Annotated in this window: 34 protein-coding genes; 17 read left to right on the plus strand and 17 right to left on the minus strand. The window is 69.3% G+C overall.

All coding sequences use genetic code 11. The annotated features are described in order from the left end of the window. From chrA to GRX31_RS26745, 4 genes are all read left to right on the plus strand, one after another. Positions 1–1,341 (plus strand): chromate efflux transporter (gene chrA, locus GRX31_RS26730; RefSeq protein WP_237426789.1); only part of this gene is annotated, 1,341 nt, incomplete at its 5' end. A 13-nt stretch (positions 1,342–1,354) separates the two neighbouring features. Further along, positions 1,355–2,182, plus strand: a complete 828-nt coding sequence (locus GRX31_RS26735) for an AraC family transcriptional regulator (protein ID WP_043792052.1) — start codon at positions 1,355–1,357, stop codon at positions 2,180–2,182. 84 nt (positions 2,183–2,266) lie between these two features. Further along, positions 2,267–2,953: a B3/B4 domain-containing protein gene (locus GRX31_RS26740; RefSeq protein WP_043792050.1), complete on the plus strand. Its 687-nt coding sequence runs from the start codon at positions 2,267–2,269 to the stop codon at positions 2,951–2,953. 321 nt (positions 2,954–3,274) lie between these two features. Next, complete coding sequence (locus tag GRX31_RS26745) at positions 3,275–5,434, plus strand: TonB-dependent siderophore receptor (RefSeq protein ID WP_160855647.1); 2,160 nt, start codon at positions 3,275–3,277, stop codon at positions 5,432–5,434. 54 nt (positions 5,435–5,488) lie between these two features. Here the strand turns inward: GRX31_RS26745 and GRX31_RS26750 are convergent, their stop codons facing one another. Then, positions 5,489–6,439, minus strand: coding sequence for a transglutaminase-like domain-containing protein (locus GRX31_RS26750; protein ID WP_160855649.1), 951 nt, complete (start codon positions 6,437–6,439; stop codon positions 5,489–5,491). 228 nt (positions 6,440–6,667) lie between these two features. Here GRX31_RS26750 and GRX31_RS26755 point away from each other — a divergent pair, with 228 nt between their 5' ends. Further along, positions 6,668–7,354 carry a GntR family transcriptional regulator gene (locus GRX31_RS26755; protein ID WP_160855651.1) on the plus strand — a complete coding sequence of 229 codons (687 nt, stop codon included), beginning with the start codon at positions 6,668–6,670 and terminating at the stop codon, positions 7,352–7,354. A 12-nt stretch (positions 7,355–7,366) separates the two neighbouring features. On the opposite strand, the gene GRX31_RS26760 is transcribed toward GRX31_RS26755, so the two are convergent. From GRX31_RS26760 to GRX31_RS26770, 3 genes are read right to left on the minus strand one after another with little or no spacing between them, the layout of a single operon-like run. Next, complete coding sequence (locus GRX31_RS26760) at positions 7,367–7,786, minus strand: heme-binding protein (protein WP_061287798.1); 420 nt, start codon at positions 7,784–7,786, stop codon at positions 7,367–7,369. Positions 7,787–7,835: 49 nt separating this feature from the next. Next, positions 7,836–10,922, minus strand: a complete 3,087-nt coding sequence (locus GRX31_RS26765; protein WP_160855653.1) for an FAD-binding and (Fe-S)-binding domain-containing protein — start codon at positions 10,920–10,922, stop codon at positions 7,836–7,838. 8 nt (positions 10,923–10,930) lie between these two features. Next, positions 10,931–11,620 carry a GntR family transcriptional regulator gene (locus GRX31_RS26770; protein ID WP_012204897.1) on the minus strand — a complete coding sequence of 230 codons (690 nt, stop codon included), beginning with the start codon at positions 11,618–11,620 and terminating at the stop codon, positions 10,931–10,933. A gap of 159 nt (positions 11,621–11,779) precedes the next feature. Here GRX31_RS26770 and GRX31_RS26775 point away from each other — a divergent pair, with 159 nt between their 5' ends. The 4 genes from GRX31_RS26775 to GRX31_RS26790 all read left to right on the plus strand — a co-directional run bounded on the left by GRX31_RS26775 (position 11,780) and on the right by GRX31_RS26790 (position 16,320). Further along, positions 11,780–13,021 carry a pyridoxal-phosphate-dependent aminotransferase family protein gene (locus tag GRX31_RS26775; RefSeq protein WP_160855655.1) on the plus strand — a complete coding sequence of 414 codons (1,242 nt, stop codon included), beginning with the start codon at positions 11,780–11,782 and terminating at the stop codon, positions 13,019–13,021. A 105-nt stretch (positions 13,022–13,126) separates the two neighbouring features. Next, entirely contained in the window at positions 13,127–14,173 is a 1,047-nt protein-coding gene (locus GRX31_RS26780; protein WP_160855657.1) for a Bug family tripartite tricarboxylate transporter substrate binding protein, read from the plus strand. 11 nt (positions 14,174–14,184) lie between these two features. Next, positions 14,185–14,778: a tripartite tricarboxylate transporter TctB family protein gene (locus GRX31_RS26785; protein ID WP_160855659.1), complete on the plus strand. Its 594-nt coding sequence runs from the start codon at positions 14,185–14,187 to the stop codon at positions 14,776–14,778. 27 nt (positions 14,779–14,805) lie between these two features. Continuing rightward, the gene (locus GRX31_RS26790) at positions 14,806–16,320 is read left to right on the plus strand and encodes a tripartite tricarboxylate transporter permease (protein ID WP_160855661.1); all 1,515 of its coding nucleotides are present in this window, start codon (positions 14,806–14,808) and stop codon (positions 16,318–16,320) included. A gap of 3 nt (positions 16,321–16,323) precedes the next feature. On the opposite strand, the gene GRX31_RS26795 is transcribed toward GRX31_RS26790, so the two are convergent. The 6 genes from GRX31_RS26795 to GRX31_RS26820 all read right to left on the minus strand — a co-directional run bounded on the left by GRX31_RS26795 (position 16,324) and on the right by GRX31_RS26820 (position 24,682). Beyond that, positions 16,324–17,367 carry a transporter gene (locus GRX31_RS26795; RefSeq protein ID WP_160855663.1) on the minus strand — a complete coding sequence of 348 codons (1,044 nt, stop codon included), beginning with the start codon at positions 17,365–17,367 and terminating at the stop codon, positions 16,324–16,326. Positions 17,368–17,546: 179 nt separating this feature from the next. Continuing rightward, entirely contained in the window at positions 17,547–18,164 is a 618-nt protein-coding gene (locus GRX31_RS26800) for a hypothetical protein (RefSeq protein WP_160855665.1), read from the minus strand. A 133-nt stretch (positions 18,165–18,297) separates the two neighbouring features. After that, complete coding sequence (pdeM, locus tag GRX31_RS26805; RefSeq protein ID WP_202396728.1) at positions 18,298–19,029, minus strand: ligase-associated DNA damage response endonuclease PdeM; 732 nt, start codon at positions 19,027–19,029, stop codon at positions 18,298–18,300. A gap of 16 nt (positions 19,030–19,045) precedes the next feature. Further along, positions 19,046–21,931 carry a ligase-associated DNA damage response DEXH box helicase gene (locus GRX31_RS26810; RefSeq protein WP_160855667.1) on the minus strand — a complete coding sequence of 962 codons (2,886 nt, stop codon included), beginning with the start codon at positions 21,929–21,931 and terminating at the stop codon, positions 19,046–19,048. Between the two features lie 22 nt (positions 21,932–21,953). After that, entirely contained in the window at positions 21,954–23,645 is a 1,692-nt protein-coding gene (locus GRX31_RS26815) for an ATP-dependent DNA ligase (protein ID WP_160855669.1), read from the minus strand. Beyond that, the gene (locus tag GRX31_RS26820; protein WP_017404396.1) at positions 23,642–24,682 is read right to left on the minus strand and encodes a ligase-associated DNA damage response exonuclease; all 1,041 of its coding nucleotides are present in this window, start codon (positions 24,680–24,682) and stop codon (positions 23,642–23,644) included. The genes GRX31_RS26815 and GRX31_RS26820 overlap by 4 nt, the downstream gene beginning before the upstream one ends. A gap of 189 nt (positions 24,683–24,871) precedes the next feature. Here GRX31_RS26820 and GRX31_RS26825 point away from each other — a divergent pair, with 189 nt between their 5' ends. The 6 genes from GRX31_RS26825 (at position 24,872) to GRX31_RS26850 (ending at position 30,692) form a co-directional block, all read left to right on the plus strand. After that, the gene (locus tag GRX31_RS26825) at positions 24,872–25,135 is read left to right on the plus strand and encodes a DUF2789 domain-containing protein (protein WP_034364437.1); all 264 of its coding nucleotides are present in this window, start codon (positions 24,872–24,874) and stop codon (positions 25,133–25,135) included. Positions 25,136–25,328: 193 nt separating this feature from the next. After that, on the plus strand, positions 25,329–26,561 hold the full coding sequence (locus GRX31_RS26830) for a SpoIIE family protein phosphatase (RefSeq protein ID WP_016448189.1): 1,233 nt from the start codon (positions 25,329–25,331) through the stop codon (positions 26,559–26,561). A 9-nt stretch (positions 26,562–26,570) separates the two neighbouring features. Continuing rightward, positions 26,571–27,143 carry a SiaB family protein kinase gene (locus tag GRX31_RS26835; protein WP_016448190.1) on the plus strand — a complete coding sequence of 191 codons (573 nt, stop codon included), beginning with the start codon at positions 26,571–26,573 and terminating at the stop codon, positions 27,141–27,143. A gap of 84 nt (positions 27,144–27,227) precedes the next feature. Further along, entirely contained in the window at positions 27,228–27,629 is a 402-nt protein-coding gene (locus GRX31_RS26840) for a DUF1987 domain-containing protein (protein ID WP_016448191.1), read from the plus strand. Continuing rightward, complete coding sequence (locus GRX31_RS26845; protein ID WP_016448192.1) at positions 27,629–28,387, plus strand: GGDEF domain-containing protein; 759 nt, start codon at positions 27,629–27,631, stop codon at positions 28,385–28,387. Before GRX31_RS26840 ends, GRX31_RS26845 begins: the two co-directional genes overlap by 1 nt. 28 nt (positions 28,388–28,415) lie before the next feature. Beyond that, a complete protein-coding gene (locus GRX31_RS26850; RefSeq protein WP_160855671.1) occupies positions 28,416–30,692 on the plus strand; it encodes a putative bifunctional diguanylate cyclase/phosphodiesterase in 2,277 nt (758 codons plus the stop codon). Positions 30,693–30,724: 32 nt separating this feature from the next. Here GRX31_RS26850 and GRX31_RS26855 read toward each other — a convergent pair whose 3' ends face one another. Beyond that, positions 30,725–31,897 (minus strand): MFS transporter, encoded by a 1,173-nt coding sequence (locus tag GRX31_RS26855; RefSeq protein WP_160855673.1) that lies wholly within the window; start codon positions 31,895–31,897, stop codon positions 30,725–30,727. After that, the gene (locus GRX31_RS26860) at positions 31,894–33,135 is read right to left on the minus strand and encodes a serine hydrolase domain-containing protein (protein WP_160855675.1); all 1,242 of its coding nucleotides are present in this window, start codon (positions 33,133–33,135) and stop codon (positions 31,894–31,896) included. The genes GRX31_RS26855 and GRX31_RS26860 overlap by 4 nt, the downstream gene beginning before the upstream one ends. Before the next feature lie 116 nt (positions 33,136–33,251). Between GRX31_RS26860 and GRX31_RS26865 the strand changes: the two genes are divergently transcribed. Together GRX31_RS26865 and GRX31_RS26870 are read left to right on the plus strand one after the other, a co-directional pair. Next, the gene (locus GRX31_RS26865) at positions 33,252–34,223 is read left to right on the plus strand and encodes a LysR family transcriptional regulator (RefSeq protein WP_160855677.1); all 972 of its coding nucleotides are present in this window, start codon (positions 33,252–33,254) and stop codon (positions 34,221–34,223) included. Between the two features lie 317 nt (positions 34,224–34,540). Next, positions 34,541–37,510, plus strand: a complete 2,970-nt coding sequence (locus GRX31_RS26870; protein ID WP_160855679.1) for a diguanylate cyclase — start codon at positions 34,541–34,543, stop codon at positions 37,508–37,510. A gap of 67 nt (positions 37,511–37,577) precedes the next feature. Here GRX31_RS26870 and GRX31_RS26875 read toward each other — a convergent pair whose 3' ends face one another. The 5 genes from GRX31_RS26875 to GRX31_RS26895 form a co-directional block, all read right to left on the minus strand. Further along, entirely contained in the window at positions 37,578–38,255 is a 678-nt protein-coding gene (locus tag GRX31_RS26875; protein ID WP_160855681.1) for a DUF1028 domain-containing protein, read from the minus strand. Between the two features lie 53 nt (positions 38,256–38,308). After that, the gene (locus tag GRX31_RS26880; RefSeq protein WP_012204875.1) at positions 38,309–38,743 is read right to left on the minus strand and encodes a RidA family protein; all 435 of its coding nucleotides are present in this window, start codon (positions 38,741–38,743) and stop codon (positions 38,309–38,311) included. 55 nt (positions 38,744–38,798) lie between these two features. Continuing rightward, the gene (locus GRX31_RS26885; RefSeq protein WP_160855683.1) at positions 38,799–40,082 is read right to left on the minus strand and encodes a flavin-containing monooxygenase; all 1,284 of its coding nucleotides are present in this window, start codon (positions 40,080–40,082) and stop codon (positions 38,799–38,801) included. A gap of 114 nt (positions 40,083–40,196) precedes the next feature. Continuing rightward, a complete protein-coding gene (locus GRX31_RS26890) occupies positions 40,197–40,895 on the minus strand; it encodes an ABC transporter ATP-binding protein (protein ID WP_016448200.1) in 699 nt (232 codons plus the stop codon). Further along, positions 40,888–41,702: ABC transporter ATP-binding protein (locus GRX31_RS26895; RefSeq protein ID WP_202396730.1), on the minus strand; the 815-nt coding region annotated here is incomplete at its 5' end. The genes GRX31_RS26895 and GRX31_RS26890, both read right to left, overlap by 8 nt.

Genomic DNA, 41,702 nt, shown 5'->3' on the forward strand with positions numbered 1-41,702 from the left:
CCCGCGGCCCCTGTGGCCCCCACCCGCGCCGAAGCCCTGCGCTACTGGCTGAAGCTGGGCTGCATCAGCTTTGGCGGGCCGGCCGGGCAGATCGCCATCATGCATGAGGACCTGGTGGAGCGGCGGCGCTGGATCTCGGAGGGGCGCTTCCTGCATGCGCTCAATTACTGCATGCTGCTGCCCGGCCCCGAGGCGCAGCAGCTGGCCACCTATATCGGCTGGCTGCTGCACCGCACCTGGGGCGGCATCGTGGCCGGCGGGCTGTTCGTGCTGCCCTCGCTGGTGCTGCTGATCGGCCTGTCCTGGATCTATGTGGCCTTCGGCCATGTGCCGGCCATTGCCGGCATCTTCTACGGCATCAAGCCGGCCGTGACGGCGCTGGTGGTGCAGGCGGCCTGGCGCGTGGGCTCGCGCACCCTGCGCAACGGCTGGCTGTGGGGCATTGCCGCGGCGGCCTTCGTGGCCATCTTCGCGCTGAAGCTGCCGTTTCCGCTGATCGTGCTGGCGGCCGGCGCACTGGGCTACCTGGGGGGCAGGCTGGCGCCGCGCCACTTCGCCCCTGCAGGCGGGCACGGCCACGGCCACGGCGGCGGCAGCCACGGCCCGGCCGTCATCGACGATGACACGCCCGTACCGGCCCATGCACGGTTCAGCTGGCGTTTTTTCAGCCAGGTGCTGGCGGCCAGCCTGGGGCTGTGGGCGCTGGCGCTGGGCCTGCTGACCGCCGCCTTCGGCTGGCAGGGCGCACTCACCCAGATGGGCTGGTTCTTCACCAAGGCGGCACTGCTGACCTTTGGCGGCGCCTATGCCGTGCTGCCGTACCTCTACCAGGGTGCCGTGGACCACTACCACTGGCTCACGGCCACGCAGATGATGGACGGGCTGGCCCTGGGCGAGACCACGCCGGGGCCGCTGATCATGGTGGTGTCCTTCGTGGGCTTCCTGGGCGGCTGGAGCACGCAGGTGTTCGGCCCCGATGCGCTGCTGCCTGCCGGCGCCGCCGCCGCCCTGGTCGTGACCTTCTTCACCTTTTTGCCGTCCTTTGCCTTCATCCTGCTGGGCGGCCCCTTCATCGAGTCCACCCATGGCAGGCTGGGCTTCACCGCGCCGCTGACGGGCATCACGGCCGCCGTGGTGGGCGTCATCGCCAGCCTGGCCGTGTTCTTTGCCTGGCATGTGCTGTGGCCCCAGGGCTGGGCGGGTCCCTTCGACTGGCCGTCCGCACTGCTGGGCCTGGCTGCGGCGGCCGCGCTGCTGCGCTGGAAGGTGGGCGTGATCCCCGTGGTGGTGGGCGCGGGGCTGGCCGGCCTGGCGATCACGCTGGCGCGCCAGATTGGATAGGAAAGGCTGCGGCATGGTATCGACCACGGATGGGCATTTCAGCTGGCTGCGCTGCCGCACCGCAGGCGTGGAGGCCGTGGCCGCAGACACGGCGAGGCACTTTGGGCGGCACGCCCACGAGCAGTACGGGATCGGCCTGATTGAGCGTGGCGCGCAGAAATCCGCCAGCGGGCGAGGTCTGTACGAGGCCGGGGCTGGCGACCTCATCATGGTCAACCCCGGCGAGTTGCATGACGGCATGCCCCTGGGCGATGGCGGTCGCGCCTGGCGCATGCTGTACCTGGAGCCCTCGGTCGTGGCCGGGCTCATGGCGGACATGGATGGCGCAGGGCCGGCGGCCGGCTTCGAGTTCCGCCAGCCCGCCGTGCGCGACCCGCGCCTGGCCGCGTGTTTTCAGACCCTGTACCGCAGGATGACCGGCAGCGGCGAGCCAGCGGACGCCCTGGACCTGGACGAAGCCCTGCTGCAGCTGCTGGGCGGCATGCTGCAGCGCCCTGCCCCTGCGCCCCGCGCACCGGCCCCCATCACCCTGGCCCGCGCCCGGATGGACGACGATCCCGGAGCGCCCCTGACCCTGGGCGCCCTGGCCCACGAGGCGGGCCTGAGCCGCTACCAGTTCCTGCGCGCCTTTGCGCGCGCCACAGGCATGACGCCCCATGCCTATCTGCTGCAGCGGCGCCTGCACCAGGCGCGCGGGCTCATCGCCAGCGGCATGCCGCTGGCCGAGGCCGCCGCGCACAGCGGCTTTGCCGACCAGAGCCATATGACGCGCCTGTTCGTGCGCAGCTTCGGCATGGCGCCCGGCTTCTATGCCAGGGCAGCAAGCGCCTGCGCTGCGTGACGCGCTGCAATTTCCTTCAAGACCACGCAAACCGGCCTGGCGAGGATGGGGATCACATCCCCTCTCCACTCACAAGGCCCGATCTTGCCGTTCTCCTACGCACCCTCCATCCCCCGCGACTTTCCTGAACTGGCCACGCAGGCCTTGCTGCTGCGCGGCCTGTCACCCGACGTGCCCGCACACGCCGTGATCGCCCCCTTCATGGCACAGGCCAGGCAGAACCTGGCCTGCACCCCGGAAAGCGAGATGCCATCCATTCAGGCCTGGCGGCGCGGCTTTGCCAGGATGGGCCTCAAGCCCACGCAATACCGCTGCGCCGCCGAGGCCCTGCTGCGCCGCCTGCGCAAGGAGGGAGATCTGCCGGGCCTGCATCCGCTGGTGGACCTGTGCAATGCGGCCTCGGTGGCCTTTGCCATTCCCGTGGCCGTCTTCGACCTGGACCGCATCAGCGGCTGCCTGCAGGTGCGCCCCGCAACCGGCAGCGAGGTCTACGAGACCTTCTCGGGCGAGATCGAATATCCCGAGCCCGGCGAAATCATCTTTGCCGACACGGCTGGCCGCGCCCACGCCCGGCGCTGGTGCAACCGCCAAAGCGGCCACTCGGCAGTGCGCGAATCCACCGTCAACGCGCTGATCGTGACCGAAGCGCTGCACGCCACCGGCAAGACGGATACGCAGCAGTTGGTGCAAGCCTTGCAGGCGGCGGCCGGTCGGCTGTGGCCCGAGGTAGTTTCACACCCAGGCAACCCCTTGCAGGCCGCCCAGGCCTGAGGCGCCCGGGGCCGCTGGCGCCCCGGCACGAAGAGGGCTATCACGCTGCGCGGACTTCCCGCAAGCAAGACCGTACGCGTATCGCACCGCCCTGCACATCGACCCGCAGGTCCCTTCAAAACAAGCTTCTACGCTATCAAAATGATAACAATACGTTGCATGCTACATACAAATGAAAAGAAAAAGAAATCATTCCCATTGTCATTCTAGAATCCGCACCCGCCATGACAGGCTGCGCTGCTGGCCCCAGGGCCGGCAGCAGCGCCGACGCACCCAGAGCACGCCCCACGGCACAGGTTTCCCAGCTCTCGACCATTGACCATGCTTACCCAAAGACTCTCGCGCACGGCAGTTGCGCATGCCGCCCTGCTTGCCCTGTGCGGCGCAGCCCACGCACAGGCCCAGCCTGACAAGGTCCCCGAGGCCACGCTCGCCCCGGTCACCGTGAACGCAGGCACCGAGAAGGAAAATCCCACCGGCCCTGTGGTGGGCTTCACCGCCAAGCGCGCCATCTCGGCCACCAAGACCGACACGCCGCTGATAGAGACGCCCCAGGCCATCAGCGTGGTCACGCGCGACCAGTTCGAGGCCCAGGGCGTGCAGACGCTGCGCCAGACCACCGCCTACAGCGCCGGCGTGGTGTCCAACTATTTCGACAGCCGGGTGGACAGCTTCTCGGCACGCGGCGGCAACGTGAGCCAGTACCAGGACGGGCTGCTGCGCACCTACGGCACCTACAACACCAGCCGGCCCGATCCCTACACGCTGGAGCGCGTGGAATTCCTGCGCGGACCCTCTTCCGTGCTCTACGGCCAGGGCAGCGTGGGCGGCGTGCTCAATCTGACCAGCAAGCGCCCGCAGGCCGAGGCGCTGCGCGAGGTGCAGGTGCAGATGGGCAGCTACGGGCGCAAGCAGATCGCCGCCGACCTGACAGGCGCCGTCACCGAAGACGGCCAGTGGCTTTACCGCCTGGTGGCCGTGGGCCGGGAAAGCGGCACCCAGGTGGACCATGTGAACGATGACCGCCTGGTGATCGCGCCCAGCCTGACCTGGCGGCCCAGTGCCGATACCTCGCTCACGCTGCAGGCGCTCTACCAGAAGGACAAGAGCGGCTCGCTGATTGGCTTCTTCCCCTGGCAGGGCACGCGCCTGCCCAGCCCCTACGGCCAGATTCCCACCAGCACCTTCATCGGCGAGCCCGGCTGGGACTCGTTCGACACAGAGAACAAATCCTGGGGCTACCTGTTCAGCCACCGCCTGAACGCGGACTGGACCGTGCGCCAGAACCTGCGGCGCACCATCAGCGACGTGGACTACCGCTCCATCTACACCAGCTTCACCGCCATCCCCGGCCAGGGCCGCCCTGCGCGCCCGGTCTTCAACCCCGACAACCGCAGCGTCTACCGCGATGCCTCCTGGCAGGTCAACGGCGGGCGCATGCTGGTGATCGACACGCAGCTCGAAGGCAAGCTGCGCTGGGGCACGGCCGAGCACACCGTGCTGGCCGGCATGGATGCGCAGCGCAACAGCACCAGCCAGTCCACCTGGCGCGGAGTGACCGCGCCGTTTGACGTCTACAACCCCGTCTACGGCAACTTCACGCCGCCCACGGCCTCGCAGCTGGTGCGCCAGCCGGGCGTGTCGCAAAAGCAATTGGGCTTCTACGCCCAGGACCAGATCAAGTGGGGCCGCTGGACCGCCACCCTGGGCCTGCGCCACGACAGCGCGCAGACGGACACCGAAGGCCGTCCCGCCTCCGCCGTGGACGAGAAGGCCTGGACCAAGCGCGCAGGCGCCACCTACCAGATGGACGGTGGCTGGGCGCCCTACCTGGGCTACTCCGAGTCCTTCCAGCCGCTGGGCGGCGTGAACGTCTACGGCACGCCCTACAAGGCGCAGCGCGGCGAGCAATGGGAAGCCGGCGTGAAATGGCAGCCACCGGGCCAGGGCCTGTCGGCCTTCGCCGCCGTCTACACGCTGCGCGAGAAGAACCGCAAGACCACCGACCCCGCCAACCCGCTCAACAGCCTGCAGATCGGCGAGGTCAAGGTCAACGGCTTCGAGGCCGAGCTGACCGCCAGCCTGGCCCGCCACTGGGACGCCACGCTGGCCTATGCGTACACCGACGCCGTCATCTCCCGCAGCAATGGCGGCGACCAGGGCCAGCGCGTGACCAGCGTGCCGCGCCACACGGCGTCGGCCTGGCTGACGCACCGCTTTGCCAGCGAAGGACGCGGCGGCTGGAGCCTGGGTGCGGGCGTGCGCTACACGGGTTCGCAGTGGACGGGCACCAGCCTGGTAGACACGCCTTCGGCCACCCTGCTGGACGCCATGGTGTCCTATGACGCCGGCCCATGGCGCCTGGCCTTCAACGTGGTCAACCTGACCGACAAGGTGCAGATCACGCAGTGCCTGGCACGCGGCGACTGCTTCTACGGCCAGCGGCGCACCTTTGCGGTGACGGGAACGCACCGCTTCTGAGGACCGCCGCCGCGCGCCTCACACAGCCCAGGCATTTCACGCAGCGCAGGCAGCTCAGGCAGGCAGCTGCCTGAAGCTCCTTCGGTCCGCCGTGCTGCCAAACGATGCGCAGCCCGACAGCACGGCGGGCGAAGGCGCGGTGGTCGACAGCGCCTCGCTGCACAGCCGGGGCAGCTGGCTGTGCTCGTCTTCCAGGGCCTGTGTCTGGATCATGGGGGCCATGGCCACCACGTTGCCGAAGATGGTGGCAAAGGCCACGTCGGCCGCGTCACGGCCCGTGCCAAAGCGCATGAAGCCCATGGGAATGGCCGTGCCCGATGCATCGAACAGGTACCACCTGTCGCCCAGGTAGGCTTCCACGTAGGCATGGAAATCGGGCGGGCCCAGCGCAGGGTCGGCACCGTAGTCCGTGCCGGTGGCGATGCGGGCGGGAATGTTCAGCGCGCGGCACAGGGCGATCATCAGGTGCGTGAAATCGCGGCACACGCCCACCTGCTCCACCAGGGTATCGACGGCCGAGGTGGACGAGTTGCTGGTGGCCGAAGCGAAGGTCACCAGCTCCTGCACCCATTGCTGTATGGCCAGCACGCGCGAATAGCCGGGCGCCAGTTGGCCGAAATTGCGGAAGGCCAGCTGCATCAGCCGGTCGGACTGGCAGTAGCGGCTGGGGTAGATGTACGGCAGCACCTCCAGCGGGATGCAGCGCACCGGAACCTCGCCCAGCACGGCCGGATCCTCGCGGTGGTGCGCGATGCAGACGGTGGCCGTGTAGGTCAGGTGCAGGGGGCCGGGGTTGGCATGCAGGCGCATGAAGCGCGTGGAGGTGGCGGGCTCGGTGGCAATGTCGGGCTCCACCGGCTGGCTGAGCACCAAACGCTCGTTCTCCACCGTCTGGTGCGAGGTGTGGGCCGCATGGATGTTGAACACGAAGTCGGCCCCGGCCGGATCGCGGATGTCATAGGCAAGATCCACCTGGATCTGCAGCCTGATTCCTGGTTGGGCCATTGTTTTTCCCTGGTTGGTCTGTCGGATCGGCATCCATGGTGGGATCAAGAGTCTCCGCCGGCCGTAGGCCCCTGCTGAAAAGCCTGTAGTGCTTGGCAGGGACAGCGCGTGCGCCCGCCCGGCGGCCCGCAGGGGATGCAAACTCGGCTAACATCGGCGCCGCCCCGCATGGCGCAATACCTGTGGCGGGGGCATCCACCAGCCAGGAACAGCCAAGGAGACCGCTAGATGGCGGAGATCATCGAGATATCGCGGGCGGCGCTGCACGAGCAGGTGGCGGACCGTTTGCGGTCCATGCTCATCGAGGGGCGCATCGCCCCGGGCGCCAAGCTCAACGAGCGCGAGCTGTGCGAGCAGCTCGGCGTCTCGCGCACGCCGCTGCGCGAGGCCATCAAGCTGCTGGCCGCCGAAGGCCTGGCCGACCTGCTGCCCAACCGCGGCGCCATTGCCGTCAAGCTGAGCGAGGCCGATGTCATGCACGCCTTCGAGGTGCTGGCCGGCATCGAGGGCCTGTCGGGCGAACTGGCCGCCCAGCGCATCACCGACCAGGAATTCGCCGAGATCCGCGCCCTGCACTACGAGATGATGGCCAGCGTGGCGCGCGCCGACGTGTCTGCCTACTACCGGCTCAATGCCTCCATCCACGCGGCGCTGAACAGCGCCGCCAAGAACCCCGTGCTGACGGAGACCTTCCAGCGCATCAACAACCGCGTGCAGTCGCTGCGCTTTCGCACCAACCTGGACACGGCCAAGTGGAAGCAGGCCGTCAAGGAGCACGAGGCCATGATCGAGGCCCTGGGCGCACGCGACGCCACGGCCCTACGCGAGCTGCTGGTCACCCACCTGCACCACAAGCGCGATGCCGTGCTGGCCATGCTGCGCGCCGAGGCCCTGCAGCCGCGCAAGTCGCGCTGAAGCCCAGGGCCGCTAACGCTGCGGCGCGGCCCCCAGCGCCGCAATCCCCGCCCGCGCCACCTCCGCATCCTCGGCCGGCTTCACCCCGCTGACGCCCACGGCGCCCAGGCAGTGGCCCTCCCTGGTGATGGGCACGCCGCCTTCCAGCAGGCCCTGCAGCGCAGGCACGCTCAGGTAGGCGGTGCGGCCACCATTGATCATTTCCTCATAGAGCCGGCTTTCCTTGCGGCCCAGTGCTGCGGCGTGGGCCTTGGCCGGCGCGATGTGGGCCGAGGCCGGTGCCGCGCCGTCCAGGCGCTGCAGCCACAGCAGGTGGCCGCCGTCATCGGCGATGGCGATGCTGACGGCCCAGCCGCGCGCCGTGGCATGCGCCTCGGCGGCCTGGGCGATGGCCTTGATGTCCTGGAGGTCCAGGCAGGGCTTGTGCTTCATGGGAGTGCCTTGGTCTTGTGCGGGATGGAGGATGGCGATCAGCGGGCAGTCAGCGGGCGTCCAGCAGGCTTTCCAGCAGCCGCGCCACATGCACGGCTTCGCGCGCCGTGCCGTCGGCGATCTGGTGGCGGCAGCTGGTGCCGTCGGCCACGACGATGGCCTCGGGGCGCTGGCGTATGGCCGGCAGCAGGGCCGCCTCGGCCATGTCCATGGAGACCTGGTGGTGGCTGGCCTCGTAGCCGAAGCTGCCGGCCATGCCGCAGCAGGAGCTTTCGATGAGCTCGGGCTGGGCGCCGGGAATCAGCCGCAGCACGTCGAGGATGGGGCTGACGGCGCCAAAGGCCTTCTGGTGGCAATGGCCGTGCACGAGGATGGGCGCCTCGGCGGCGCGCAGCGGCAGCGCGAAGCGGCCGGCCTTCACTTCACGGGCAATGAATTCCTCGAACAGCAGGGCCTGGGCGGCAACGGCCTGCGCAGGCTCGCCCAGGCCCATGACCAGGGCTTCGTCGCGCAGGGTCAGCAGGCAGGAGGGCTCCAGGCCGACGATGGGAATGCCGGCCCGGGCCAATGGCGCCAGGGCGTTGATCAGCGCACCCGCGCTGGCCTTGGCCTGCTCGACCATGCCGGTGGCCAGGTAGGTGCGGCCGCAGCAGTGGTGGCCGCCGCCCTCTTTGGCGGACTTGCTGGCGGTGTGCAGCGCATAGCCGGCCGCCTGCAGCACGCGCGCGGCGGCCAGGGCGTTTTCGCTCTCGAAGGTGCCGTTGAAGGTGTCCACGAAGAGCACGGCCACGCGCTCGCCGGCCGCCGCGCGGGCCAGGGCCTGGTCGCGGTCAAGAAGGGTATGTGCTTCGGGCGCGCGCCAGAAGGTGTCGCTGCGCCAGGCCGGCAGCGAGCGCCGGGCGGACAGGCCCAGCAGTTTTTCGCCCAGTTGGCGCAGCACGGGCAGGCGGTTGCGCAGGTTCAGCAGCCAGGGCATGCGGCTGGCCGTGGCCGCGTAGCGCGGCAGATGGGCGACCAGCCGGTCCTTGAGCGTGTGGCCATGGCGGGCCTTGTAGTGGGCCAGGAATTCCACCTTCATGCGGGCCATGTCCACGCCCGTGGGGCAGTCGCGCCTGCAACCCTTGCAGCCCACGCACAGGTCCATGGTGTCGTGCAGGGCCTCGCTGGTGAAGGCGTCCGGGCCCAGTTGGCCCGAGATGGCCAGGCGCAGGGTGTTGGCGCGGCCCCGCGTCAGGTGCTGCTCGTCGCGCGTGACGCGGTAGCTGGGGCACATGGTGCCGGCGTCGAACTTGCGGCAGTGGCCGTTGTTGTTGCACATCTCCACGGCCTTGGCAAAGCCGCCGGTGACGTCGCCGCCCGTGCCGGGCGCCGTGGTGACTTCGGTGACCGGGTCGGCCTGCACGTTCCAGGCGGACCAGTCGAGCACGGGCGTGATGGGAATGCGCCGGTAGGGCCGGGGCGCATCGGCGGGCGCAAAGCGGAACAGCCGGCCATCGTCCATCCTGGGCGTATCGATGATCTTGCCGGGGTTGAACAGGCCCTGGGGATCGAACTCCTGCTTGATGGCGCGCAGGGCCTCGGTGATGGCGGGCCCGAACTGCCAGGCAATCCACTCGCCGCGGCACAGCCCGTCGCCGTGCTCGCCGCTGAAGGCGCCCTTGTATTTGCGCACCAGTTCGGCCGCTTCCTCGGCAATGGCGCGCATGCGCGCCGCGCCGTCGGTGCGCATGTCCAGGATGGGCCGCACATGCAGCGTGCCCACGGAGGCATGGGCGTACCAGGTGCCCCGGCTGCCATGGCGCGCGAACACTTCGGTGAGCGCGTCGGTGTACTCGGCCAGGTGCTGCAGCGGCACGGCGCAGTCCTCGATGAAGCTCACGGGCTTGCCGTCGCCCTTGAGGCTCATCATGATGTTCAGCCCCGCCTTGCGCACTTCCCAGAGGTTTTTCTGGGCCGCTTCCTCGGGCATTTCCACCACGCTGCCGGGCAGGCCCAGCTCGCCCATGAGTTCCACCAGCTGGCGCAGCCGCGCCAGCAGCGCGGCGCGGTCGTCGCCGGCGAATTCCACCAGCAAGATGGCGGCCGGGCGGCCGATGAGCGCGGTCTCTATGGTGGGCCTGAAGGCCGGGTTGGCCAGGCCCAGTTCGATCATGGTGCGGTCCACCAGCTCCACGGCCGTGGGGCCCAGCTTCACGATGTGCTGGGCCGAGTCCATGGCCGCGTGGAAGGTGGGGAAGTTGACCACGCCCAGCACCTTGGCGCGCGGCAGCGCGCTGAGCTGCAGGGTGAGCGAGCGCGTGTAGGCCAGCGTGCCCTCGGCGCCTATCAGCAGATGGGCCAGGTTGACGCTGCCGTCGGCCGTGTAGGGCCGCTCGCTCTGGTTGTCGAAGATGTCGAGGTTGTAGCCCGCCACGCGGCGCATGACCTTGGGCCAGTGAGCGTGGATGTCCTCGCGGTGCTGTTGCGCCAGCCCGTGCACGAACTGCGCAATGCGCGCCGCGCGGCCCGTGGCCTGGGCGACGGGGCCGAAGTCCAGCAGCTCGCCATCGGCCATCCAGGCGCGGGCGCCGCGCACGTTGTGCACCATGTTGCCGTAGGCAATGGAGCGTGAGCCGCAGGAGTTGTTGCCCGCCATGCCGCCCAGCGTGGCCTGGGCGCTGGTCGATACGTCCACCGGATACCACAGGCCGAGCTTCTTGAGCCGGGCGTTGAGGTGGTCCAGCACCAGGCCGGGCTCGACCTCGGCCGTGCCTGCATCAGGGTCCACCGAGAGGATGTTGCGCAAATGCTTGCTGTTGTCGATGACCAGGGCCGCGCCCGTGGTCTGCCCGCACTGGCTGGTGCCGCCGCCACGCGGCAGCACGGGCACCCTCAGCTCGCGGGCGATCTGCAGGGCCGTGGCGATGTCCTGCTCGCAGGTGGGCACGAAGACGCCCACCGGCATGATCTGGTAGATGGAGGCATCGGTGGCATAGCGCCCGCGCGAGGCGGCGTCGAACAGAACCTGGCCGCGCGTGTCCGAGCGCAGGCGGCGCGCCAGCATCTGGCTGACATCGTCGGGCGGCAGCACGGTGCCGGGGGCGGGCACGGTGTCGTCGGCGGAAGCGGCAAGGCGGTGCGTGGATTCCATCAGCATGGCGGCTCTCATTCGTTCATGGTTCGTGGGTAGATCTGGCCTGCCTTGAGCAGGGCGATGACGGTGTCGCGCTTGTGCTCCAGGTGGGCCACCAGCACCTGGCGCAGCGCGGCGGCGTCGCGCGCCTGCAGCGCCTCCAGCATGCGTTCGTGCTCCTGGACGGCGCGTTTCCACTTGGCCGCGTCCTGGTTGGTGCGAAAGCGCAGCGACTGCACGCGGGCGTTGATGCGGCCATAGGTCTCGGCCAGCACGGGGTTGGCGGCGGCGCGGTTGATGGCCGAGTGGATCAGCGCATTGAGCCGGTAGTAGCCGGACAGGTCCTGGCGCGCATGGCTGGCCAGCATCTCGAAGTGCAGGGCCCGCACCTCGGCCAGTTGCTGCTCGCTGATGCGCTGCGCGGCCAGCTCGCCCGACATGCCCTCCAGCCCCGCCAGCACTTCGAAGGTCTGCAGCACATCGGCCTCGCCCAGGCGCACGGCCACGGCGCCGCGGTTGGGCACCAGGTCCACCAGCCCTTCGGAGGCCAGCAGCTTGATGGCCTCGCGCAGCGGCGTGCGCGAGACGCGCAACTGCTCGCACAGCGCGCGCTCGTTGAGCTTGGCACCGGGCGGTATGCGCCCTTCCACCAGCCAGGTGCGCAGCCGCGCCGCCACCTGGTCATGCAGGGCAAGCCGCGAAATCTCGATGATCTCCGCCATGGATTCTCCTGGTCGAATGAATTTTGCATTCATTTTTACGCAAGCATTTCTCAAGGCATTCATGGTTATCACCAAGGCATTTATGAATTTTGAATGCAAAAATTCGCAAACACCCTCCCCCCGCAGACCGACCTGGCATTTCCTTGAAAAGGACGCACCATGCTCACGCTCGACAACCATCCCACGGGCCGCCACTTCCTCCAGATCCCCGGCCCCAGCCCGGTTCCCGACCGCATCCTGCGGGCCATGAGCCTGCCCACCATCGACCACCGGGGGCCGGAGTTCGGCCAGCTCGGCCTGAAGGTGCTGGCCGGCATCCAGCAGGTCTTCAAGACCCGGCATCCGGTGGTGATCTATCCGGCCTCCGGCACGGGCGCCTGGGAGGCGGCCCTGATCAACACGCTCAGCCCTGGCGACCATGTGCTGATGTTCGAGACCGGCCACTTCGCCTCGCTGTGGCAGAAGATGGCCACGCGCCTGGGCCTGTCCACCGAGTTCCTGTCCTATGGCGGCTCCGACGAGCATCTGCCCCAGGCGCCGGGCTGGCGCCATGGCGTGCAGGCCGGGCTGATCGAGGCGCGGCTGCGCAAGGACACGGAGCGCCGGATCCGCGCCGTGTGCGTGGTGCACAACGAGACCTCCACGGGCGTGACCTCGGACATCGCCGCCGTGCGCCGGGCCATCGACGCGGCGGGCCACCCGGCCCTGCTGCTGGTGGACACCATCTCGGGCCTGGCCAGCGCCGACTACCGCCATGACGAATGGGGCGTGGACGTGACCATCAGCGGCTCGCAAAAGGGCCTGATGCTGCCGCCCGGCATCAGCTTCAACGCGCTGTCGCCACGCGCGCTGGAGGCCGCCAAAAGCGCCAGGCTGCCCAAGTCGTTCTGGGCCTGGGACGAGATCGTGGAGATGAACCAGACCGGCTACTGGCCCTACACGCCCAACACCAACCTGCTGTACGCCCTGTCCGAATCGCTGGACATGCTGCTGGCCGAAGGGCTGGATACGGTGTTTGCGCGCCACCAGCGCTGGGCGGCCGGCGTGCGTGCCGCCGTGCAGGCCTGGGGCCTGCCCATCCAGTGCGCCGATCCGCAGGTCTACTCGCCCGTGCTCACCGGCGTGATCACGCCCGAAGGCGTGGATGCCGATGCCCTGCGCCGCCTGATCCACACGCGCTTCGACCTGTCGCTGGGCGCGGGCCTGGGCAAGCTCAAGGGCCGCATGTTCCGCATGGGCCACCTGGGCGACAGCAACGACCTGACGCTGCTGGCCATGGTGGCGGGCGTGGAGATGGGCCTGAAGCTGTCCGGCATCCGTCTGGCCGGCAGCGGCGTGCAGGCGGCCATGGATTACTTCGCGGCCCACGCCGCAGCCGGGGCCCTGCGCAAGGCCGCCTGAACCCATCGGCCCCGCGCCGAAACCCCTTGGCAGAGCCGGAGCACATGGCTCGCCCCCTTGATCGTGGATTGCACCCATACCAGGAAATAACAGGAGACAAGAGACATGACATCGCCCCGCAACCGCCTGGCGGCAACTGCCGTCGCCACCCTCGCCGCCACAGCCGCCACAGCTGCCATCACCCTCGCCGCCCCTGCCGCCTGGGCGCAATGGAAGCCCGCCAAGTCCGTCGAACTCGTCGTGCCGTTCTCGGCCGGTGGCGCATCGGACCAGATGGCACGCGTGATCCAGGCCATCGTCACCAAACACAAGCTGATCGAGCAGCCCGTGGTCATCCTCAACAAGGCCGGTGCCTCCGGCGCCGAGGGCATTCTGGACGTCAAGGCCTCGGCGCGCGACCCGCACAAGCTGCTGGTGGCCTCCACGGCCATCTTCACCCTGCCCATGGCCACGGCCCTGCCCTTCCAGTGGCGCGACCTGAATCCCGTGGCCATGATTGCCCAGGACCAGTTCGTGCTCTGGGTCAATGCCGAGACCGGCTACCAGACGCCCGCCGACTACCTGGCCGCCGCGCGGCAGGCCGGCGGCAAGTTCAAGATGGGCGGCACCAGTTCCAAGCGCGAGGACCAGATCATCACGGCCAACATGGAACAGGCCGCCGGCGTGAAGTTCACCTACATCCCCTACAAGGGCGGCGGCGAGGCCAGCACCCAGCTGGTGGGCAAGCACATCGACTCCAACGTCAACAACCCCAGCGAGTCCATGGCGCAGTGGCGCGCAGGCCAGGTGCGGGCGCTGTGCGTGTTCGATACGCAGCGCATCGAGTACACGGCCAAGGTCACGGGCAGCCAGGCGCTGTCGGACATCCCCACCTGCAGGGAGCAGGGCCTGGATGTGCAATACACCATGCTGCGCGGCTTCTTCCTGCCGCCCGGCACCACGCCCGAGCAGGCGCAGTTCTATGCAGGCGTGATGCGCAAGATCGTGGACACGCCCGAGTGGAAGGAGTACCTGGAGAAAAACGCGCTCAAGCCCGAGTACATGACGGGGCAGGCCTTCGTGGACTTCCTGGCCAAGGACGAGACGCGCCACCTCGACATCATGAAGAAGGCCGGCTTCCTGTCGGCCAGCGTGGCCGCCGCCGCCAAGTGAGGAGCCGCGCCATGGACACCGCCATCCACCTTGCCCCGCCCTCCTCCAATGCAGCGGCAGCGGCAGCAGCAGCCCCGGCCCAGCCCTCCGGCGCGGCCACCGAATCCATCCCCGCCACCGAAGCCCAGGCCCCCGGCCTGTCCCGCCGCCATGTGGAGTACGGCGTGGCCGCCGTGCTGCTGGCGCTGGCCGTGCTCGTGGTCTGGGACAACCAGCGCATTGGCGCAGGCTGGAGCGACACCGGCCCGCAGGCCGGCTACTTCCCGCTGCGCGTGGGCGCCGTGCTGGGCATCTGCGCCATCGCCGTCTTCGTGCAGGCGCTGCGCAGCCGCAGCCAGGAGCAGTTCGCCAGCTGGCTGCAGCTCAGGCGCGTGGCCCAGGTGCTGCTGCCGCTGACGGCCTACATCGCCGTGATCGCGCCGCTGGGCATCTACGCGGCCTCGGTGCTGTTCATCACGGGCTTCATGGTGTTTGCGGGCCGTTATCCCTGGTGGAAGGCCGTGGCGCTGTCGGGCTTCACCAGCGTGCTGCTGTTCTACGTCTTCGAGATCCAGTTCAAGGTGCCCCTGCCCAAGGGTCCGCTTGAAGCCTGGCTCGGCTATTGACCCCTGTCGCCGCCACGGAGCAACACCATGGACGAACTCCAATACCTCGCGCACGGCTTCGCGGCCGTCACCACCTGGCAGAACACGGGACTGATGCTCACGGGCATCCTGCTGGGCATCGTGGTCGGCGTGCTGCCGGGCCTGGGCGGCCCCAACGGCGTGGCCATCCTGCTGCCGCTGACCTTCGGCATGTCGCCCACCTCGGCCATCATCCTGCTGTCGTGCATCTACTGGGGGGCGCTGTTCGGCGGCGCCATCACCTCGGTGCTGTTCAACATCCCGGGCGAGGCCTGGTCGGTGGCCACCACCTTCGACGGCTATCCCATGGCCCAGCAGGGCCACGCCGGGGCGGCGCTGACCACGGCCTTCACAGGCTCGTTCATCGGCGCCATCTCGGGCGTGATGCTGATCACCTTCCTGGCGCCGGTCGTGGCCTCGTTCGCGCTGCAGTTCGGGCCGCCGGAGTTCTTTGCGGTCTTCTTCCTGACGTTCTGCTCCTTCATCGGCATGGGCAAGGAGCCCAAGGCCAAGATCGTGGCCGCCATGGCCGTGGGCCTGCTGCTGGCGGCCGTGGGCATGGACACCATCTCGGGCGACCTGCGCATGACCTTCGGCTCCACGGCGTTGCTGCGCGGCTTTGATTTCCTGGTGGTGGTGATCGGCCTGTTCGGCATCAGCGAGATCCTGATGACTATCGAGGAAGGCCTGGCCTTCAAGGGCAAGAAGGCCTCCATCGACCTCAAGGTGGTGTTCAGGACCTGGGCCCGGCTGCCGCGCTACTGGCTGACCATGCTGCGCTCGGCCCTGGTGGGCTGCTGGATGGGCGTGACGCCGGGCGGCGCCGTGGCGGCCAGCTTCATGGGCTACGGGCTGGCCAAGAAGTTCTCGCGCGACCCCGACAGCTTCGGCAAGGGCAACCCCGAAGGCGTGCTCGCCCCTGAGACCGCCGCCCACGCGGCCGGCACCTCGGCCCTGCTGCCCATGCTGGCCCTGGGCATTCCGGGCTCAGCCACGGCGGCCGTGCTGCTGGGCGGGCTGATGATCTGGGGCCTGCAGCCCGGCCCGCTGCTGTTCACCGAGCAAAAGGACTTCGTCTGGGGCCTGATCGCCAGCATGTACCTGGGCAACATCGCCGGCCTGGTCATCGTCATGGCCACCGTGCCGCTGTTCGCCGCCATCCTGCGCGTGCCGTTTTCCATCGTCGCGCCCATGATCCTCATGGTCTGCGCCATCGGCGCCTTCACCGTGCACGGCAATGCCACGGACATCTGGCTCATGCTGGTCTTCGGCGTGGTCGGCTACGTGTTCAAGAAGCTCGACTATCCACTGGCGCCCATGGTCCTGGCCATCGTGCTGGGCGACCGCATGGAAGACGCCTTCCGCCAGAGCATGCTCTCCAGCCAGGGCGAGCTGGGCATCTTCTGGCACAACGGCCTGTCCGGCACCATCACCACGCTGGCCCTGCTGATGCTGGTGTGGCCGCTGCTGGGCAAGTTGCGGGCGGTGGCGTTCGGGGCGAGGGCAAGGGCTGTGGCGGCCTGAGCCCTAATCCCTGTACCGCTTCTTGCGAAACGCCAGCCATGCGGCGATGACGGTGAAGGCGACGACGATGGACACCACGATCCAGAAGCCGTGCTCGTGCTCGGCCAGCGGTATGCCGCCCACGTTCATGCCGAACAGGCCGGCCAGGATGTTGATGGGCAGGGCCAGCACGGTGACCACGGTCAGAACGAAGAGGCTGTTGCTGTTGTCCTCGTTCACGGCGGCGGCCACCTCTTCCTGCAGCAGCTTGATGCGGTCCTGCAGGGTCTGCATGTCGCGCAGCATGAGCGAGAACTCCTCGCTCGCTGCGGCCAGGCCGCGCCGGTCTTCCTCGCCCATCCAGCCGGGGGGCTGCTGCAGCAGGCGGAACAGCGCGGCGGGCTCGGGCGCCAGCAGGCGCTGAAGGCGCACCAGCAGGCGGCGCAGCCGGCCCAGGTGGGCGCGCGGATGGTGGTAGCGCTGGGCCAGGATGGCGTCCTCGATGTCGTCCACGCGCACCGTGGTCTCGCGCACCACCTTGACCAGCACATCGGCCTGGGTGCGCATCAGGTGCTCCAGCAGCTCGGCCGTGCTGGCGGGGCTGTCGCCGCGGCGCACGGCGTCGCGCAGGGCATCGACAGAGCGCAGCGGCTGGGTGCGCGCGGTGATGACCAGGCGCTCGTCCAGGCAGATCCACAGCGTGGCGATGTCGGCCGAATCGAAGTTGAACTCGAAGTTCACATCGTTGAGCACGGCGACCAGGCTGTCGTCGGCGCGCTCGATGCGCGTGGAGGTCAGGCCCTCGCGCAGGGCGGCATAGAACACGTCGGGCAGGCCCGCATGGCGCTGCAGCCAGCGCAGGGACTGGGTGTGGGTCAGGTTGAAGTGCAGCCACAGGAAATCGCGCCGGCCCGCATCGGACCGGGCTGCGGCATCGGCCAGCCACTGCGCGGCGGATGGCGCCGTCACGGCCTGCACGCACTGCCGTGTGTCACTGAAGAAGCGCCAGCCGCAGATCAGGCCTGCGTCTTCGTGGGCCTGTGCCAGGGGGGAGGCTGCATCGGTCATGGGGAGGAGGAAGCACCTGCGGAAGTGGCCTGCGCGGGCCGGGCAAGTGCGGGATTCTTGGCTGCGTCCATGACAGGGATGTGACAGCCGTCATCAGACTGTCATGCACAGGCCCTTGCGTCCCCTCTCCGCCCCCTCACTGCCCTTTCTCCGCCTCCTCCCCTTGCCGCGACCTTGCATCAGCACATCACGACGTTCTCCAGCGAGAACGAGAAGGGGCGGGAATTCGCCCCCGAGCCGCCGCCGCGCATCACGATGTCGGCACGGGAGATGCCCAGCAGGGAGATTTCGGTGTTCATCTGGGAGACGATGGCCGAGTTCATGATCTGGCCCTGCTGGATGTGCGAGGCCACGCCGATCCAGATGCTGGGCTTGAATTCGAAGATGGCCTTTTGCCGGGGGGCAATCGCGGTCTTGACGGCCAGCAGCCTGCCGTCCTTGTAGCAGCTGGCGTTGATGGCGCCTTGGGGCAGCGCGTTGAGCACCTGCACTTCCTTGGAGCTGGCGCCGTAGCCTGCGGGCGCCAGGCGATCGCCGGCGGTGGACGGCGCCATCTGGAACTGCTGGCCGTACTGCGCCTCCAGCTGCGGCGTGCAGTTGCCATGGCTGTCGCTGGCGCCGACCTGCAGGCCCAGCGGAAAGGTGAACGGATGGTTGTCGCCCTGGCCGCAGTACTTGATGACGCGCCAGGCCACGGCAGGCGCATCGAGGTCGCTGGCGACGTTCTTCTGGAAGATGACGATCTGCGGGTGGTTCGCGTCGTTCGATTGGTTGAAGAAATTGAGTTGAACGCCCATGCATTCCTCCTGGTGGAACGAAAAGCGCTGCGGCATCCCCGGGCACTGCCTGCTGTCCCGCCACGCTTGCTGCGGGAGTCACTGTAGGGAACAACGGCCTTGCGGAGAATTACGCCCGATTACATCCCTGGGCTCACCCAGGCACGGCCCAGACCCGGTCCGCGCCCACGGCAAAGAGCTGGCGGCCTGGCTCGGGCGGCAGGCTGGCCATGCCGGTGAACAGGCCGAAGGCGGGCAGCAGGGTAAAGCCCGCGTGCACGGCAAAGCACGGCAGACGCAGGTTGTCGCGGCCGGTGCCGCGCAGCACGATGGCGGGATGGACATGGCCGGCCAGCACATGCCAGGGCCGGGCCTGCTGCGCCTGCAGGTCCTGGGTTGGCGGCTGGGGGTGATGGCAGGCGGCGAACGGCCCCAGGTGCCAGGGCTCGTCCACGATGGCAAAGCCCAGCGCGGGCGGCGGATCGCCTGCGTGGCTGTCATGGTTGCCGCGCACCAGCACCAGTTCCACGGCCGCATGGCGGCTGCGCCAGCGGGCCAGTGCAGCCAGTACGGCAGGATTGCGTGCCTCGGCCGCGTGCAGGAAGTCGCCCAGCACCACGAGCCGCCGCACGGGCAGGCCCAGAAGAAGGGCCGATAGCCGCTCCAGGTTGCCCTGCGTGGTGCCCGCCGGCACGGGAATGCCGCGCGCGCGGAAGGTGGCGGCCTTGCCCAGGTGCAGGTCGGCGATGAACAGCGTGCCCTGGGCGGGCCACCACAGCGCATGCTGGGCCAGCAGGTGCACGGGCTCGCCGGCCAGGAACATGCCCAGGCTGCCGGCCAGGGCGTCGGGGGAAACAGGACTTGGCAACGGTGCGTGGCCTTTCATCAGCGGTGCAATGGTTCTACAGCAGCGGCAAGGGCCGCGAGGGCTTGCGCACGCGGCGCGGGCGGCGGCTGGCGGCATCGGCCTCGGGGCCGTCGGTGGCCTGCAGCGAGAAATCCAGCGTGCGGCGCACGGCGGCCGTGTCCTCGTCCACGGCGGAGGGCTGGTCTGCCTTGGGCTTTTTCCGTGGACGCAGCGGCGGATCGGGCGGGATCAGGTCCTGCGTGCGCGGCTCGCTGGCTGCACCGCCGGCGTCTGCCGCCTCGTGCAGCTGGGCCAGCATGCGCGCGATGCGGTCGGCCAGGTGCTCGTTGGTGAGCTTTTCGCGAAAGCGCTCCACCATGAGCGGAAAGGCAAACGGGCTGGGACGGCGCAGCGCGCTCACCACCAGCGTCTGCGCCTGCATGCGGCGCAACGCGGCCAGCAGCTGGGCGACATCGAGTTCCTGGCTCAGCACTTCCTCGTCGGCCTGGCGCAGCAGCAGGTTGCTGTCGTCGTACTTGCGAAACACCTCGAAGAACAGCTGGGCCGAGGCCTGCAGCTGGCGCGCGCTGCGGCGCTCGCCCGGGTGGCTCTGGAAGATCAGGCCCGAGACGCGGGCGATCTCGCGGAAGCGCCGCCTTGCCATCTCGGTGGCGTTGAGGCTGGCCAGCACTTCGTGCAGCAGGGCATGGCGGGCTTGATGGGCCTCCTCGCCCGCCAGGTGGGCATCGTCGGCAGCCTGGTCCCAGTGGCGGTCCGCATTGGCGGTGTTGCGCGTGGCGACCGCCTGGCTGGCGGACACGCGCCCGGGCACTGCCACGGCCTGGGCCGGCTCGGCGCGCAGCAGTTCGGGCAGCATGGCGGCCCAGTCACGCTCGGTGGCGCTCAGCAGCTCCAGCCCGTAGTCGTTGACGGCGATGGAGAAGGTGCCCGTCTCGCCCTGGGCGGCGCGCCAGGCCAGCAGGCTGGCCATGCCCATATGGGCATGGCGGCCTGCAAACGGATAGAGAAACAGGTGCCAGCCCTCGCGCGTGCGCAGGGTTTCGGCCAGCAGCGTAGCGGGCGTGGGCAGGGCCGACCAGCGCTGCTGCACTTCCAGCAGGGGGCGCACGCAGCGCAGTTCGGGCGAACGGTAGTCGCCCGCTGCCGCCAGCGCCAATTGCTGCACCACGAAGTCGGCCAGCACGGTGGACAGCGGCATGCGCGCGCCGGCCCAGCGCGGCACGGTGGGCCGCGTTCTGGCGGCGCGGCGCACGTAGGCGGTCATGTCCTCGATGCGCACCAGCTCCAGCACCTGGCCAGCGAAGACAAAGGCATCGCCGGGCGACAGGCGCGACAGAAAGCTCTCTTCCATGCTGCCCAGCCGCGCGCCGTGCAGGATCTGCACGCTCATGCTGGCATCGCTGACGATGGTGCCGATGTTGGCGCGGTGCCTGCGCGCCAGCCGCGCGTCGGGCATGCGCCAGATGCCCTCCGCGTCGGGCCGCACGCGCTGGTAGTCGGGATAGGCGGCCAGCGAGGGGCCGCCGCGGTGCACGAAGTCCAGGCACCACTGCCAGACCGCAGGCGCCAGCCCGGCATAGGCGACGGTGCGGCGCACTTCGGCATACAGCTCATCGGGCACGAAGCCGCCGCCCAGGGCCACGGTGGCCAGGTGCTGCACCAGCACGTCGGCGGGCTGGCGGGGGCTGGCGCGCATTTCCACCTGCTGCGCGCGCACGGCGGCGCGGGCGGCGGCGGCCTCCACCAGCTCCAGGCTGTGCGTGGGCACCAGGGTGATGCGCGAGGGCCGGCCCGGCGCATGGCCCGAGCGGCCCGCGCGCTGCAGCAGGCGCGCGATGCCCTTGGCCGAGCCGATCTGCAGCACGCGCTCCACGGGCAGGAAGTCCACGCCCAGGTCCAGGCTGCTGGTGCAGACCACGGCCTTGAGCGTGCCGGCCTTGAGCCCGGCCTCCACCCATTCGCGCACACCCCGGTCCAGCGATCCATGGTGGATGGCCAGCAGGCCGGCCCAGTCGGGCCGGGCCTCCAGCAGCGCCTTGTACCAAAGCTCGGCCTGCGAGCGCACATTCACAAAGACCAGGGTGGAGCCAGCCGTGGCCTCCAGCTCGCGCACCACCGCCGGCAGCATGGCCAGGCCCAGGTGGCCGGCCCAGGAAAAGCGCTCGGGCCGGTCGGGCAGCAGGGTGTCCACCACCAGGCGCTTGTCCACCTGGCCCTGGACCAATACGCCGGGCCGCGGCTGGCCATGGTCGTCCAGGCCCAGCAGTGTCTGCATGGCCTCGTCCAGATTGCCCAGCGTGGCCGACATGCCCCAGACGCACAGCTGCGGGCTCCAGCCGCGCAACCGTGCCAGGGCCAGTTGCAGTTGCACGCCGCGCTTGTTGCCCAGCAGCTCATGCCATTCATCGGCCACCACCAGGCGCACGGAGCCCAGCAGCTCGCGCGCATCGGCGCGCGCCAGCAGCAGGGACAGGCTCTCGGGCGTGGTGACCAGCACGGTGGGCAGCTGGCGCGACTGCGCGCTGCGCTCGGCGCTCCCCGTATCGCCCGTGCGTGCGCCCACGGTCCAGCGCGCCAGCGCGGGATGGCCCTGGGCCAGCGCCTGCAAGGGCGTCTGCAGGGCCTTGAGCGTGTCGGCCGCCAGGGCGCGCATGGGCGTGATCCACAGCACGGTGAGCGGTGCGGAGGCCGGTTTTCGTTTTCCGGTGTGCGCCGGCATCGGGGTTTGCGGCGGGCCCGCAAAGGCCTGCAGCGCGCCCAGCCAGACCGCATAGGTCTTGCCCGCGCCCGTGGTGGCATGCAGCAGGCCGCTGTGGCCCTGGGCCAGCGCCTTCCACACGGCGCGCTGGAAGGCAAAGGGCTTCCAGCCCCGTGCGGCAAGCCAGGCGGTGGCGAGGGGGTGGGGGGAACGGGTGGCCATGGCGCGGTGCGTCAAGGGTGGGTCACGGGTCGGAGTGCGGCAGCAGGGCGGCCAGCGTATCGATGGAGTCGGCCTCCTGCACAGGCTTGTCCTCGCGCCAGCGCAGCATGCGCGGAAAGCGCACGGCGATGCCGCTCTTGTGGCGCGCGCTGCGCGCAATGCCCTCGAAGCCCAGCTCGAACACCAGGGTGGGCCGCACGCTGCGCACGGGGCCGAAGCTCTCCACCGTGGTCTTGCGGATGATGGCGTCCACGCGCGCCATTTCGGCATCGGTCAGGCCCGAATAGGCCTTGGCGAAGGGCACGAGGGCGCGGCCCTCGGTGCCGGGCGGCGCGTTCCAGACGGCAAAGGTGTAGTCGCTGTAGAGGCTGGCGCGACGGCCGTGGCCACGCTGTGCATAGATGAGCACGGCGTCCACGCTCAGCGGATCGATCTTCCACTTCCACCACACGCCGCTGTCCTTGGTGCGGCCCACGCCGTAGGCGGCATCGCGGACCTTGAGCATCATGCCCTCCACTCCCAGGGAACGGGCCTGCTCGCGCAGTTCGGCCAGGGCGGCCCAGCTGTCGCCTTGCAGCACGGGGCTGGCCAGCAGTGCCGGATGCGCCACGGCGGCCACCAGCTGCTCCAGCCTTGCGCGCCGTTCATGCTGGGGCAGCGCGCGCAGGTCCTGGCCGCCCTCCTCCAGCAGGTCATAGGCCAGCAGCACCACGGGCAGCTCGCGCAGCAGCTTGGGGCCCAGGGTCTTGCGGCCTATGCGCTTTTGCAGGTCGGCAAAGGGGCGCACATGGGCGGGCGCCTCGCCCTGCTGCTCGGCCCAGACGACGATCTCGCCGTCGATCACGGTGCCCGCAGGCAAGGCATCGCCCATGGCCTGCAGCTCGGGGAAGCGCTCGCTCACCAGTTCCTCGCCGCGCGACCAGATCCAGGTGCCCAGCGCGTCACCGCTGCCGCGCCGCACGATCTGGGCGCGTATGCCGTCCCATTTCCACTCCACCACCCATTGGGACGGCGGGCCGAGCACGGCGTCGAACTGCTGCAGCGGCAACTGCAGCGGATGGGCCAGGAAGAAGGGATAGGGGTGGCCACGGGCTTCGCCCGAATGCGCGTCATCGCCCTCTTCCTCGCCTGCCACCAGCCGCAGGTAGTCGGCCGCCCCGGGCCGCGCGCCGATGTGGGTGTAGCCCATGAGCCGCTGGGCGATGCGCTTGGCATCCACGCCGCTGACGGCCGCCAGCGCCTGCGTGACCTGCAGCCGCGACACGCCGACCCGGAAGGCGCCGGTGATCAGCTTGAAGTAGACCAGCCGCTCATCGGCCGCCAGCCGCGCCCATTGCATGCGCAGCGTGTCCGCCAGCGCCTCGGGCGCCATGCCGCGCAGCGGCAGCAGGTGGTCCGTGACCCAGGCGGCCAGGCCCAGGTCGTGCGCGTCACCGGGTGGCGGCAGCAGCAGCGCAATGGTCTCGGCCAGGTCGCCCACGGCCTCGTAGCTTTCGTCGAACAGCCATTCGGGCAGGCCGGCAGCCTCGCGCGCCAGCTCCTTCAAGACCTTGGTGGGCACCAGCTGGCGCGGCTTGCCACCGGCCAGGAAATAGACGGCCCAGGCCGCATCGGCAGGCGCGGCGGCGCGCAGATAGGCCTGCAGCGCGGCCTGCTTGTCACGGCTGGCGGTGCTGGCGTCCAGCGCGCGGTAGAGGGCGGCGAAGTCCTTCATGGGGCGGGCGCCTCATCCGGTGCAGCCTGGGCGGCGGCAGCCTCGTCCTCATCACCGTATTCGGTCTGGAAGGCCTGCGCATCCAGGCCCTGCTCGCGCAGCCAGCGCACCAGCACGGCCACGCTGCCGTGGGTGACGAAGACCCGCTCGGCGCCCGTGGCACCAATGGCGTACTGCAGGCCGGGCCAGTCGGCATGGTCGGACATGACGAAGCCCCGGTCCACGCCACGGCGGCGGCGCGTGCCGCGCAGCTGCATCCAGCCGCTGGCAAAGGCATCGGCATGGCCGGGAAACCGGCGCATCCACGGCGTGCCCTGCGCCGAAGGCGGCGCCAGCACCAGGGCGGTCTTGAGCCGTTGTGCATCCACGCCGGGGTCGGTGACGCGCAGCGTGGGCGGCAGGTCCACGCCCGCCGCGCGGTACACGGCATTGAGCGGCTCCACCGCGCCGTGCACGACGATGGGGCCGATGCCGCTGTCCACCCCGTGCAGGATGCGCTGGGCCTTGCCGAAGGCATAGCACAGCAGCACCGAGGGCCGGCCCTGGGCCGCGTTGGCCTGCCACCAGGCGTTGATGTCGGCCATGAGCTCGGGCTGGCGGGGCCAGCGGTAGATGGGCAGGCCGAAGGTGGATTCGGTGATGAAGGTGTCGCAGCGCACGGGCTCGAAGGGGGTGCAGGTGCCGTCGGCCTCGGTCTTGTAGTCGCCCGAGGCCACCCAGACCTGGCCGCCATGCTCCAGCCGCACCTGGGCCGATCCGAGCACATGGCCGGCCGGGTGCAGGGAGATGCGCACGCCGTGGTGATCGATGGCTTCGCCATACGGCAGGGTCTGCAGCGTGATGTCCGCGCCCAGCCGTGCGCGCAGCACGCCTGCGCTGTCGTCATGGGCCAGGTAATGGGCGTGGCCGGCGCGCGCATGGTCGGAGTGGCCATGCGTGATCACGGCCCGCTCCACGGGCCGCCAGGGGTCGATGTAGAAATCGCCGGCCGCGCAGTACAGGCCTTCGGGGCGGGCCACGATCAGGTCGGCGGGCATGCGGGATCGGGGAAAGCAGTGCTCATGTCCCCATGCTAGTGGGGCAGTCGATGGGCGCGCGCTGGCCCGGAGCGCGGCAGGCTGTCAGCCTGCACCTACCCGCGCAACGAACGACAGCAACCGGTCCGCAGGGCCGGTCAAATCGGGGAAGATAGCGCCCTCTCATCCCACACACATCCACACGCCTTCATGAACAACTCCGTCGTACGCATGTCCAATCTCTTCCTGCAGCTGGGCCTGGATGCCAGTGACCAGGCCATTGCCGATTTCATCCGCGCGCACCAGCTGGCCGCCGATGTGGATGTGGTGGATGCGCCCTACTGGAGCGATGCGCAGCGCCAGTTCCTGGCCGAGCAGCTCAAGGCCGATGCCTCTTGGGCCATCGTGGTCGACCAGCTCAGCGAGTCGCTGCACGAGGACGCGGTCAGGCGGCGCGCCGAAGGCTTGAGCTGAAGCGAGGCTGCCTGTCCACCCCGATGGCCTGCATGGACGGCAGCCCCAGGCCGCGAACGGCCATGCCGCGCCAGGACGAAGGCTGTCGGCTCACAGTCCTCCAAAGAGGTGCCTGCCCCTCAGGCCCATCCGCGTCACAAAACTGAAACAGGGAGATCGTAACATTCCCTAACAATTTTGCGATGTGCATTCCATGGATGAGTCCCGCGCCTACCTGAGCGATTCCCGGCCCCGTTTCCGCCCACCCAGCGCCGCGGACCTGTGCACCCCCGTCCCCTGCATGACCGCCGACGAGACCAACGAGAAGGTGCTCGAGGTCTTCACGCGCCACCGCGATCTGGCCAGCCTGCCCGTGGTGGAGGGCGACCGCCCCATCGGCCTGATCAACCGCAGCATCTTCCTGTCGCAGTTCAGCAAGCCGTTTCGCATGGAGCTGTACGGCAAGAAGAGCTGCATCGCCTTCATGGACAAGGAGCCGCTGGTGGTCGATGCCTCCACCGACATCGACACCCTGACCGTGAAGACCGTGGAGTACGGCGAAAAGGCGCTGACCGACGGCTTCATCATCACGCGCGGCGGCCTGTTCGCGGGCGTGGGCCACGGCCTGCAGCTGATGCGTGCGGTGGCGGACATGCAGGTGGCGCGCAACCGCCAGATCATGCACAGCATCGAATACGCCAGCGTGATCCAGCAGTCGCTGCTGCGCAGCTCGCGCGAGGCCCTGGCACGCGCCTGCCCCGGCGCCGACCTGGTCTGGGAGCCGCGCGACGTGGTCGGCGGCGACTTCTACCAGTTCAGCCAGGACGGCGATGGCTGGTTTGCCACCGTGGCCGATTGCACGGGCCACGGCGTGCCCGGCGCCTTCATGACGCTGATCGCCACCAGCAGCCTGGGCCAGGCCATCAAGGAACACGGCCCGCGCGACCCGGCCGCGCTGCTGGGCCATGTGAACCGCAGCGTCAAGCAGATGCTGGGCCAGCTCGACGGCAAGGACGGCACGCCGGGCTCGGACGACGGGCTGGACGCGGCCTGCTTCTGGTTCGAGCCCGCGCACCGTCGCCTGCGCTTTGCAGGCGCGCGCCTGTCGCTGTTCCTGCTGCGCCCCGGCGCCGAGGCGGTGGAGGTGGTGGACGGCCAGCGCAAGGGCGTGGGCTATGTGGACAGCGAATTCGACTTCGCCTGGAACAACATCGACCTGGAGCTGCCCGCAGGCACCCTGGTCTTCACCACCACCGACGGCCTGATCGACCAGGTCGGCGGCCCGCGCGGCATCACCTTCGGCAAGAAGCGCCTGCGCGAGCTGCTGCTGGAGCAGGCCGGCCGCACGCCCGCCGAGATCAACCGCGCCCTGCTGGACGCCCTGCAGGCCTGGCAAGGCGAGCACCACCGCCGTGACGACCTGACCTTCTTCTGCTTCAGAACCTGAATGCCTCCCATGCCCCAAGCACAGATCGCCGACAAGTACGGCAGCTTCTTCCACCTGGCGCGCCAGCACCAGGTGATCTTCTACTACGTGGGCTACTTCTCGCAGAACATCGTCGCGGCCATGGCCGAGGCCGTGCGGCTGCAGCTGGAAGTGGCCGGCGTGCCCGGCCCCACGCGGCGCAAGCTGTTCTCGTCCTTCGTGGAGATGGCGCAGAACATCATCCATTACTCGGCCGATGCCCTGACCCCGCCCCACCAAGACGATGGCGAGCTGCGCCACGGCGCGGTCTGCATCCGCCGCGAGGACGACGGCAGCTTCGTGCTGCTGTGCGCCAACCCCATCGAGCCCGGCATGGGCGAGGCGCTGCGCGCCAAGCTCGACGCCCTGCGCAGCATGACCCTGGACGAGATCAAGAAGGCCTGCCGCCAGTCGCTGCGCGACGACGCGCCCGAAGGCAGCAAGGGCGCGGGCATGGGTTTCCTGACCCTGGCCCGCGATGCGCGCGAGCCGCTGCAGTTCGACTTCGATCCCGCCCAGACCGTGGACGGTCGTCCCGTCTTCTACCTGAAAGCCACGCTCTGAGCCGCACCGGCCAGCCAGGAACGCTCCGGCACCGGACCTGGACAGGCCGGGCGCGCAGGCACGGACAACGCACCGAGATCACGCATGGACAACCTCTACATCGCTCCGACCCCCAGCTCCCCGGAAGTGGACTTCCGGTTCGACACGCACACGCTGCACCTGCGTGGCGAGTCCTATCCGGAGAACGCCGCCGCCTTCTATGGCGGCATCCTCACCCGCCTGCAGGACTACCTGGCCCTGGCGCAGCCCGCGCAGCAGCAGGCACCGATCCAGGTGCACATCGCGCTGGCCTACTTCAACAGCTCCAGCACCAAGATGCTGTTCAACCTCATCGAGGCGCTGAGCGAGGCCGCCGAGGCCGGCCGCACCGTGGCCCTGCACTGGTACTACGACGAGGAAGACGACACCATCTGCGAATTCGGCGAGGAGCTGCGCGACGACTTTGCCGCCATTGCCTTCACCGGCCATCCCGTGAAGGCCGCGTGATGGACACCGTGGCAGCACCCGCCGCCTGCGCCGCTCCTGCAGATCTTTTCGATGCCGAGCACCGGGCCCTGCTGGCGGCCCGCGCGGCCCACGAGCTGGGCGAGGAGGCCGGCGCCCGGGCCTGCCACCAGGCCCTGGGCGCGCTGCTGGCCGCCTATGACCGCCTGCTGCGCGAAACGCGCCGGCTGGTGCGCCGCAGCGACCGCGCCGAGCTGGAGATGACCCAGCTCAACCAGCGCCTGCAGGAGCTGGCCGGCGAGCTGGAGTACCGCGCCACGCACGACCCGCTGACCGGCGTGCTCAACCGCGCGGCCATCATCGAGCGCGTGAACCGCCACTTCACCCAGCAGGGCCTGGCCCTGATCGTGCTGGACATAGACCACTTCAAGCGCGTGAACGACAGCTTCGGCCACCCCGTGGGCGACAGCGTGATCCTGGGCGTGGTGCGCTGTCTCAAGGCCGCCGTGCCGGACACGGCCCACATCGGCCGCGTGGGCGGCGAGGAATTCACCGTGCTGCTGCCCCAGCACGACAGCGACGGCGCCGTGCGCGTGGCCGAGCAGGTGCGCGCCGCCATCGAGGCCCATCCCTTCGGCCTGCCTGACGCCAGCTGCATCACGGCCAGCTTCGGCGTGAGCTGGCGCCCGAGCGGCGGCCGCTTCGACGAGGCCTACAGCCTGGCCGACGAGGCGCTGTACGCCGCCAAGCGCAGCGGGCGCAACCAGGTCGTGCGCGCGGCAGACCATGCCACGGCCTGAGCGGCGCGGACACAGACAGGGCTGAGGCATGAGTTTCGTGATGCGCGCACGGGCGCCCAGGGCGCCCGCCCCTGCTTCCGCCCTCCTGCAGCCGGCTTTGCAGCCGCCCCCGCCATCGCCCGTGCCCGGGCCTGAATGGCGGGTGCTGATCGTGGACAGCGACCCCGATGTGCACGCCGCCTTCCGCCTGGCGCTGGAAGGCCACAGCCTGTTCGGCCGGCCGCTGGTGTTCCTCTACGCCCGCTCCGGCACGCAGGCGCGCAATCTGCTGCGCAGCGAGCAGGACCTGGCCGTGGTGGTGCTCGACGCCGTGACCGACGGCACGGGCGCCGGGCTGGATCTGGTGGATTTCATCCGCTACACGGCCGGCCTGCGCAACAGCCGCATCGTGCTGCGCACCGGCCGCCCGGGCCAGGCGCCCGATCTGGAAACCCTGCTGCGCTACGACATCAACGACTGCCGCACCAAGACCGAACTCACGCCCGACCGGCTGCTGGCCATCGTGGTGACCGCCGTGCGCTCCTACGAGCAGCTGTGCGCCATCGAGGCCAACCGCCGCAGCCTGGAGCTGATGGTGCGCTCCAGCGCCTCGCTGCTGGAGGAAACCAATCTGCACGCCTTCGCACGCGGCGTGATCACCCAGCTGGCCACCTTGCTGGGCGTGGCCAGCGAAGGCCTGGTCTGCTCGGAGGGCACGCACCCGGCCGAGCCCTACCGCGTGCTCGCGGCCACGGGGCCATTCGCCCGGCTCATCGACCAGCCCATCGCCACCGTGCTGGCCTCGCGCGGGCTGCGCCTGCTGCGCCAGGCGCTGCAGACCCGCCGCAACATCTACGGCGTGCAACGCGGCGTGGCCCTGTACATAGGCCGGGGAGACGAGCAGGACATGGCCGTCTTCATCGACGCGCCGGCCTCGCACAGCGCACTGGACCGCCAGCTGCTCGAAGTCTTCTGCGCCAACCTGCGCACGCTGCTGCACAACCGCGGCCTGCTGGAGCGCCTGCACCAGTCCGCCTACTTCGACCCCCTGGTCTGCCTGCCCAACCGCGCCCACTTCGTGGAAAAAGTGGATGAATGCGTGTGGCGCGGCACGCAGGACCATGTGCTGGCCCTGGTGGACATCGACGACTTCAGCGCCACCAACGACGTGATGGGCCACCGCTTCGGCGACCGCCTGCTCGAAGCCATGGCCCGCCGCCTAGCCGGCGCCCTGCCCGCCGGCGTGCTGCTGGCGCGCGTGGGCTCGGACACCTTCGGCATCCTGGGCCCCACAAGGGAAGTGGCCCTGGGCCAGCTGCTGGACTGCGCGCGCCAGCCCCTGGCCGTGGACGGCGTGCCGCACAAGGTCTCGCTGACCTGCGGCTACGTGCACCTGCCCCGTGAACGCCAGGCCGGCACCGACCTGGTCAAGGACGCCACCATCGCCCTCAAGCGCGCCAAGCGCGACCACCGGGGCCAGCTGCTGGAGTACTCCGAGCACATGGGCATGGAGGCGCGCGACCGCGCCCTGCTGCTGTCCGACCTGCGCGCGGCCATCGACGGCGCCCAGCTCTTCCTGGTCTACCAGCCCCAGGTGGACCTGGAAACCCATGCCCTGGTCGGCCTGGAGGCCCTGCTGCGCTGGCCACGGCAGGACGGCAGCTTCGTGCCGCCCGACCGCTTCATTCCGGTGGCCGAACATTCGGGCCTCATCGTGCCGCTGGGCCAATGGGTGCTGGCCACGGCCTGCCGCACCATGCGCGAACTGCTGGACGCCGGCCGCGCGCCCCGGCGCATGGCCGTCAACGTCTCCACCGTGCAGCTGCAGGACCCGGGCTTCCTGCAGACGGTGCGCCATGCCCTGGCCGAGCACGGCCTGCAGGGCGCGCAGCTGGAGCTGGAGATCACCGAATCCGTCGCGGTCCTGCCCACCCAGCTGCTGCAGGCCACGCTCAGCGCCCTGCGCACGCTGGGCGTGACCATTGCCATCGACGACTTCGGCACCGGCTACTCCTCGCTGAGCTACCTGGAGCGCCTGCCGCTGGACCGCATCAAGATCGACCGCAGCTTCGTGCGCCAGCTTGGCGAATCACAGGAAGCGCGCATCGCCGAAATGATCGCCCAGCTGGGCCGCAAGCTCGGCCTGCAGGTACTGGCCGAAGGCATAGAGGACGCCAGCGCCTGGCAGGCCCTGCGCACCATGGGCTGCCAGGAGGGACAGGGCTATCACGTTGCCCGGCCCATGGACAAGGGCCAGTTGCTGGGCTGGCTGGGCCAGCGCAATGAAGCGCTTCAGCGGCAGCCTGGCACCTCTGAGTTCCCCTGAGGCGGGCAGGCCGCGTCCTGCTCCCTCCCTACCTACCTGCAAACCGCAGGAAACCCATGCCGCCTGGCCGCCCACACCACGGCCAGCGATGCGCCCAGCAGCGCCAGCAGCACGGGCGTGAAGGCGCCCACGCCCATGCGCGCCAGCAGCAGGCCGCCCACGATGCCGCCGCCGGCAATCGCCAGGTTCCAGGCCGTGACCAGCATGGACTGCGCCACGTCGGCGGCCTCGCCCGCCGTGTGGGCAATGGCGGTCTGCAGCAGCGTGGCGGCGCCGCCAAAGGCCAGGCCCCAGACGGCCACCGCCGCATACACCAGGGCCGGCGCATCTGCGGCCACGCCCAGCATCAGCGTGGACAGTGCAAACAGAGCAATGCTGGCCAGCGTGAGCGCGCGCAGGTGGCGGTCGATCAGCACGCCGGTGATCCAGATGCCCAGCACGGAGGTGGCGCCGAACACCAGCAGCACCAGGTCCGTGCGCGCGGCCATGCCCGCCTCCGCCAGGAAGGGCGCGATATAGGTGTAGAGAATGTTGTGCGCCAGCACGAAGGCCAGCACCACGAACAGCACGGGGCGCACGCCCGCCAGGGTGAACACGCGCCGCAGCGGCAGGTGGCGGCCTGCCGCCTGCCCCGCGAAGTCGGGCAGGCGGGCGCGCACCCAGACCATGAGCACCAGCGCCAGCACGCTCATGAGTCCGAAGCACAGCCGCCAGCCCACCAGTTGGCCCAGCACGGTGCCGGCCGGCACGCCCAGCGACAGCGCCAGCGGCGTGCCCACCATGGCAATGGCGATGGCGCGGCCCTTGAGATGGCCGGGCACCATGCGTGCCGCGTAGCCGGCCAGCAGCGCCCAAAGCAGCCCGGCCGAGACCCCCGCCAGAAAGCGCGCCACCAGGGTCAGCGCAAAGTGCGTGGACAAGGCCGTGACCGTGTTGGCGACGACAAAACCCGCGATCGCCGCCAGCAGCAGGGGGCGGCGGCGCATGCCCTGCGTGGCGGCCGTCAGCGGTATGGCGGCCACCAGGGAGCCTATGGCGTAGAGGGTGACGGTCTGGCCCACCCAGGCCTCGGTCACGGCCAGGCCCTGGGCCATCTGCGGCAGCAGGCCCGCCGGCAGCGCCTCCGTCAATATGGTGATGAAGGCTGCCATGGCCAGCGCCAGCAGGGAGGCAACGGGCAGACGGTCCTGGCTTGTTCCGTTCATTGCGGCTCTCCCGAAGCCCCGTGGACCTCACAAACCCCGTAGACCGCGTCGCGCAAATCGTTGACGAAGCGCCCCGACATGCCCTCGTACAAGGTGTTGGTGAAGGCCACGACACTGAGTTCCTGTGCCCGGTCCACGAACCAGGAATGCCCGTAGGCCCCGCCCCAGCGCCAGGTGCCCGCCGACTCGGGCGACGCGGCCAGCGCCGGATCGCGCAGCACGGAAAAGCCCAGTCCGAAGCCGAACCCGGGCGCATCGGGCAGCTCCAGCCCGCCCGTCTGGTCGCGCGCCATCTCGGCGACCAGCGCGTCGGGCAGGAGCGTTCCGCCGCCCTGGCGCAGGGCCTCCAGCAGGCGCAGGAAGTCGCCGGCCGTGCCGGCCATGCCCGCACCTCCCGAGGCAAAGGCCCGCGCATTGAAGATGCGGGCCGGGCTGAACGGGATGCCGATGGCACCCTCGAAGGGCGACACGGTCTCGCCCTCGGCCAGCGGATGGGGCTGCGGCACATCGCTGACATAGGCCGTGGCCACGCGCCGTGCGGCCAGCGCATCTGTCACGGCAAAGCCGGTATCGGCCATGCCCAGCGGCCCGGCCACAAGGTCGCGCACGGCCTGCTCCAGCGGCCTGCCGTGCACCTGTTCAATGAGGGCGCCCAGCACATCGGTGGCCAGCGAGTAGCCCCAGGCCGTGCCAGGCTCGTACCGCAGGGGCACGCTGGCGATGCGGCGCAGGTTCTCCGCCAGGCTGATGCCCGAGCCATCCATGCCGTCCGATACACCGGCCAGCGCATAAGGGCCCTGTGCGTCGGCCTCGAAGAAGCGGTAGCCCAGCCCCGCCGTGTGGCTGAGAAGCTGCCGCGCGGTGATGCGCGCCGGCCGGCCATCGGCCAGCCGGGGCCGGAACTGCGGCAGCCAGCGGTCCACGCCCTCATCCAGACCGAGCCGGCCCTGCGCCACAAGCACCAGGGCCGCCGCCGAAACAATGGGCTTGCTCGCCGAGGCCAGGCGGAACACCGCATCCACGGCCATGGGCAGCCCGCGCTCGCGGTCGGCCCAGCCTGCGGCCTGGCGGTGGACCAGCGCGCCGCCACGCGCCACCAGCACCACGGCGCCGACCAGGCGCTGCGCCTCAAGCGCCTGCCGGACCACGGCCTGGATGCGGTCGGACAGGGGCGAGTTCAACGGGGCTGCAGGCAGCGCAGCAGGTGCTGAAGGCGCTGCAGAAAGGGCAATCGTCATGGGAATTCCCGGGATCAATGAACAGGGTCCTGACGATAGAAAGCCCTCGATTAAAGAAAAAGTGGGGTAGATTTCCGGGTTATGCGGAGCTTTCTGTCCGCAATGAAGGAGTGGCCTTGGACAGCCTCAACGGTTTCCTGGTGTTCGTGCAGGTCGCCGAGACCCGCAGCTTCGTGGCGGCAGGCCGGCTGATGGGAGTCTCGGCATCGGCCATCGGCAAGAGCGTGGCGCGGCTGGAGGACCGGCTGGGCGTGCGCCTGTTCCACCGCAGCACGCGCAGCATCACGCTGACGGCCGAGGGCACGCTGTTCCTGGAGCGCAGCCGGCGCATCCTGGCCGAGATCGAGGCCGCACAGCTGGAGCTGTCGCAGGCCAGCGCCGCGCCGCGTGGCCGGCTGCGGGTCAGCCTGCCCCTGGTCAGCTCGCTGGTGCTGCCGGTGCTGGGAGAGTTCATGCGCGCCTATCCCGAGATCGAGCTGGACCTGGACTTCACCGACCAGCTGGTCGATGTGATCGAGGACGGCTTCGACGCCGTGGTGCGCACGGGCGCGCCCGCCGACTCACGCCTGTCCGCGCGCCGGCTGGGTGCCTTCGGCTACCTGCTGGTGGCCTCGCCCGGCTACCTGGCGCAGCGCGGCACGCCCCGGGTGCCCGAGGATCTGCTGCAGCACAGCTGCCTGCACTACCGCTACCCCCACAGCGGCAAGCTGGAGCCCTGGGTGCTGCGGCGCGCAGCGGGCGCGCCCGAGCTGCAGCTGCCCACCTCTATGATCTGCAACAACATCGAAACCCGGCTGTGCTTTGCGCTGCAGGGCCTGGGCATCGCCTACCTGCCGGAGTTCTCCATCCGCGAGCCGCTGGCCGACGGCCGGCTGCAGCCCGTGCTGGCGGACTGCATGGAGCACACCAACGTCTTCCACGTGCTGTGGCCCGCCAGCAGGCACCCCTCGCCCAAGCTGCGGGCACTGGTGGACTTCCTGTGCGCGCGGGTGTTTCCACAGGCGCAGCCCGGGCAGGTCCAGGACGCTGCCAGGACCGGGGCGCCCAAGACACCCAAGACACCCCAGACATCCGGGACGCGCAGATAGGCTGCGCGCCGGCTGCTGCCCTGACTTGCTGGCTATCGCGCGGGCCCCCATCTGAGTTAGCATGCTTATAGAGCGACGTATTCACAGAGTCATATCGGTTGCTCTGGCCCACCGGCAGGCAGGACCTGCGTCTCGAGCGCTGTGGCGTGCGGGGCGCTGTATCGGTGGGCCATTGCGGTTGACAGCTGGCGTTGCAGATCTTTTTTCTTGTCTCGCTGCGTTGCATGTCTTCTCGTTCCACCGCTATCCATCGTCCCGCCCTTTCCTCGCGCTCGCACGCAAGAACATCGTTGGCCGTCATTGCAGGCGTCTGCTTGATGGCGCTCGCAGCGGGGCTGTACTGGGCCGCGTTGCTGGCCAGCCACCAGTACATGCAGCGCTACACACAGGATCAGGCATGGCTGCGCGTCTCGCAGATGTCCCAGGCGGTTTCCGCGCAGGCCGGGACCATGCTGTCGGGCCTGAACTATTCCCTGCGGGACCTGGCCCAGGACTACGAGTCGGGTGACTCCGAGGCGTTCGGGCGGGCCGTCGCCAGCGTCCAGGAGGCCTATCCGCCCGGCACCATCGTCCAGGTGGCCGTGGCCGATGCGAAGGGCCAGGTGGTGTATTCGAGCCTGGCAGCCTCGGAGCCGCCTGCGCAGGGCGTGTCCATTTTCGACCGCGAACATTTCCAGGCGCATCTGAAGGGCCTGACGCAGGGAACCTTCATTGGCCGTCCGGTACAGGGACGGGTCTCCGGGCAATGGGGTATCCAGCTGAGCCGCGCCCTGCACCACCGTGGCGCGTTTGCGGGCGTGCTGGTGGTGTCGCTGTCGCCGCAGTACCTGTCGCGGCAGTTGCAGGCCATCTTCGACAGCCCGCGCGACGTGATCTTGCTGCTGCGCGAGGACGGCACCTATCTTGCACGCTCGCAGAACCAGGATCGGGTGCTCGGTCGCCAGTTGCCCGCGAAGCGGGTGGCGCTGTTTGCCCCCGATGTCACGCATGGCACCTACGAGGTGCTGGCGAGCACCGACGGAATACAGCGCATGTATGCCTGGAGCCGCGTCAGCGGCTTTCCGATACTGGTGAGCACGGGGCTGGACCACGAGGCCGTGTTCGGCCCGCTCAACGAGACCATACGGCAGAGCCTGTGGCGCAACGGCATAGGCACGCTGCTGATTTTTCTGGGCGGGATGCTGACGGCCTGGCTGGCGTTCCAGCGCTGGCGGGAGGAGGACCAGCGGGTCCAGTCCGAAGAGCGCTTTCATCTCCTGTCGCAGGAAGTGCCGGGCGGCCTGTTCCAGTACAGCTGGGACCCTGCCGGCCACTACGCTCTGTCGTTTGCCAACCCCGGCTTTTATGCCATGCACTGCATCGATCCGGATACGGCAGACACTGCCTTGCAGGACCTGGCACAGCGGGTTCATCCGGAAGATATCTCGGCGCTCAGGCGGTCCATCGACGAAGCGATGCGCAGCCAGGGGGACTGGGCCTGCAAGTACCGCGTACAGTCCGCCGATGGCTCCGTGCGCTGGCTGCAGGGCCATGCACGCCCGCAACGCACTGAAGACGCAACCGTGCTCTGGCATGGCTACATCCTCGATGTCACCCAGGACGAAAGCCTGCGCAAGGCGCTTCACGAGAGCGAGGAGCGGCTGCGGCTGACCATCGGTGCCGTGCGTGACGGACTTTGGCAGTGGGACCGCGAACACGACCAGGTGCTGTGGGATGCCCGCTGCTACCAGATGCTGGGCATGCCGGACCAGGCACTCGGTTCGTTCACCGTGGCCGGCTTCATGCATCTGCTGCACCCACTGGACCAGCCTCGCGTCCAGGAACGGCTCAGGCGCCACCTCGAACACGGCGACCCATTCCGTGTCGAGATGCGCATAAGGCAGGCCGATGGCTCCTGGCGATGGATCGAATCGCGCGGGGAAGTGACCCTGCGCGATGCCGACAACAAGGCACTGCGCATGCTGGGAATGCACACCGATATCCAGGAACGGGTGGAGCAGACCCATATGGTGAGCGCCCTGCTGGAGCGCGGAAGCGCCCTGGTGCTTGTCGCCAGCCATCGCCGCAGCATCGTCTACGCCAATGCCCGGGCAGCCGAGTGCTTCGGCCTTGCCGCGGGCGCGCTCGAGCCGCAGTGCTCATTCCAGCAGCTGCATCCGTCCAGCGACAGTTTCGACAGCTTCGCATCGCTGTACGAGCGCCTGAGCCTGAAGGGCACGGTGCGTACCGAGTGGGCACTGAAGGTCAAGGGTGGCCACATGCGCTGGTTCGACATGCAGGGCGCACTGCTGGACCCCGAAGATCCCCAGGGCAATGTGATCTGGACACTGTTCGACGTAGATGCCCGCCATCAGGCGGAAAGCGCATTGCACCAGGTACAGCAGCGGCTGGAGGCCATCATCGAGAAATTTCCGTCGGGCATCCTGGTGACCGACGATGCGGGGCAGTGCATCAGGGCAAGCAACGCAATGCTGGTGGACCTGTTCGAGCTGCCGCTGTCCGCCACGGACCTTGTGGGGAAAAGCCTGCAGACCTTGCTGTCCTATTTGCCCCCGGCCATGGCAACGGCCTTGCAGCCTGCACCGCAACCGGGGGCAGGCGCCCTGTCGCAACGAACGATCTTTGCCCTGTCCAACGGCCGCCATATAGAAACGGAGCTGCTGCCGCTTCGCAGGCAGGAGCGACTGCTTGGCTACTGCTGGGTATTCCACGACGTGACCGACTACAAGAGGCGCGAAACGCAGCTCGAAGCCCTGGCATTGACCGATGCGCTCACGGGTGCCAGCAACCGGCGGGCCTTCATCACGCGCATGGAGTCGGAGCTGGAGCACCTGCGCCTGGGACTGAGCCATCCGTCGGCACTGATCATGCTGGATATCGACCATTTCAAGCGCGTCAACGACAGCTTCGGCCATGGCGTGGGCGACGAGGTGCTCAGGCATCTGGTGATCGCGGTGTCCAAGCAGCTGCGCCAGGGCGACATGCTGGGCCGCCTGGGCGGCGAGGAATTCGCCGTCTTGCTGACGGACGTGGACGCCCCGACCGCACTGCGGCGCGCGGAGAACCTGCGTGAGGCCGTGGCGGCGCTGGCCGTGTCCGTACAGGGCCAGGACAGCCCGATCCGCTTCACCGTGAGCCTGGGCGTATGCCTCATGGACGAGGGCGAGGCATCGGTCGAGCGCTGCCTGGAGCGGGCCGACGCCGCCATGTATTTCTCCAAGCGCAATGGCCGCAACCGCACCACATGCTGGACGCCCGATACCCCCGTGATTTCAGACGCCAAGTGAACGCGATGCCAGTGCCGCGACACGCCCGCACGCCCGGGCAAGGCGATGTGTCAGCTACCCGGCCGCCTCACTCATCGCCGGGCACTCCGTAGCTGGGCGCGGCCGTGGGATCGATGGCGCGCGTCTGGTAGTCCTGCATCTGCGGCGCGTAGGCGGCCCAGAGGCTTTGCAGCGCGCCGATGGGATCGTGCTCGGACCAGTCGACGCGCAGGTCCGCCATGGGCCAGCTGTGCTCTCCCGCCACCTTGAGCGCGGCCGAATGCACGGGCCCGGCCTCGCCGCCCGCGGCCATGGCGGCCTGCATGGCGGCCAGCAGGCGCTCGGCCAGCGGCAGCGCCGCGCTGCGCTCGAAGGCCGGCACCATGGCCTCGATGGTGCGTTCGCTGGCCAGCAGGTTGCCGGCCGCCACGCACTGCCGCCCCACGGCGCTGGTGAAGATGCCCAGGGCCTGGCTGCCGCTGAAGACGCCGGCGCGGCCCTGCGCGTCCACCACGGTGACTTGGCGGTACTGGGGCCAGCTGCCGTCGTCCAGCGCCTGGCGCAGCGCGGCCTGGGGGTCGGCGCCCTGCTCCAGCAGGTCCAGCACGCGCGGGCCCAGGGCGGGCAGCGTGATGTTCTGCGTGGACACCACGCCCACGCCCGCGCGCACCCAGGGGCAGCGCGCGCCCACCGCAATGCTGGACGAGCTGATGGCCACGCCCAGCTGCCCGGTGCGCTCGCAGCGCCCCACAATCGAAAAAGTCATGGTTTCTTCCTCCTGCCGATGCAGCTGTACCAGGTGCTTGCTTTGGTTGACGCTCAGGCGCTGGCCGGCGGCTGCCAGTCATCGGGGATGACCGCGATCACGTCGATCTCCATCAGCCACTGCGGCTGCCCCAGGGCCGAGATGCACAGCCCCGTGGAGATGGGAAACACGCCCTTGAGCCACTTGCCCACTTCCCGGTAGACAGGCTCGCGGTAGCGCGGGTCGATGATGTAGGTGGTGGTCTTGACGATGTGCGACAGGTCGCTGCCCGCTTCCTCCAGCAGCTGCTTGACGTTCTTCATCGCCTGCTCGGCCTGCTTTTGCGGATCGCCCAGGCCGACCAGGTTGCCCTCGAAATCGGTGCCGATCTGGCCGCGCACATAGACGGTGTTGCCGGCGCGCACGGCCTGGCACAGGTCGTTGTCCAGCGACTGGTTGGGATAGGTGTCCTTGGTGTTGAACATGCGGATGCGGGTATGGGTGGGCATGGTCTGGCTCCTCTGCAGGGGGTGGATGGGAAGGTGTCTCAGAGCGCGCTACCTGCTACCTGCTGCGGGCAGCGGCGTCGTAGTCGCTGTAGCGGCGCTGCTTGGCGATGTGGTCGGCCACGAACTTGGCGTCATGCCACACGCCCCAGATGAAGGACGAGCCACGGCGCGACAGCCAGGGCAGGCCCAGGAAGTAGATGCCGGGCTCATGGCCCACGCCGCGGTGGTGGCGTGGCTTGCCGCCGGGCTCGAAGCTGTCCACCTGCAGCCAGCTGAAGTCCACCCTGTAGCCCGTGGCCCAGATGATGGAGGTGATACCTGCGGCGGCCAGGTCGAGTTCGCGCAGCGGATGGCGCACGCACTCGGGATCGGGCAGGCGCCTGCGCGCCTCGGGCTCCTCGGGCAGGTCCAGGCCGTTGCGGCGGATGTAGTCGTCGGCCGCATCCAGCATGGCCAGGTAGTTGGCGTCGCCGTTGGCGATGTTCTCGGCCAGGTCGTCCCGGAAGCGCACACTGCCATCGGCGAAGGACTCGGTCAGCCCCACCAGGGTGATGCCCTGGTGGCCCAGCGCGCGAAAGTCCACGGTGTGGCCGCCGCGCGCGCCGCTGACGGCAATGGTCACATGCTCGCGGCCGGGCTTGGCAATGGCCGCATCCCATTCGCCCAGCACGCCCAGCCACCAGCAGAAATCACGGCCGCGGTAGGCACGCGGCGGCCGGTCATGGGCGCCTACCGAGAGAAACACCTTGCGGCCCGCGCGCTGCAGTTCATCGGCAATCTGCACGCCCGAGGAGCCTGCGCCCACCACCAGCACGGCGCCTTCGGGCAGCTGCGCGGGGCGGTGGTAGTGCGCGGAATGGATCTGCAGCAGGCGGCCATCGGCGGGCGCAGCCGGCGCAGCCGGCGCTATCGGCGGGATCACCGGCACCTGGAACGGCCCCGTGGCCGCGATCACGTTGCGGGCCTCGATCACGCCCTCGGACGTTTCCACCGTGAAGCCCGGCCGGCCCTGGTTGCGCGTGACCCGCCTGACCTCCACACCGGTGCGCACGGGCGCCTTGATCTGGCGGACATAGTCCTCGAAGTAGTCGGCCACCTCGTCCTTGCCGGGAAAGCCGTCGCGGTCGCCCTTGAACTCCAGGCCCGGAAAGCGGTCATGCCAGGCCGGCCCGTTGGCCACCAGCGAGTCCCAGCGCCCCGTGCGCCAGGCCTGGGCGATGCGCTGGCGCTCCAGCACCAGGTGCTCTACGCCAAGCTGGCTCAGGTGTTCGCTGGCCGCGATGCCGGCCTGCCCGGCGCCGACCACGAGCGTGTTGATGGTTTGGATTTCAGCTGTCATGGTGTGGGTCTCTCAGGAAAAAAAGGCGCAGGCCGTCCCGCATCGGCGCGGTGCCGCTGCCTGGGTGTGGTCCGCAACAAAAAAGGGAAGGAGGTGAAGGCCGCCCGTGCGGCGCTACAGGTACAGGTGCTTCACCACGTCGTTGGCCAGCAGCTCGCTGGCCGTGCCCGAGGCCACCAGCTGGCCCTTGAGCAGCAGATAGCCGGTGTGGGCGATGGACAGCGCCGCCTCGGCGTTCTGCTCGATGAGCAGCACGGTGATGCCTTGGCTGTGGATGCGCTGCACCGTCTCGAAGTACTCCTCGATGAGCTTGGGCGACAGCCCCAGCGTGGGCTCGTCCATCACCACCAGGCGCGGCTCGCCCATGAGTACGCGGCCCAGCGCCACCATGGCCTGCTCGCCGCCGGACAGGGTTCCCGCCGCCTGCGACAGGCGCTCGCCCACCCGGGGGAACAGGGCCACCACGCGCTCCAGCGCCTGGGCAAAGCCCTGCTGCGGGCGCAGCGCGTCGTGGCCGATCTTCAGGTTCTCCTGCACGGTCAGCTCGGCAAACAGGCGCCGCCCTTCGGGCACGAAGCCCACGCCCAGGCCGGCCAGGTCCTCGGTGCGCATGCGCGCCAGCGGCTGGCCCATGACACGGATGGCGCCGTGGTGCACGGGCAGCAGGCCCGCGATCGCCTTGAAGGTGGTGGTCTTGCCCGCGCCGTTGGGGCCCAGCAGGCAGACGATGCTGTGCTCGGGCACCTGCAGCGAGACCTGGTTGAGCATGTTCACCACGCCATAGCGCGTGCTGATGGAGTCCAGTTCAAGCATGGCTGGCCTTTCTGCCCAGATAGGCTTCCTGCACGCGCGGCAGCCGGCGCACCGCCTCGAAGCTGTCGTCGCCGATCTTGCGTCCGTAGTCCAGCACCATCACGCGGTGCGGCAAGGTGGCGATGAGCCGCATGTCGTGCTCGATGATGATGAAGCCCAGCGCCGGATTGCCTTCGCGCAGGCGCTGGATGTCGGCGATCAGCGCATCGGTGTCGCGATCGTCCATGCCGCTGGAGGGCTCGTCCAGCAGCACGATGCGGGGCTCGGCGGCCAGGGCGCGCGCAATCTCCAGGCGGCGGCGGTCGGCCTGCGGCAGGCTGCTGGCCAGCACGTTGCGGCGCTGGTGCAGGTCGCTGGACACGCTTTGCAGCAGCGCGCAGGCGCGCTCGGCGCAGCGCTTCATCTCGGCGCGCGAGACGGCCGGGCGCAGCAGCGCGGTGAGCACGCCGCAGCGGGTGCGCGCGTGCATGCCGATGATCACGTTGTCCAGCACGCTCAGCGAGCCGAACAGCCGGCTGGTCTGGAAGGTGCGCGCAATGCCGGCGCCCGCGATGTCGTGCGCGGCCATGCCCTTGAGCGAGCGGCCTTGCAGCAGCACCTCGCCCTCGGTGGGCTGGTAGATGCCGGTCAGCAGGTTCAGCAAGGTGGACTTGCCCGCGCCGTTGGGCCCGATGATGCCCAGCACCTCGCCCGCCGCCAGGTGGATGTCCACGCCCTGCACCGCCGTCAGGCCGCCGAAGCGCATGGTCAGGCCACGCCCCTCAAGGACCAGCGGGCCTGCGGGCGCGGCATGGTGGGTGGGATGGG

This window comes from Delftia sp. CH05, from assembly GCF_009827015.1.
Lineage (GTDB): Bacteria > Pseudomonadota > Gammaproteobacteria > Burkholderiales > Burkholderiaceae_C > Comamonas > Comamonas tsuruhatensis.

Excerpts from the sequence above, each read along its gene's own strand:
- GRX31_RS26810 (WP_160855667.1), bottom strand. The coding sequence starts at position 21,931 with ATGGCCACCCGTTCCCCCCACCCCCTCGCCACCGCCTGGCTTGCCGCA.
- GRX31_RS26860 (WP_160855675.1), bottom strand. The coding sequence starts at position 33,135 with ATGACGATTGCCCTTTCTGCAGCGCCTTCAGCACCTGCTGCGCTGCCT.
- GRX31_RS26820 (WP_017404396.1), bottom strand. The coding sequence starts at position 24,682 with ATGCCCGCCGACCTGATCGTGGCCCGCCCCGAAGGCCTGTACTGCGCG.
- GRX31_RS26770 (WP_012204897.1), bottom strand. The coding sequence starts at position 11,620 with ATGGCGGAGATCATCGAGATTTCGCGGCTTGCCCTGCATGACCAGGTG.
- GRX31_RS26775 (WP_160855655.1), top strand. The coding sequence starts at position 11,780 with ATGCTCACGCTCGACAACCATCCCACGGGCCGCCACTTCCTCCAGATC.
- GRX31_RS26745 (WP_160855647.1), top strand. The coding sequence starts at position 3,275 with ATGCTTACCCAAAGACTCTCGCGCACGGCAGTTGCGCATGCCGCCCTG.
- GRX31_RS26785 (WP_160855659.1), top strand. The coding sequence starts at position 14,185 with ATGGACACCGCCATCCACCTTGCCCCGCCCTCCTCCAATGCAGCGGCA.
- GRX31_RS26735 (WP_043792052.1), top strand. The coding sequence starts at position 1,355 with ATGGTATCGACCACGGATGGGCATTTCAGCTGGCTGCGCTGCCGCACC.
- GRX31_RS26875 (WP_160855681.1), bottom strand. The coding sequence starts at position 38,255 with ATGACTTTTTCGATTGTGGGGCGCTGCGAGCGCACCGGGCAGCTGGGC.
- GRX31_RS26835 (WP_016448190.1), top strand. The coding sequence starts at position 26,571 with ATGCCCCAAGCACAGATCGCCGACAAGTACGGCAGCTTCTTCCACCTG.
- pdeM (WP_202396728.1), bottom strand. The coding sequence starts at position 19,029 with ATGAAAGGCCACGCACCGTTGCCAAGTCCTGTTTCCCCCGACGCCCTG.
- GRX31_RS26790 (WP_160855661.1), top strand. The coding sequence starts at position 14,806 with ATGGACGAACTCCAATACCTCGCGCACGGCTTCGCGGCCGTCACCACC.
- GRX31_RS26855 (WP_160855673.1), bottom strand. The coding sequence starts at position 31,897 with ATGAACGGAACAAGCCAGGACCGTCTGCCCGTTGCCTCCCTGCTGGCG.
- GRX31_RS26845 (WP_016448192.1), top strand. The coding sequence starts at position 27,629 with ATGGACACCGTGGCAGCACCCGCCGCCTGCGCCGCTCCTGCAGATCTT.
- GRX31_RS26870 (WP_160855679.1), top strand. The coding sequence starts at position 34,541 with ATGGCGCTCGCAGCGGGGCTGTACTGGGCCGCGTTGCTGGCCAGCCAC.
- GRX31_RS26880 (WP_012204875.1), bottom strand. The coding sequence starts at position 38,743 with ATGCCCACCCATACCCGCATCCGCATGTTCAACACCAAGGACACCTAT.
- GRX31_RS26825 (WP_034364437.1), top strand. The coding sequence starts at position 24,872 with ATGAACAACTCCGTCGTACGCATGTCCAATCTCTTCCTGCAGCTGGGC.
- GRX31_RS26750 (WP_160855649.1), bottom strand. The coding sequence starts at position 6,439 with ATGGCCCAACCAGGAATCAGGCTGCAGATCCAGGTGGATCTTGCCTAT.
- GRX31_RS26760 (WP_061287798.1), bottom strand. The coding sequence starts at position 7,786 with ATGAAGCACAAGCCCTGCCTGGACCTCCAGGACATCAAGGCCATCGCC.
- GRX31_RS26830 (WP_016448189.1), top strand. The coding sequence starts at position 25,329 with ATGGATGAGTCCCGCGCCTACCTGAGCGATTCCCGGCCCCGTTTCCGC.
- GRX31_RS26815 (WP_160855669.1), bottom strand. The coding sequence starts at position 23,645 with ATGAAGGACTTCGCCGCCCTCTACCGCGCGCTGGACGCCAGCACCGCC.
- GRX31_RS26890 (WP_016448200.1), bottom strand. The coding sequence starts at position 40,895 with ATGCTTGAACTGGACTCCATCAGCACGCGCTATGGCGTGGTGAACATG.
- GRX31_RS26840 (WP_016448191.1), top strand. The coding sequence starts at position 27,228 with ATGGACAACCTCTACATCGCTCCGACCCCCAGCTCCCCGGAAGTGGAC.
- GRX31_RS26800 (WP_160855665.1), bottom strand. The coding sequence starts at position 18,164 with ATGGGCGTTCAACTCAATTTCTTCAACCAATCGAACGACGCGAACCAC.
- GRX31_RS26755 (WP_160855651.1), top strand. The coding sequence starts at position 6,668 with ATGGCGGAGATCATCGAGATATCGCGGGCGGCGCTGCACGAGCAGGTG.
- GRX31_RS26780 (WP_160855657.1), top strand. The coding sequence starts at position 13,127 with ATGACATCGCCCCGCAACCGCCTGGCGGCAACTGCCGTCGCCACCCTC.
- GRX31_RS26765 (WP_160855653.1), bottom strand. The coding sequence starts at position 10,922 with ATGCTGATGGAATCCACGCACCGCCTTGCCGCTTCCGCCGACGACACC.
- GRX31_RS26795 (WP_160855663.1), bottom strand. The coding sequence starts at position 17,367 with ATGACCGATGCAGCCTCCCCCCTGGCACAGGCCCACGAAGACGCAGGC.
- GRX31_RS26885 (WP_160855683.1), bottom strand. The coding sequence starts at position 40,082 with ATGACAGCTGAAATCCAAACCATCAACACGCTCGTGGTCGGCGCCGGG.
- GRX31_RS26850 (WP_160855671.1), top strand. The coding sequence starts at position 28,416 with ATGAGTTTCGTGATGCGCGCACGGGCGCCCAGGGCGCCCGCCCCTGCT.